The organism is Sphingobacterium multivorum (genome assembly GCF_900457465.1).
In the GTDB taxonomy this organism is placed as follows: Bacteria; Bacteroidota; Bacteroidia; order Sphingobacteriales; family Sphingobacteriaceae; genus Sphingobacterium; species Sphingobacterium multivorum.
Map to the genome: position 1 here is coordinate 230686 of NZ_UAUU01000005.1, position 52012 is coordinate 282697.

Below are 52012 nucleotides of genomic sequence, written 5' to 3' on the forward strand. Positions count from 1 at the left end.
ATGAAGGCCGTTGCTTTGTAGACTAACAGATTTTTCTAAAGACAGTGCAGCAGAAGATTCAGCCAGCAATATACCATTGTCCCAGACACTGATTTTTCCGGACTGCGTTGCCTGTAATTTTAGCTTCAGGTTATCGCCAACGGTGTACATCTGCTCAGTGGTCATTGGATCTGTGGGTTGCAGCGTAGGCGACACAAAACGAATTGCTTGCATGTTACTCGCCACGAAAGGCAGAAATAAATCTGAATTATTTTTATTTCGTTGGACGAGCGATCCATCACCATTGCGCACTAAAAGTGCCAACTGACCAAATTCCAAAGCATTTGACAGATTAAAGAATGTGGAAGGCGTAAATGTAAATGTATATAAACCAGCAGAAACAAATTTAAGTTTATAAGCGTTGTCATTCTTTGACCAGTCTGTCGCTACATGCTGCCAGCTCCCCTCATGGACAGGAATCAACCCCGCGTGTAGATACAGGTCGGCGGTGCTACCTTTTAACGCTGCATTTCCTTTCGAAAGATCAAATTGCAAGGTGATTTCCTTATCCCAAAAGATAAATGGAGCAGAAAGATTCACCAAACCAGTCCCCTGCTGTTCAATAACAGGTGGTTGCTCGATATCCACGATATCTTTCTTATTTGCACATGATGATAATAGGACAATCACCCAGAGATACCCTATTAAACGAGAGATATGCTTCCCCATCGATAATTAGCTTTACTTGGAATCTGAAATTGGGAACGTTCCCGAAATCAAGGTAAAAAGAAATCGCCTGTTGCGATTTGCTGGATTTCCCTATCCAATATTTTATACAAATTGATTATTTAAATACTCTCGGGAATGTTCCCGAAAGTAATCAAAGCTAAATAATGGGATTACAAAAAACAAATATTTTTTTTCTTATTTGAGGCTGGATTTTTGAAAAATAAGCTGGGAATCAAGGTAAACCGAATTAGCAAACTTATCATTTGTTGGATCATCCATTTTATCTAACAGGTATTTTGTTACCAATTGGCCCATTTCGTAGGCAGGTTGTTTCACTACGCTCAGTGCTGGGTCGATCAGATCGGCGATATCCAAACAAGAAAAACAAATGATTTTGAGGTCTTCAGGAATACGAATTGCGAGCTGCTTGGCGACCCGTATACTCGAAATAGCGAGACGTTCTACTGAAGCAAAAATGGCATCGGGTTTTTCCTTTTCGATCAAGCTGGCGATATCTTTCATATTCTGATCGGCATCATTGACGGTATCCAAAATAAGCTCGGGCCTAATCGGTATTCCCGCCTCCCGCAAAGCTTTTTCATACCCGTCTTTACGCACCTTACCAATCGAAACATGAGGATTGATGGCGAGGTAAGCAATCCGTTTACAGGCATTATCAATCAAGTGCTTCGTAGCCTGGTAAGCCGAATCAAAGTCATTCCCCGTAATATATCCCCCCTTCCAATCGTCGTATGCACGGTCAAAGAACATGACCGGTATTCCCCTTTCCGCCAACAGCTGCAAATGCGAATGGTCTTTTCCCTCACCGGAAGCCGAAATGATCACGCCATCCACTCGTCCATTAGCCAGCGAGCGCACGATGGAAGCTTCATTTTGTACCTGATGATCCGTCACGTAAATCAAGGTATGATAGCCCTTAGAGCGTGCCACTGCCTCGATTCCTTTGATGGCCTGCGAGAAAAATTTATTACCAAATTCGGGAATAATAATCGCAATCGTCAGACTTTTATTCGCTTTGAGACTACTCGCATAGACATTCGGCGAAAAACCGATTTCTTCGGCCATGGCCAAAATACGGGCTTTTGTCGCCGGATTAATATCCTCGTTATCCCGAAATGCACGGGAAACGGTCGATTTTGACAAGCCGAGTTTTTTGGCCAGATCTACTATTGTTAATTGCGACATATCAAGATTCCCTTTGCTGTTCGAATGTAATAATTGTTGGATACAAATAAAGCAATTATCTATCCAGAATAGCAAATTTTCTTTTTGTTCCCTTTGTTTTAAATCAGCGGGCCATGTTTTTTTTATCTCCAGATAAGAAAAGCGATTTAGTGATCAAATCGTGTAAATGATCATTCCAATATGCTTGCTTTCATCAGCTTTCCGTTAGCATAAAAAGTTGTTTTACATGGCCTTTTGTGTCTATAGCGCTAATACTGTCTTCGTATTGTGTTCGTATCACCTTCGGCTGTGGAGAATCTTGCTACGACTATTGATCGAAAGTTGACCAGATAATTCCTGTTCAGAGTCTGGACAATATCTGTTCAGCACCTGTACAATATCTGCATCCCATCCGAATAAGGTACGAAGCAGGTACGAATCTTTCCTCCCTATTTATTAAAAAATTGTGAAAAGGTGCTTAGCAGATGTTACCGCCCAAGACAGGGTAATACAAGTCTACATTGTTGTAGAAATATTGATCTATAAACAAAACAGGCTTAGCAAATATGCTAAGCCTGTTTTTATCATTAGTCGACCATTTTCTTGATTAGAACTTTCTAAAATCCCATTCTCCGCGATAAGGGCGGCTACGCATGAGGTTAGCATAATCATTGTCGAACTGTTCCTTTTGTGGATTCCATTTTAAATCCTTTTGAAGTTCATACGCTATGTTGATGGCATTGCAAACAGAGCTCGTCCGATGGCCTATTTCAACATCACAGATCGGCTTACTTCTTTTTTTGATCGCGTCTACCCAATCCTGATAGTGATTATCACTGTAATACAGGCGACGATCTGTGGAGCTCAATTTAAGATTGGCCAAATTCTCGGGATTCGAACGGATAAATTCGCGGCTTACTTCAATCTTACCTTTTTCACCAATAAATTGAATCGCGTTATGTACGCCCCATTGCACATGGTTTACCCGAACTCCATTGGCATAGTTAAAGGAAAGCCCGCTATTGCTATTTGCTGCTTTAGGTGGATTGAATTGCACCGGGCCAGATTCGTCCATGCCCAACGCCCATTGCACAATATCAAACATATGTGCTCCCCAATCGGTAATATAACCACCGCCGAAATCACGGTAACCACGCCACCAAGCCCATTTATCATCCTCAAGCGGTGGGCTTAAAATCGGGTTATAACCGCGGTAAGGTGAAGGTCCTACCCACATATCCCAATCCAAATAATCCGGTGCTGGCATAGCTGGTAGGTCGCATTGTTTGACCGGTTCGCCCACAGACACATTAATTTCTTTTATTTTGCCGATATAGCCATTGAGCACCAGTTCTGCGGCTTGTCTAAAATTATAGGAAGAACGCTGCATGCTACCTGTCTGAAAGACACGTTTATATTTGCGGGTTGCATCGACCATTGCTCTCCCCTCGGCAATGGTAAGCGCCAGGGGTTTCTCACAATAAATATCTTTGCCGGCTTTAGCTGCATCAACAGCAACCTGTGCATGCCAGTGATCTGGTGTTGCAATAACAACAGCATCAATATCTTTCCGATCCAATAGTTCGCGATAATGGTGATAGGCCTTGATCTCAGTCTGTGCTTTTGACAATTCCGTTTGCTTTTTCCCTGTCGCAGCAATAAATGCGGCCAACTTCTTACGGTCCACATCGCAGGCCGCCAGACTTGCGATTTCCTTGCAGCGATTGAGACCGTTCATCAAAGTATAGGATTGTTTTCCGACACCGATAAATCCAAGATTGATACGATCACTTGGTGCAAGAAATCCATTTCCGCCTAACACAACGCGCGGGACAATTGTGAAAGCCAAAGAGGATACAATCCCCTTGGCTATAAATTCTCTTCTTTTCATTTTTTACTGATAGTTTATTTTTCTGCTCGTCTTTATAGACACTTATTCGGTCCTCGGCGGCAAAATGGTTTATGTATGGATGATTTGTCTAGGCTTTCTCAAAAATAGTTTATTCTTGAACCGGAACCAGTGTAATTGACGCAATCTCAGGTAATGCATCGCCATCAATTGCCGTAGCCTGCAGCAGCACTTTTATACTTGGCTCTCCGATCACTTGCTGTGATACTTCTATTGTTCCCATGACCGCTTCCTTAAATGCAGTTCCATTTTCATTTATAAAGGCGAAAGGAATCTTTTGTCCAAGAGCGGTTAGCAAAATTTTGCCCTGATGTTTAGGATTAGGTAGATAATTGATGAGTACTCGGTATTTACCCGGTTTCTGAATTTTAATATCCCAAATTACTTGATCGGCAAGATCCTTCCATTGACCTATGGCATTCGGGCGATTTGGATCATGGGTATGTGCGCCAATAATTTTCAGTCCCTTTCCTTCCTGCAGTTTTGCATTATTTGCGTTCATCACGATGCGACCATCCGCCTGTGTTTGTGTTAGGCTTTCCTCAACAATTGGTTTTCCTTGGATCTCCACCACGATAACCTTAGGTCCTTTGTTGTTGTCAAAGACATCAACAGGAATTGCTGGTCTACCATTTTCCAGCGTAGATTTTAACTTCATTTTCGGTGAAGCCAGGGCATAGACAGCCGTCACTTTATTTTTGATTGGTAGATTTATTTTCCCATCAGCTGGACGGTCAAAAACATGCAGATAGAGCTTCCCATTTTTTTGCGTACAATAACCCCAATCCAACGCTTGGAAAGGGCTCGCCGTAGTCCCGTAAATAGCTTCGCTATTGATCTTCATCCAGTCCCCGATCTGCTCCATAATACGCACCGCAGGTTCAGGAATGCCGCCATCACCATCGGGTCCAACATTTAACAGGAAATTGCCGCCCTTACTTACTGTTTCCACAAATAATTGCATGATCTTGGGGAAGCTTTTCCAATTTTGATCATGGGCGCTATAACCGTAACTTTCATTCATGGTATGGCTTACCTCCCAATACATACCAGGCAAGCCTGTTGGTGGAATATATTTTTCAGGCGTTCCAATATCACCGTTTTTATTTTCGAGTCCATTCCAAAATCGATTATTGATAATAATGTTGGGTTGCCATTTGATCAGGTCTGTTAAAATATGTTTGGTTCCCCAGGCTTCACCCTCCTGCTGTTTGCTACTGAAATCGGGCCACAGCATATCCAATCGCCCGTAATTTTGGGCAAGTTCCTTAATTTGGCCGTAGAGATAGGCCTTATACCGTTCATGCTCAGGTTGATGATTATCAATATTCGGGTTTAACTGAAAAGCCTCATAGGAATCGGGATGCTGCCAATCCAGCAGCGAATAATAGGCGCCTACTTTCATTCCCTCCTGGCGGAAAGCTTCCATAATTTCGCGGTAAAGATCTCTCCCTTTTGGCGATAAATTTGCCGTACCTGTTACATCGTTTTTAACTGCGTAAGGCTGTTGGCTATTGAATAAGCTAAAGCCTTCGTGGTGTCGGGAGGTCAGCACCATATACTTCATTCCCGTTTTTTTTTGCAAGGTGAGCCCAGGATTTTGGATCGAAAGAACGCAATGTAAATTTTGGTTTCAGCACTTCAGCATACTGCTTACTGGGAATTTTCCCCCAAGTTTGTATCCATTCTGCATAATGCTGTGGGTATTTTTTTCCTTCAAAAGAACCTCCCGCTGCACTATACAATCCCCAATGGATAAATAACCCAAAACGAGCTTCTTTAAACCATTCCATGCGTTTATCTTGTGTCTCCTGCCAGCCAGCTACGCCTTCATAGGGTAATGATTTGGTCTGTGAATTAGCAACATCGGTCATGCATAGCAACATTCCCACTGCTGCTGCACACTTCCACTTTAAAAAATTGATTTTCATCGTAATATAGTTTTATACATAAAAGTTCATGGATTAGAATCATTAAACAGTGGGCATCAGAAACCCAAGTTGTTTATTTCCTCCTGCATGGTATCATAAGTCTTTCGCGCATCCTCCAATGGAATTCCTTTTGATAGTCCGGGTCGTTTATGGCCTGTAAAAGTCAACCATGTGTCTTTCATGATCGTCTGTCTTTTCAAAACAAGGGTATATAACTGGCGAAGTTTTGGTTTATCGCGCAAATTATCATCCCATGTGCTTTCGATCGGGAAATTAGGCATCAGGTGTTTAACAATTTCCCTTGCTATGAGCCAGTGGCCCAACTCGCCAGGATGAACACCATCTGCCGCTAGCCTAAACTGAGGATCTTTCTTGATGCCGGTCTCCAAATATCGACGCATGGTGAAATGGAGGTCAATGATTTCCCAGGATTGCTTTTTGGCATAGCTGATAAGCCATTGGGCATAGCGATCCAATACGGTATTATACCCATTGAGCCGAAGCTGTGGATCATCATGCACCGGTGGAGTCATCCATATGATACGTTTGACACCTTGATCTGCAAGTCGTTTTTGCAGGTGTATAATTCCGTTTTTATAGGCTTCAAAACGAGCCGAATCAAATGGTAGGTAAATACCGTCATTCATGCCATAACAGACGAAGACAACCTCAGGATTGATTTTATCGAGTACATTATCCAAACGGTCAAATACACAAGGTCGCGGAAACTTTCCATCGGCGTGATTCGGCTCACTAAGTCCAGATACGGTCTCACTTGGTAGCCCTGAGTTAATAAACTGGGGTTTCTTTTTCGGATGACTGCTCAGGAACAAACTTTCGGTCATGGCGACATATTGCCCGGCATAGGTAATGCTATTTCCCAGAAAAAGAATTTTCTGTCCTTCCTTCCAGGCAAACTGATTTACCTGTTTTTGCCCAACAGCTTGTATATACCATAAACTTAAGCAGAAGAGCAGCGACAAAGCACGCATTTTTTTTGTAGTTAATAATTGATTCAACATCGTTATAATTGATACAGTCAATATTCGAATTAGCCTAGTTTTATTTTTAGCGCATAGCCCAAGCTGTTGTTTTCTATCTTCTTGGGTAATTTCAATTGCAATCCATGGTCATCCTGCTGGAAATCGACCTGACCAAACCCTAAGATTTCCACTGATTTCACTTTAGCCTTACTTTGGTTCAGGGACTTTACATTGACGATTCCACCCTTAGGTACTACAAGAGCCATCGCATATACAAAATCATTCTTTTGGGTAAACCAAAAATCCGAAGCGGTAAAAGATGCCTTAAATCCTTCTCTCTCCCGTTGTTCGGTATCCGTTATCCGAATTGCTGTAGGCCCCTCATGTGCAGTGGTCCATGGGGATGTCCCATAAATCGCTTCACCATTGAGTCGCAACCATTTCCCTAATATAGCAAGATTTTTCTTTACCGGCACAGGGACATTCCCCTGCGCATCGGGTCCAATATTGAGCATATAGTTACCACCTTTACTGACAATTTCCAAAAGCCAATAGCGCAATTCGTCTACATTTTTCCAATCATGATCGTAGGATTTATAGCCCCAGGAATGATTGAATGTCCCGATGGCTTCCCAAGGTTGGTTAAAATGTTCCGAAGGATCTGGAATCCGATTATCTCCTGGAATGGCATAATCGCCCATGCCATTGCCAATCCGTTCTGAGACAATAACATGTGGATTGCAATCATAAACGGTTTTATAGAACCGAAAGCTTTGTTCTGCAGTCATCAGTCCCGGCATATCAAACCAGATATATTTCAGCTGTTTGAACCGCGTCAAAATTTCCTTTACCTGAGGAATTGCTTTTTCGTTGAGATACGAAGCAAAGGAATTTTTACTGGGATCCCAAAGATTGGCACCAAAAGCATCGGTTTTGGTATGGGCAAGATCATGCTGTGCCTTCGTTACCTTATATTGCGCGTCGCTACCATCCCTCCAATCGATATTCTGTGAATAATAGACACCAAAATCGAGTTTATGCCGAAGACAGGCATCATAAAGTTCCTGAATGATATCGCGTTTAAAGGGTGTAGCCTGTATGCTATTGAATGAACTGACCTTTGAACCATATAGCGCAAATCCATCGTGATGTTTACTTGTCACAACAAGATATTTCATCCCGGCATCCTTGGCCATTTTAACAATGTTATCGGCATCAAAAGATTGAGGCGAAAATTGGTTTGCTAATTTGGCATAGGTTGACCGTGGAATTTTTTGCGACCAATTGAATCCATTCGGCGACACTAGGACTCCCTAAATCTTCTATTCTCTGACCGTTCCATATACCTGCTGGGATCGCATACAGTCCCCAATGGATAAATAGACCAAACTTTTGTTGCTGAAAATCTTGGAGTGCCCGTGCTTTCTGTTTATTCATCTCCTGCCATTTCTTCATTAGCTGTGCAAGTCGATGTCTTCGCTTGTTCCATCGCGTCAAGGCTTCTAAATAATAATAGTCTGCATACACCAAAGGCACATCAATCTCTCCTTTATGTGGAATACTGCCTACACTATGTTTTAAGATAAACAGACCATTTCCTCCAACTTCACTAGCGTACTTTGGCGAGCCCAATGATCGCAAAATCTTTTCAGCCAGATCCAAATAATCCTGCTGTTGTCCCGGCTCCATATATTCAACCAATTCCAAAAGTGCCGATGCAGTGACAGCAGCAGCGGATGCATCCCGCGGGGTAGTGCCAAAATCTTCTTTTCGATAGTCCCAGTTTGGAATAAACCCCGCTTGATCGACATCAAAGTCCCACAAGGGAACTCCATCATCAGGCAAGCGCGGGTGCCGTGCATAAAAGTCTGCCATTTTTAGAGCAGCCTGTAAAAACTTAGGATCCTTCGTTTCACGGTACATCACAACAAATCCATACAATCCCCAAGCTTGCCCTCTAGCCCAGGCGGAATTGTCCGAAAAGCCCTGAGCAGTCTCCCTGCTCAATACAGCACCCGTATTGGGATCATAGGTAACCACATGGTAAGAACTGTAATCCGGTCGGTATTGATTTTTCAACGTCGTTTCTGCATGTCGAATAGCGGCATTCCGATAAACAGAATCGCCAGATAATTTGGAAGCCAAAAAAAGAAGTTCCAAATTCATCATATTGTCGATAATGACTGGGAATTCATATTTATGCTTACCGTCCCAAGAAGAAAATGTATTCCAAGACTTGATCGCTCCAACCTTTGGATTGAAACGTGTCAATAAAGATTTGGCACTCTGGATCAAGATCGATTTGAAGGTGGTGTCACCCGTCAACCGATAGGCATTGCCATAACTGCAGTTCATTACGAAACCAATATCGTGGTGATGCGTATTAAATTGATTTTGACGTAATGAATTCGTCCATTTTAATGCAGCGTCCCGCCATTGATCATCGCCTGTATACTCAAAAACATACCAAAGACAGCCCGGCCAAAAGCCACCAGTCCAATCCCGGATATCAGTAAACGTTGTTTTTCCATTATGATCTGCCGATCGTGGATACTTACTCAGATCTTTATGATCTTGATACAGCAATGCATACTGTTCGTTCGGCCAAATCAAATCCCTTTTTTACGATATCGCTTGTATCCGCGCGTAGGAGAAAAGGATAAAAAAAGGTCAAAAAATAAATAAAGTATAAGCTATATCTAAAAAAAATCATGTTTAGGTTCATTTTATACCCACAAAAACTAATCGATCCAACCCGGGTTTTGCACCAGGTTCACGTTCATCTGTATTTCTGAGGTCGGAATAGGCCATACGGTCAAGAAATCGCCTTTGTAGCTATAATTCCCAACATTTGTCCCCCAGACCTGCTTACGTCCATTGCCTGCTTGAAACACCGTCTCTTTCCAGGTCCCCCAACGCAATTCGTCAAAGTAATTGATCCCCTCATTCGGAAACTCCACACGGCGTTCGTTGCGAATACGTGTACGTAAATCATCTTTTCCGCCAACAGCTGTTACAGCATTGGAATTTAAAAGTGCCAGCCCCGCACGCTGGCGAACTTCGTTAACTTTTGCTATAGCTTCATTCAGTTTACCATCTTCATTCAAGGCCTCGGCCCACATCAATAAAACATCAGCATAGCGAAAAATCGGAAAATCGATAGGTCCATAATTACGATCCACAAGCTCATTGACTCCTTCAGCAACAAATTTTCGATAGAAATAGAAGAAATTGATCTGCGTATCACTCTGAATATCGCCGTCTACCTGTGCCTGCCCACGAAATGGCCAGCGCATAAATTGAAGGCTTTCAACATTCGTAAAATTATAGGCACCCCTAAAAGTCGAATAAGGCGTCACGACATTGGCCTGCAAACGGGGATCGCGATTTTCATAGGCCTTTTTGATGCGCTCCTCATTGCCTTGGGGCAGATAAAGGCTCATTTTTGCACCTCTTAATACCGCAGCTGCCTTCTCCGCATCTGTCAAGTTGTTACGTAGAAAAAAGACCTCCCTTTCATTTTCGGTTAAACTGCTGTATCCTGGAATAATTTTATCCCATTCAAACTTAGAGCCATCGTTATTTTCGTATAGATCAACCAAGTGTGGTGAAGGCATATAGTAATTCCAGCCTCGCGAATAGACCGAGGGCCAACCGCAAAATAGCTGCATATTATTCCCATATCCCTGTTCACTGCGATGCTGAATGGAAAAAATCATCTCAGGACACTGCTCATTGGCCTCCTTAAACAAAGCTTTATAATCGCCGAACAGGGTGTGGCCAGCATCTTTTACTTTTTGAAAATCAGCCGCTGCTTTTGCCCAATCCTTTCGATAAAGATAAACTTTACCCCGTAAGGCATAGGCTGCCGCTTTAGTTGCATGTCCATAATTTGCATTACCCGCGGGATAACGATCGGGGAAATTGCTTTCAGCAATACAATCGTTCAGGTCAGCCAATATTTGATTCCAAACCTCCTCTTCCGAACTACGTCCTTTAATGGCCTCCGCCGCTGTAAAGGGCTCGAGATAAATGGGTACTCCTTTGTAGAGTTGGTTAAGTCGAAAGTAAAAATAAGCGCGCAGAAATTTAGCTTCCGCAATATATTTTGCTTTCTTTTCTGCTGTCGACGGTGATTTTATGGGAATATTCTTTAAGGCGTCGTTTGCACGCTGAATACCTTCATATTGAATTTTCCAAACGTTCAAAAATAAGGGGTCTCCCGCGGTAATGGTTCCCGTCAATAAGGGTTCATCAAAACGTGCCTGCCCCGTATAGGAAAAACGATCAAACTGATACAGTTCATAGGGTGAGATCAGTCCACTATGCCCCATCAGGAGCCTAAACGAACTATAGATTCCCGCAACGCCCAAATCTGTTAAATTGTCGGTTGTCCACATCGTTGCCGTGGAAACCGATGAATATGGAGAGGTATCCAAAAGATCTTTTTTGCACCCTACTATACCTGTTAGCAATACAATCGCTAGAAATTTTTTCATCTTTTTCATGGTGTTCATTTAGATTAAAAGGTTAGATTCAAACCCAATGAATATTGACGCATCGTTGGGTAGTTGACGACAGACGAGTTGATCAGCGAAGGATCATTGCTCGCAGGTCCAATTTCCGGATCCAGTCCAGGGAACTTGGTCCATGTCAACAGGTTTTCACCAGCTAAATAAATCCGAAGTTTAGCGATTGAGAAACGTTTTGCTATGCTTTCAGGAAGGGGTGTAGCCTAACTGAAGATTTCTCAGCTTCACAAAAGACGCATTATACAAATAATAATCGCTGGTACGTCCATTCTGTGCATCGGTCACCCCTTTTAAGCGTGGATAATAGCCATCTATCCGATTGTTGGGATCCGAAGGATTCGCGGCATTATAATAATAATGGTTGTTAGCGACCAATGCCGGGACTGATTTCCCCTGTGCGACGATAGAGGAATTGAGATAAAGTTCATTCCAATAATACGACATACCTGAAGAAGCGGACCAGATCATGGACGCATCAAATCCTTTATAGGCCATGTTGATACTAAGACCATAATTGAATGCTGGTGTTGCCCTTTTGCGCATAAACTTTTGGTCATAGACATTTCCATAAACACCGTCACCGTTCATATCCGAATAAATCAAGTCGCCATACCAGATCTTGGTAGGATCTATCCCGTCGGCGGGCTGAAATGAATAGCCTGCAGCGACCATAGCCTTCAACCATTCCATATCCTGTTCTGTCCGGATCATTCCGTCGCGAGGTCCACCATTTTTATCAACGGAGCCATCCGCTAAGAAGTGGCTTCCTGAGCCACGGTATACGTTGTATAAATAGAATTCATTGATTTCGTGGCCTTCCAGAATCCGTTGGTTTACTCCATTAGAAACCATACCGATATTGGACTGGTAAACCCGATTACCGGCGGCATTAGTGACATAACCCTCCGACAATGCGCCTTTATATTTTTCGACACGATTGGTATTATAGGCGAAGTTGGCTGATACGCCATATTTAAATCGTTGATTTTATCTTGGTATCCCAGCGTCAATTCAAGCCCTCGTTTGCTCACTTCGGCAATGTTCATCGTCGCTGCTGTAGCGGTACCTGTGGTCGCCGGAATAGTCGGGACGTATAGTATTCCATCCGTGTAAGCGCGATAGGCATCAAATTCGACGGTCAATTTATTTCTCCATGCTGTCGCTGTAAAGCCTACATTTGTCGTAGTGGTGGTTTCCCAATGCAACAGGTCATTTCCTAGTTTAGTCTGCGCCAAACCACGAACAGCCTGGTTATTGAATGAATAGTTTACAGTACCGTACGAGGGCAGATGATCATAATTACCCGGGGATGCATTATTTCCGGTTTTCCCCCAGGAGGCCCTTATCCGCAAATCATTCAGAAAAGACTTAAGTGGACGCATAAACGATTCCTCCGAAATACGCCATCCTGCGGAGAAGGCCGGAAAGAAGCCCCAGCGCTTGGCGGTTCCAAAGCGTGATGATCCATCGTACCGTAACACCGCTTCGCCAGGTATTTATTATCGTAAGCATAATTGGCGCGACCAAAAAAGGAACGTAAACCGTAGTCGAGCTCATCACCTGTGATAGAACTCATTGTTGTTGCCGAATTAAATGTCGTCAAGTCGGGGTGTACAAGTCCCAGTTTAGCCGCCCCTATATTATATTGGTTAAAATACTGTTCGTTATAGCCCAAGATACCGCCAACGTCGTGTTTACCAAAAGATCCTGAATAACGTAATACATTATCAATAATCACATTGTAGCTCTTGGTAAGGCCATATTGGGTTGTAATTTGTCCCGACGAAAGCGCAGCTGTACTCAATTTGTTGGTTGCAAAATTCCATTTTTCATAAGGCACCTGATGGGAGTTGGTTTCGGTATACGCATAATTGTAATTTACCTTAGATTCAAACTCCAACCCCTTCATTAAATTTAACTTTGCAAATATTGTGGTGTTGAATCGGTTAACCTGGTTCTTCCCTCCCATTCCATTTAGAAAAGCTAGGGCATTGTTTGCGGTTGCCGATTCTTCGGCGGCAGCCGGAAAACCATAAGCCGCCATTGTAATAAGGATAAACTCCTGGCACAGTCTGTGTCAGGTAAGAATATGCAGTTACTACATCGGCCACACTCAAATTCTGCATATCGCCAAAGGTCTGGGTACCCACCGTTAAAAACTTGGCAACTTTCGATTGTAGATTAATACGCATGGCGTATCTTGTCGGCTCCAGTTTCGGGCATGGTCCCCGGGTTGTTGAAATAACCTACTGAAAAGAGGTATTGCGTGTTCTCACTCCCACCATTTAAGGATAGATTGTGATTTTGTAAGAGTTTGCGTTGTCCAAAAAGCACATCTCCCCAATTGGTATTGGGATACGCAACTCCATTGGGAATCCCAAATTCGGTCAATCCATTCGGATTTTTCTTCGCTTCTTCCCAGAGATTGATTGTTGCATCCGTATATACGGCCGCCTGCCCCAGATTCTTGAACCCTTCATTCACAAGGCGCATATGCTGCGCGTAGTCGGTAATAAATTCGGGTACATTATTGGGCCGTAGCATCGAAACCATTCCCGAATAGGATACATTATTTTTTCCCTTTGATCCTTTTTTTGTCGTAATTAAAATAACTCCATTTGAACCCAATGATCCATAAATTGCCGCTGTTGCCGCATCTTTCAAAATGGAAATCGATTCTACATCATTGGGATTGACAGCATCCATGGATCCGACAATACCATCGATCACCACCAAGGGTGAGGTATTGTTTAAAGTTCCCTTTCCCGGATCAGGATATTAGCGCCATCTGCCCCCGGTTTTCCGGTTGTGGTCTGTACGTTAACCCCCGCCGCAAGTCCGGCCAGAGAAGAGCTAAGTGTAGCCGTTGATCTGTTTTCCACCGAACTTCCGTTCACGGTCGATACAGCACCAATCACATTTGCGCGTTTCTGACTTCCGTACCCGACAACAACCACCTCGTCTAGACCACTGACAAGCTCTTGAAGCACAATACTCAATTCTTCATTGCCGGTGACACTCTTTTCTAGACCTTGGTAACCGACGTTTGAAACTACCAAGGTTGCATTGGTAGTTGGTAACTGGATGGTAAATTTCCCATCTTGATCTGTCACCGTGGAGATATTGGTTCCTTTCACGGTAACGGTCGTTCCTACCAGGGCCTGTCCTTTGCCATTAACGACTTTACCGGCAATGCCCCGCTGCAGGACTTCTTTGTGTTCGGGAATTAATGGATTTCTTTTGGGTTTTATCACGATCACCTCATCTTTTTTTGATCCATTCCAGATCCAGAGGTGCTACGATAGCATTTAATGCATCTTCCAATTTGGCATGCTGTATATTGACTGACAAGCGAGTCTGTGCCAGCGACTTGCCATTTAAGAAAAAATTGACGCCACTCTGCTTTTGGAGATCGCGCATCACCTGATTTAAGGTGACGTGCTTAGCGGTTAAGTTTATGGTTTGCGCATTTCCTTCTGCAAACAGCTGCATTGCAGTCAGTAAAGAAATGAGTACGATTAATTTCATAATCAGTATACTTCGTAAAGTTAAACTCCACGGGTGTAGCCTAACAAATGGATAAAAAATCATATGTTTGTACGGTTTGTATGTTATTTATAAATGGTTATCAAAAATTTGCCTTTGGGCAACACTTGTAAGTATATGCATCCAATTTAAGGCAGTGCCCCCCAGCACTGCCCTTTTTGTGTTGCTTATACCTTTCTCCAGCTCAAGAAGAGTCTATAGTCATTTCTTTTTTCATCAATATTTAAGGTTTTATTGCAATGGTGTCACCAATAAGATATTTTTTTCCTGACCTTTACTCAACTCAAAATGCAACCCACCTTCTTCCAATACATCGAGTACGTCACGGAGTGACTTGTTTCGTTTGATACGACCATAGAAATGCGTTTGTGGCGCTTCGCCCTTGTACCTCACTTCTACATTATACCAGCGACCAATCTGCTGCAATGCATCCGACACCGGTGTTTCGTCAAAATAAAACAAGCCATCTTTCCAGGCAGTGAACGGCGCTGTATCTACATTTGCAACTTGTATATTTCCATTATTAGTATTAGTCGATTGCTGACCGGGTTGAAGGTATATTGCCTGTGAAGCGCGATTATCGTTTGATAATTTGACCTTCCCTGTGATTAAAGTTGTCTTAATAGCCGTATTTTCCGGATAAGCATTCACATTGAATGTTGTCCCAAGCACCTCAATTTCCTGCCCTTTACTGTGTATTTTGAAAGGTCTCGAGCTATCTTTGGTCACCTCGAAAAAGGCCTCTCCCAACAGGATAACTTTTCGTTCATTTTTGGCAAAGGCCATCGGATATTTTAGCGAAGAGGCCGCATTAAGCCATACTTTTGTTCCATCAGGTAAAGTAATTTGATACATCCCCCCCAGCGGTGTGGTCAACTCCAACATCGCCTTGCTTGGATCCATTTGCTGGCCTTGTTTACTTAAGGCATCGGCGATAGATTGCCCATTTTCGTAGGTGATATTTTCCCCCATGACAATCCCCGAAGCCTGCTTATCGAGTTCCAAAACTGTACCATCTGCCAAGCGAAGAGTGGCACTGTTTCCGCCAGGCTGTACAGCATCATCCTTTGTATCTTCCAGTCCAGCGAGATGCCTGTCCGCCAGGGTATGACTCGTCTGCTGTTGCCAAAATATTACTGAAAAAACAAAGAGCAATAGACAGGCCGCTGCAGCCCAATAGGGCCATCGTATGGAGATAATGGTTTTCTTCTGGATCGGCATACGATCTTCCCCTCCTTTTTCCAATAAGTTATCGTTATCTTCTTTTCCTTGCTGGATTTGTTTTTTGATGGTTTCGAGTATTATTTTCAATCTCGATTCCTCCATTTTACCAACAGACGAAGGCCGTAGTAAACTAGCGACTAGCGCCTGATCGATCGCATCCTGCTCACTTGTGTCAGTAGTAGAAAGCGCTTGCTGTAGCCATTCGATCTCCTCAAGCGAACAGTTCCCTTCTTGATATTTTTGAAGTAATTGGTCTATTTTAGATTTATTGGTCTCCACTGAGCTGTATTTTAAAGTAAATACACACAGCATGAAATAAAGGTCTGCTCTAGAAAAAATTTTTTTATTTAGCCGAATAGAGAAGCAATGCCAATAACAATGATGAAAATCCACTATCCTGCAATGCGCCACTTCGGATAAACTTATTTGCTTTGACAATATGGTCGCGAACTGTCGCAATGGAAATCCCCATTTCTTCGGCGATCTCTTGATAACTTTTACCCTCCAGCTTGGACAGCCTAAATATTTTTTGGCGTTGTTTGGGCAATTTGCTCAGTAATTCCTCGACCAGGACCAAGGCTTCCTTTGAATCCAGCACTTTATCAATGGTATTCTCGGATTCCACTACCCCATAGGCGAGCTGGATCTCGGATTCCATTTCCAATTTCAACCTTCGTTTGAAATTAAACGTAATATTACGTGAACAGGTAAACAGAAATGCGGCGAAAGATTGTTCAGGATTTATTTTTGTTCTATTTTCCCAAATACGTAGAAAAACATCCTGAAGTAAATCTTCAGCGATAGTTTCATCTTTCAAAAACCTAAGAATATTGGCGTAAATAATCTGGCTATAGCGATGGTACAAAATATCAAAGGCCTGGATATCTCCATAGTGAAGTTGGCACAAGAGTTCCTTCTCAGGCAGATTTTGATCGATGTTCATAATTGATTATTCTAGGCATGAAGTTAATTACTTCGCTGCAATAATTCAAATCAAATTTCTGAAGCCCAGTAAACTTATTGTATTTTTTTCTTAATTTGCAGGAGCTAATCCCCCCATAGCTGCGCAATCAATTGATAAACGTATCCATTTAAAACATGCAAAATTTTAGATATTATTTTCGGAAGCTCAGCCGTTCGACAGCTCAATGTATTAAAATAGGGTCAACCTTGATTCTGATCTATTTTTTTACGGCTTCTTCTCCCTGCCATGCCCAATCTCTTATGCACCCGAATGCACAGATTAAGTTTGTAAAATCGCAGATCAGCAAAAAATCCGAACCGGTATATACGGCGTACAAGCAATTGATTACGCTGGCCGATTCTCTTTTATTGACCAATCATCATGCTGTCGAAGATTTTAGCGTCCCTGGCTTTTATAGCGATAAAGAAGGCCAACGTGCCATGGCAAAAAAACTCTACACAGACGCTTTTGCCGCCTATTGTACGGCCCTCGCCTATACGTTGAACGGGGAGCAGAAATATGCCCAAAAAGCCCTTTACTTCATGAATGCTTGGGCCACCATCAATAAAAAATATTCCCAGTTTGACGGACCAGTTGTACTTTCTTATGCTGGTGCCGGATTAATGATTGCAGCAGAGCTGCTCAAAAACGATCCGCTCTGGGCAGAAAACGATCTTAATCACTTTAAAAGCTGGACGATCAGCGTCTATCAAAAAGCGACACATTTCTTACGTGAAAGGCCAAATAATATTGCTGATTGGGCAAGGTTTGCAAATTTGCTTTCGGCCAATTTTCTTGATGACCCAAAAGAGCTCGCCTTCACCATATCATTGATTAAAGGCGATCTTTTTGAAAAAATCGCAGCGGATGGTCACCACATTGAGGAAGTAAAACGAGGAGAAAAAGGTTTATGGTACACCTATTTCTCGTTGGCCCCATTAACAGCCTTCATGTGGTGTATACGTCAGGTGACGGGCGAGAACCTGTTTGCAGCCACGAAGGATGGGAAATCGATCAAAAAGGCCCTAGATTACTTATATTATTACAATCAACATCCTACAGCATGGCCCTGGTTTAAAAATCCTGACGTAGACATTCACAACATGACGGTAGGCGTCTGGCCTTCCAACCTACTTGAAGCCATGAAGGATATTTATCAGACGGCTGAATATGATTCGTATCTCTCGATTTACCGTCCAATTATCTACAAAAAGAATCATTTTGCCTGGACTTTCCCGACATTAATGCCGGTATACTTGAATCAGGCCAATAATATAGAATAGTATAAACCATAAAGCGATCCTTCGTGAAAACGAGGATCGCTTTAATCGTGTAAATTGGGGTTCTATCTCTTAAATCCAGCAATACCGAGCTCTTGAAACTCCAGCTTTTTATTCCCCACGATACGCACCTTGGTTATCGGTCTGTTCGGAAAAAATAAACTGGTCATTACCGTTAGTCCCCCATCTGCAAAAAGCTCCACAGAGCTCACATCAACATACAAGCTGAAAGAGAGTGTTCCGTTATTCAGCAGGCGTTGTGCTGAAGCTATCTTTGGGAATTCCTCGTTAAACGACACTTCCCCGGACTTAGAACGATCAATATAATAGGCATTTTGATCTTCACGATAACCAATAACCAATTCGTCACCAGATTCATTTGATAAGATCACTTTGAAAGACTGTTGCTTCAAATCTTTGAGGTCCAAACGGTACGCTTGCGGGAGATGTTGCTCAAACGAAACTTCCTTCGTTCCGCCGCCATGGTACTTTTTAAGCGGTCGAAATGCAGTTTCAATTTCTTTGGGCGCAGTACTTGCAACGTAGAACGACTGTCCAATTTTATCCAACGATAAAACACGTGGTATGGTTGAGGAGGAGCGCCATTTTGTAGTAGGTACCACATTGGCATATTGCCAGTTGCTCATCCAGCCAATCATCAGGTGCCTATCCCCCAGGTTACTCCAAGTTACACCGGCATAATTATCGGGTCCCCAATCCAGCCACTTTATTTTGGTATCTTCTGTGTGGAACTGATGTCCATCAAAGTCACCCACAAAATATTGTGTTACGGAACCACCGTTGGGCCCACCTGGATTGATACTGACCAACAAGACCCACTTTGTAACTCCTTTGTAGTCCATGGGAATAAGATCGGGACATTCCCAGACACCTCCATGGGCTCCCACCTCTTTACCAAACTCACTTTCCTTCTGCCATGTTTTCAAATCTTTGGAAGAATAGAAAGTAATACAATCTTTTGTAGCTAAGGTCATAATCCAACGTTGGCTATGCGCATGCCACATCACCTTTGGATCCCTGAAATCCCATATGCCAGGGTTTGGTAATACTGGATTGCCTTTATATTTTGTCCAGGTAAGACCCTTATCTAAACTATAAGCCAAACTTTGATTTTGATGCAATCCCGTTTTCCGATCCTCTTCCTGATGATTGTGATGGGTAAAAATGGCGACCATAGCATCTTTCCCAAAACCTGCGGTGTTGTCTTTATCGATCACAGCGCTACCTGAGAAAATAGTTCCCAAACTGTCGGGGTACAATGCGATCTTCTGCTCGTCCCAATGGATCAAATCTTTACTGATCGCATGGCCCCAATGCATTGGTCCCCAAACGGGTTTTTCGGGATTATGCTGAAAAAAAAGATGATAATTACCGTTCAAATAGACCAGCCCATTGGGGTCGTTCATCCAGCCCTGCTGTGGGGTAAAATGGTAAAGTGGACGATACTTCTCTTGGGGATCCCGTTGTTTTTGCTGCCCCATCTGGGCCAGACTTGTACCGACAATACTTAGCAAGAACATCGTAAGTCCGTATTTTTTTAATCTTATCATTTTTCTTTTGTTTACGTTTATAATCCGATTATTGTTCGCTTCAATAAGCAAATATCTTATAAATTATCAGGAAGATTTTTCAACTTTCAACCCATTGACTGTAACGATTCCCTGATCCACAAAAATAGTCCATGGATTTTGATCCATTTTATAGATCCGGTTGGTAAAAGCAACACGATCATTCACATACACGACACAGATAGACTTTTCAATACTAATTTTCAGATTAAAAATCCGATTGGTCGGTACGGTGAGTGGTGTAAAATTGAGTGCTGTTTTACTTCCGCCACCATTTCGAGCCTCCTTATTCATAAGCAGGGCCGGCATATTCCAACGATTGGATGAAGTCAGGTCAAAAGCAATGCTATACACTTCGGTCGGATCATCACATGCTCCAAATGAAAAACCAAATTGATTGGATTGCGAAGCATCAATAGTCATTGTCATTTTTACGGTCGACGTATTTCGGTTAAACAGCGCATAGCTTCTTCCCCCTGATTGAGCTGACAAACGATAGGTTTTATTCGACTCAGAAACTTGACCAACGCTGCTCAGTTTTTCAAAGGCGACTTCTTTATTGAATTTGCTGTTTAGGGCCTCCGGAATTTTAGGATACAACTGTCCTGACGTTCCCTGAACCAACTGATGGGAAATTAGATTTCCAGCCCAGGGCAGTTCGTTGTTATTATTGACGGTTTGTCCCGTTGAACACCAACCCGAAAGATAACGTGTTGTACCATCGCTAGCCGTCTTGCCAGCATAGAGATAAAGTCCATCAAAGGTTTCATGATGTCCTTCGGCATCCCGACAGATCATCCAGGGACCATCCGGAGAATCCGCAATACGATAAAATGTCTTGCGATGTTCATCCCGGTTGATCCGCGAAAACAACAGATACCACTTATTGCCCATTTTTAAATAGATCCGGGCATTCCAATAGTTCAGCATCTGTTTCGATGCCATATTTTTCCACTGTCCCTGTCGTCGCAACGAGCGGTTCAATCATCGACCAACTGCTTAAATCGGTTGACTGATAACGTGCAAGGATTCCTTTTCCGTCTTTTCGCGTCGTGACTAGCATCACGTAGGCATTACGGCCTTCATCCCAATAAACGTGCGGATCCCGAAAATTATTTCGATCATACCCCACCGCAGCCTGCAGTGCCATAGCTGGTTGCTTGGTCCAATTCATTAAATCAGTGGAGGTAGCCAACATGATCTTTTCTGCTGGAGTAAAAACACTGTTATGACCTGTATAGAAACAGTAATACACTGTTCCTTTTTTGATAAAACTTCCTGTTCCGATCCATTCATCCTGACTCCCCACAGCGCCCGATGACAATACTTCGGTAATAGCCCTCAAATGTTCCAAAGTCACTTGTTTCGCGTGCTATAAATCGGGTGCCTGTTGGCGTTCTCATAGAGATAAAACAAGTAGAACTTTTTATCGCTGGCATTGTAATAAGGCATGGGATCGGCCCACAAACCCCTGCTGAGGCCTATAGAATCGTTGATATGGGCCAGCCTCCTGCCCCGAAGTACAAGCCGTAGAACTGTCCACAGGTTGTATTGTTATGGGCTTATCTACCACTGTCGAACGCTCGTCGCTATTCTTGCAACTTGTCAACAAGCTGAGCAAGAATACTGTCGGAAGCAAATACATTTTTTGGTCTCATGATTTAAATCTTTCTATTAATCCCTTATAATCTATCATCACTTGTTTTATTTGTATTCGATCATTCTTTAGGTAATGCTTTCAATTCGTCCCAGTACATCCGTTGGGTAGGAAATGCCACGGGCTGTCCATTAGGATGCTCATGCGGCATCACAAGTATATTGTTGATGATAGCCTTTCTTCCAGCAGGAATCTGAAAAACCAACTCTTGCCACTCCCCAACGTGCTCCTTTGCATAATTAGCCCGCAACCAATCTTTTTTGCTGTTCACCATCCGATTGAATCTCCAATTGTACATCTCCCGCTACATCCTTCAATATCATAATGGAAAAACGGCCATATTCTGCCGGATTGATAGTCACTTTATTTGCATTCCACAGCGCACCACCATGCCAGCCTTCGCCCGTTTTATTATCCCGGACAAAAGACGCACAGAACGGTGTTGCATTAATTCCCGTAGTTTTCGGGTTGGGATAAGGTGAATCTACGGCGCTCACCCCTAACCCGTCGAAATGTGGAACGCTTGTTTCGCCATTATAAATCATCAGGATCTGTTTGGGTTCCGTGCCCAAAATCGCTGTTACCGTATACTGGAACGTCTGCCCCATATACGCAAGGCTGTATTTTATCGGAGAACTTAAATCCACGGGGCCACTCTGATTGGGCGTTATGCTCGCGCCAGCTGTAAATTCTATCGCAGGTGATAAGTTCTTCAGGTCTGTCCCCAGGGGTAGGTAAATTTTAATGCTTTTATTTTTCTGATCGATGATTCCAGCTTTTTCTCCGATATGGAATGCCGTTATTTCCGCTTTGATTTCTTTGACGGTTACTTGATAGGTGTTGAATAGATTTCCATTAAACACGCGGTAAGTAATTGGTGTTGTTCCAGAAAATGAAAAGTTCTGGGCGATACCTGAAGCTGGAGAAACCTTGGCGTTATTGGGCAATTCAATCGTCGGAGCCACCGCTGAAAGATCTGTGCCTTCAGGAACCATGACAAGAATGGTACCTTTTGCCGGATCTATTTTTCCAGCGGTATTACCGACCTTGAAGGAAAGTACCTCTACATCTGCGTTCAAATTGAGTGTGCTATCGGCATCACGCTTGCAGGCAGCAATAAGCCAGATAAGCAGGATAGTAATCCCTACTTTTATCGTATTTTTTAATGTGTGCATTGGAATAATTGGTTATGCTAATCGTTCAACAATAAATGCTTATTTAATAGCCTGGATTTTGTTTGTACAGATATTTACTTAATCTGATCTGTGCTTCAGGAATCGGCAAGTATTCGTTCCTATCTGCAGTAAAATGTGCCGAAGAATAATAAGATCGACGTGACTTTTCCGCATCATAATAGGCATTCATGGCCTGGTCTGCAATTCCCCAGCGTACAAGATCAAAGAACCTTCCGTTTTCCATCGCAAGCTCCAATCGTCTTTCCCAACGTAACGCCTTCCGGGCATTTTCTTCGTTCCATACAATATTATCTCCATTTTTGTACGTTTCGATCAGGGTTTTATCATTTGCATAGCCCGTAAGTGCAGTGCTATTTTTTGCCCGCGTACGTACTTGGTTTATCAATGGCAGAGCTTCAGCCGAACGATGCAGCTCGATAAGCGCCTCTGCCCGCATCAACAGCACATCGGCAAAGCGCAATACAATTCGATTTTTTGTATTGGCATAGAACGGTACCATCGGGACAAAACAATCGCAATCGGGATCTACATTCTCTTTCAATGAGGCGTAAACCGAATATTCTGCCGGGTTACGGTTCCAGCTTTCTTCATACGTTCTTTTGCTACTATACTTGTACGGTAAGCCCGGAATTGCAACCGTATGAAATAACCGTGGATCGTACTTTTCTGAGGTATTAAAGCTATTCAACGCATTGTAGTTATCCAGTGGTAGACCTTTACCCGTTGTGCGAAACGCGTTGACAAGGCTTTGACTCGGTTTATTGAAATCACAACAACCTACGCCCATAGGTACTGATAGCACATCAGAAAAATTAACACGCCCAAATTTTGTGCCGTCATCTTTTGAAAACTGAACTGAAAACAGGGCTTCGGTCCCATTTTCATATTTGCCCGGCAAGAAATTAAAAGCAAAGTCGGTTTCCAGCGTATGATTGGATGAAAGTACAACATCCGTATTTTGTACAACCTTTTCCAAATCTCCGGCATCGATGCCCGTCACCACATTACGTTCGGCATTGTCCTGACGGTATCCCTTATAGAGATAGGTTTTGGCAAGATATGCCGCAGCAGCAACACGGTTGGCACGCCCGACCTCCGTTTGTACAGCCGGGAGATGATCTACAGCATACTGAAAATCATCCACAATCTTTTGCCATAGCGCATCGTTGCTCAAGGCCCTATTCGATACGGTTTCATAGCTGTCTACCGCGACATTTTCATCAATATAAGGCACATATTTGAAAAGGATCTTGAGCATAAAGTAAAAATGACCGCGTAGAAAGCGTGCTTCACCCAGCTTTTCTTCCTTCCCATCGAAATTATCCATCTCCTGTATGGTCTTGATCGTGGTATTGGCACGCGAAATCGCAACGTACAACTGAAACCACAATTTATCCAACTCTGCAAAATTGGTTGTAATGTTATTGGAGACCTCCAGGAAATGAAAGGTCTGGATATCCTGTGGTCCCGATCCGCCTTTATAAGCATCGTCCGACCGAACCGTACCATAGGGCCATAAGCTAAAAGGGACATCATAATGATCGTTACTCAATGCCGCATAGGTAGCTGTCAATAATCGTTCAGGCTCCTTAACCTGATCGGAGCTCAGTACACCATTGGGTGTTTGATCTAAAAATTTGGTGCATCCTGGAAGTAGTCCAGCAAGAACCATGAATATCGCTATTTTAGTGGTTATTTTTTCATCCGTATAAATTATTTAGAAGTGTATCGCCTTATTTCGCTCCCATTTTAAAATCCAATATTTACCCCAGCTGTCCAGGTGGTTGGAATTGGATAACCCCAACCTACATTTTCAGGATCCACACCGGTGAAATTTTTTGATTTAACGGTAAATAGATTCTGACCAGTTACATAAATCCTTAATCGGCTCATACGTAGGTGTGCGGCGGTTGCTGTTGGCAAAGTGTAGCCCAGGGACAAATTCCGGAGCTTCATATAAGATCCATTCTCGATAAAGTAATTTGACAGACGGCCCTCGTCGTTGTTATTTGTTGTTTGTAAGGCCGGGATCGTTGACGTTGGATTTTGTGGTGTCCAGGCATTGAGCAGACGTACACCTTTATTGGAATTGACGTCGTCCACACTCCAAAAGTCCGTTTGCTTTTTCAGCCAGTTTTCAACATCTATTCCCTGTACCCCCTGAAAGTACGCAGATAGGTCAAAGCTTTTATATTTTAGCACAATGTTCAAACTATAAGAAAAATCAGGATGAGGACTACCAATCCATGTACGGTCCATATCGGTGATCTGCTTGTCCGCATCATAGACGTTGACATAACGTAAACGCCCTATCCCTTTACCGGTCTGATTGACGTGCGCATCCACCTCGTCCTGATTCTGAAAAATGCCGTCGGTAACATAGCCATAAAATGACCCTAGCGGCCGGCCGATAATATTGTCTCCTTGACGACCACCATAGGAGTTTTCTACTGCTTCGGGTAAATGTGTCACCTTGTTTTTATAGGTCGAGAACACAGCCATTACATCATAATCCAATCCAAAGGTTGTTTTATTACGATATCCGGCCGATATGTCCAAACCTTTATTTTCCATGGAGGCACCATTCGCCCAACGGTAACCGCCCTCTCCGACCACACCGATATAGGCTGGATTGATCAACATATCTTTGGTTGCTTTAACATACCAGTCAATCGAACCATAGAGACTTTGATTAAACAATGAAAAGTCCAAGCCTATATTCGTCTGCGTGGTAGTTTCCCATTTCAGATCATTATTTTCCGTTTGGATTTTGCGGTATCCCGATGGTAACTTTCCCGTTCCTGCACCCGATAGATCGTATGCTGTACCGTCCACGATATTCCATGTTGGATCAGCAACACCATATTCGGGACGAACAGGGCATAGGTAGCCAGATTACCAATACCCTGGTTGCCTGTCTGCCCCCATCCCACACGTAACTTGAGGTCAGAAATATAATTTTTTGTACTTGCCATAAAGCGTTCAGAAGAGATCCGCCAGCCTGCCGTTACCGCTGGAAAAGTGGCAAAGCGGTTATTTTTACCGAAGCGGGAAGAGCCATCGTGGCGTACGGTGAAAGAAGCCAGATAACGGTCATCATAGGAATAATTGGCCTTTCCAAAATAGGATAGCAGCGAGAAGCCTGTAGAGCCACCTCCTACTGCCGCTGTACCCGTACTCACACCTGGCCACATATACTCTGGTGTTTCTATGGCAAATGCACCATCACCAGCGGTATAGGCGTTAAAATTAATATCATTCTGACGGTTCATTTCGATACCAGCAAGCACATCTATTGTATGTTTGTCGATTGCCTTCCGATAAGTCGCTGTATTGGACCAAGTCCACTTCATCCCATGAGACTGCTCCATATTAACGCCACTGCGGCTGCTGTTCATAAATCCCGAACGATAGGATACTTCCAGGTTACGTTTGTAAAAATTACTGTAATCCAGGCCATAACTGGTTCGAACATGCAGATCTTTTATCAGCTGTAGATCGGCATAGGCATTCCCAAACAAACGCCAATAATTGTATTTATTATTTCTATTGTCGTAAAGTACACGCATGGGATTATGACGGTCGTTCATTCCTAATGCTGGTCCCCCCCAGCCCATTCCATCTACCGTATGCACGGGGATAATCGGTAAAGCTTTCAACGAAAGGTCAAGTACATCGCCGGGGACCTGCACTTCACCCGTGTTGTTTACTGTAAAATTCTCTCCAACAACCAGTTTTCCATCAAACAGTTTATAGTCAGCATTCATCCGGGCGGATATTCGCTGGAAATCCGTGTAACGGAGTGTGCCATTGTTGTGCAAATAACCTAAGGAGAAAAAGGAGCTGGATTTTTCTGTTCCGGAGCTCAATGTCGCATTGTATGACTGCTGCAGTCCTGGTTTCGAAACTTCCTTAAACCAATCGGTATCTGAAGCATACATGGTGTGCCCACGATCAATATACTTGGAAACAAAAACAGTATTGAGCTGAGGCACGCCATTCGCATCGTTATTCCATTCAAACTGATAACCAATATTGTTTCCATTTGGATTGCCACCGCTGTTGATCGTTGCCTGCCATAGGGCACGACCATATTGTTGTGCGTCGAGCACTTTCATGCGATTATTAAAATGCGTACTGGTGGCGTAGGCGTCTACTGTAAGTTTAGGGGCACCTAGCTTTCCTTTTTTCGTAGTGATGACAATAACACCATTGGCTGCACGCGAGCCATAGATACTCGCCGAAGAAGCGTCCTTTAAAACCTGAATGCTTTCGATATCATTCGAATTGAGTTCGTGCATTCCTCCCTGGGTGGGGGTTCCATCAATGACATATAAGGGATCCTGACTACTATTGATCGAACTGATTCCGCGCATACGCACTGTTGCCGCTCCACTTGGACTACCATCCGAAGTTACAGTCATACCGGCTACCCTTCCTTGCAGGGATTTCATTGGGTTATTTTCTGGAGCCTTCATCATCTCAGCAACATTCACAACACTCACTGCGCCAGTCAAATCCTTCTTCCGTTCGGTTTGATATCCCGTAACGACCACTTCATCCAGCCCTTTTTCGGTGCTCGTAAGCTGAATATCGAGGAACTTTCTTCCGGCAACAGCAATTGTCTGCGTGGCATAGCCGACATAACTTATTTCTAATGTGCCCTGATTGCCCGATGTCTGGAGGACAAATTCTCCCTTTTCATTTGTCTTGGTAGCTATTGTGGTTCCCTTCACCACTAAAGATGCCCCCACTACAGGTGCTGCTGTTCCACTATCCGTAATTCTTCCCCGGATTTCAGTCTGCTGCGCAAATGCGACAACAGAAAAAAGTGCCAAAGACGGGAGCAGCATTGCTTTCTGTCTTGTAAACATAATTGGTTATGCGTAAATGGTTAATTATTTAGATTGATTATTTTATGATGATAGCGTGTATACTGCTTCTTTAAGAAGCAGTATACTTACTGTTGCTTCTGGCCTCCATTGAAGATCGGATGCAACCATTGGAATCGATTGATGACCTCATCGTTATATTCAGGACAAGCCCCCCGGCTCTGTGTCACAAACCCACTTAAGGTCGCCGCAAATTCCAGTACTTCCTCCAGCTGAACACCCTCCTGCATCTGAAACCTTTTGGTGAGGAAAGCCGCCAAAAACGAATCACCACTTCCGATTGTATCTTCTACCTGAACTTTCAAGGCCGGGAAATGATAACTGATATTATCTTTTTTATAATGATACACGGCTCCATCTGCACCATAGGTTACAATTGCCTCCTGAATTGCAAAACGGGCCATGATCAAGTCTACACGCTGCTGATCGGTATAGGCTTCCGTAGCGCCATTCCAGTCGGAAATAACATGCAGTTCCTCGGCATTCATTTTCACAAAATCAGCGTATGCCAACAACTTATGTATTTTTTTCAGGACCAAAATAAGGTGTACGCAGGTTGACATCCATCACCCGAAAGCGGGCTTTTTCAAGCAATAACAGCAAACTTTGGAAGCTTACTTCATCCCGACAGGCTAGACTTCCATATACCAAAAAATCCACCGTTGCAACTGCTTCCAGAACAGCACTATCCACTGCTATTCTGTCCCAAGCTACCGGATAAACGATATCGTAATGCACATCGCGTTTAGCATCGATCGAAACCTCTACGGTTGAGGTCGGTAACAACGCATCATACTGGAAGAAATCGGTCGGAATGCCCAGATCCTCACATACCTTACGTAGTTCATAACCATTTTCATCACGCCCTATGCGTGTTAGCATACGCGTCGTAACGCCCAGTTTATTGAGGTGATAAGCCACATTCAACGGTGCACCGCCCAATTTTTTACCTGTAGGAAGATTGTCCCAAAGTACCTCTCCAAAACAAATACCCTGTATTGATTTTTCTCCGTTTTTCATATTTCTTCTTTTTTCACAAAGCTTCGGCCGAGCGCCAAAAGCCATGTAACGAATTGATTATTATATTTCCCTTTAAGTTCAATGTTGACAATAGATACACACGACTTGCTATCATAATGTCATTGATTAAATAGCTTTCGATAGGCGCCAGTCGCGCCATGGCTACTCCGACGCCTATTCGTTTAGTCCAGCTAAAGACTAATGTAGATTGATGGTATGCCCAAGGTCTTCCAGTGACTTCCCTTTTGTCTCCGGCATAAACTTAAGCACATAGATAAGCTGTAAAACCATAAATAGGGCAAAGATCAAGAAGGTACCGCCCCCGCCGAGCATTTCCGTCAATGCAGGAAAACAAAAGGTAATAATTGCCGCCATCACCCAGTGTGTCAAGCTGCCGAATGTCTGTCCTTTAGCACGGACATCATTCGGAAAAATTTCCGAAATAAACACCCAAATCACAGCGCCTTGCGAGAATGCGAAAAAGGCAATAAAACTCATCAGATAGATGGTGATCGCAAAACCCGTCGTTTGATTGGTATAAAAAGCATGGGAAACGAGTGCCAAAGAAACAATCAGTCCAATCGAACCCACCAACATTAATTTTCTTCTACCGACCTTATCGATGAAATTAATCGCCAGCAACGTAAAGATAAAATTGACAACCCCGATCCCAACTGTTGAAAGCAATGAACTCTGTGAGCCCAAACCGGCCATTTCAAATACACGGGGGGCATAATAGATGATTGCGTTAATACCTGAAACCTGATTGAACAGCGCAAAACAAAAGGCCAATAAAATAGGTTTGACATTTTCGCGAACGAAGAGTTTGCCCTCCCCTGCTGTATTGTTTTTGGACTCCTGAATTTTTGAAATCTCCAGCTCGTAACCATCCGAGTTGATTTTTTTCATAATTCGTTTTGCTTCAGCTAAATTACCCCTGTGCAGCAGTAACCATCTTGGACTTTCCGGAATAAGGAAGATCAGACCGAAGAATAATAACGACGGAAAACACTGTACGCCTAACATCCAACGCCAGGACTCCTCCCCTACCTGACCGATAAAGTAATTGGACAGATAGGCAATCAGAATCCCCAATACGACGTTGAACTGGAAAAGTCCGACCAATTTTCCACGCGATGCCGCCGGAGATATTTCCGATATATAGATTGGTGCAGTTACCGAAGAGACGCCAACGCCTATACCACCCAAAAAGCGGAATAAAATAAATATCGTCCAGTCATTCGCCAATGCGCTGCCTATTGCTGAGATAAAGTAAAGAGCTGCAACCGCAAATAAAGTATTCTTACGCCCCAACTTATCTGAAGGCAGTGCACCCAGCGCTGCTCCAACAACTGTTCCGATCAATGCAATGGCCATGGTCAATCCATGCTGAAACTCACTTAAATGCCAGTGTTCCTGCACGGCCTTTTCTGCTCCTGAAATAACCGCTGTATCAAATCCAAATAAAAATCCGCCTAAAGCCACTACAAAGGACCAAGCTAGTACCGTGTTTTTGTTCATGTTATGATCTATAATTGATTAATCCAAATTTAACCCTGGTTTCATCTTAACTTAAATTTGAGCTTCGCAAAAACATTTATTTATGTAACATTTTTTAAAAAACATTAAAACACTAAAAATCTGAAACTTACACTAGTATTACTTTTTAAAACTTTCACTTTTTAAACAGAAAATTTAGAAAATGATACATTTTTGAAAGTTTCCATATCAGTGTAAAGAATACACTAACAAAGACGATGTTAGCCTAAAAAAACTAAATAATGTATATTCGGATATTGAAGGGAAAAAAATCATGGGAAAATATTTCATTTATGGTGGCATATTGATCCTGCTTCTTTTTTGTGGATGTCAACCAATGGTCCAGAAGAAAAAGCGGATTATTGCTTTTTCACAGTGTATCGGAAATGATGCCTGGCGACAAACCATGCTCGAAGAAATGAAAAGGGAACTTTCCTTCAATCCGGATATTGACTTTCTTTATCGAGATGCCCATGGCGACAATAATGTCCAGATTAATCAAATTCGGGAATTAGTCAAACAGGATATCGATCTTCTGATTGTATCGCCAAATGAGGCCGAGCCCCTTACCCCTATAGTAGATTCGGTATTTCAACGCAATATACCCGTCATCGTAACTGACCGTAAGACATCCTCAGGCCAATATAATGCCTATGTGGGGGCAGACAATCTTGCTATCGGAAAACTGGCGGGCCAGTATAGCCGCACCATTTTACAAAACAATGGTTCGATCGGCCTGGTTACTGGATTATCGGGTACATCCGCCTCCATAGAACGTGAAAAAGGCTTTATGCAGCAAATTGGAGATGCTAAAGGGATTCGAACGAGCGGAATCATTCACGGCGGATGGGAAAAAAACAAAGCTTATTTGGAAACGCGTAGGCATATAGACCAAATGATCCAGAGTGATATCATCTTCACCTTCAATGATCAGATGGCCATGGGGGTAAAAAAAGCATTGGACGAAGCCCAGATCAAAAAGGACATTAAGATAATCGGTGTTGATGCCCTTCCTGGTCCCGGAAATGGCCTTGAACAGATCATACAGGGCAAAATGTTCGCTTCCATACTCTACCCCACTGGCGGAGCCGAAGCCATTCGAACGGCCTTGGCTATCATCAACCACCAAAACTACCGCCGCGAGAATATACTCGCAACCTCTGTCATCGATAAAACCAACGCGGAATTGCTTGCCCTGCAGTCGGATAAAATAAAGCAACAGCAGCTCGATATAGACAAAAGACAGGAATTCATTACGGAACAGAATAAGATTTACCAAAGTCAAAAGTCGGTTCTTAATGTACTGGTCGTTAGCTTGGTGCTTGCTGTTGTCTTTGGTGGCATTTCTATTATCGTGATCAGGAGCAACTGGGAAAAGAACAAACATCTGGAAATCCAAAATAGTGAGATCCTTGCGCAACAAAAACAGATCGTCGAGATGAATAGTCAGATCCAGCAAGCGGCAGAAATCAAGAATAATTTCTTCACCAACATCTCACATGAATTTAAAACACCACTGACGCTTATTATAGCGCCTATCGAGGACCTTGAATTACGAAAAGACCTGCCAGAAGAAGTCAAAGAACAGTTGTCGCGCGTCAAGCGGAATGCAAAAAAACTACAGCGTTTGGTTACCGACCTCATTGATATCCACCGAATCAGTAAATCAAAAATTAGGTTACATGCGTCTATCGTTTATATCGATCCATTCATCCAGCAGGTAATAGGTAGTTTCAAACCGCTATTTAAGAAAAACAGAATCTCGGTCAGTTATATCAACAAAACGAGTTTGAAAGAGGTTTGGATGGACGAATACCTCATGGAACAGGTCCTATCCAACTTATTATCCAATGCGATCAAACATACTTCAGCAAGCGGCAGAATTGAAATTATACTAGAAGAAAACAATTTCAAGGACTATTTTTATCTACGCGTATTGGATAATGGTCTGGGAATTGCGCCGGTTGATATTGAGCATATTTTTGATCCTTTTTACCAAGGAGCCGGCAGCCGTAACGGATCCGGAATCGGACTCGCATACAGCAAACAGATCGTCGAACTGCATCATGGCCAGATCACCGTGAGCAGCAAGCCCGGCCATGGATCGATCTTCACCCTCCGCATGCCAATTGGGAATGGTCATTATGAACCTGCTGAACTGGCCGGTTTCGACAGTGGAGAAAAACCATCGTTTCAGCAACAAGATCTACTGGACACGACAGCAAAGGTGGTAGACAACAATCTTTCTTTTCGATCCAACAAATCGAAGAGCATTATGATCGTCGAAGATAATGATGAAATCAGAGACTATCTCCGCTCGTTATTGGAACAGGATTACAACCTGTTTCTGGCAAAGGATGCCCAGCAAGCCACTAGTATGATGAAGACACATTTTCCAGACCTGGTGATCACCGATATTATGCTTCCTGATGGAAGCGGACTGGATATTTTGAAAGACATCAAAGCCTTTTATCAGACCGCACATATTCCCGTCATCTTACTGAGTGCACTTGCCAACGAGGAGACCATGCTTGAGGGGAGCAAATTAATGGCCGATGACTATATTACTAAGCCATTCAATGCCGAACTGCTGCGGATACGTATTTCAAATATTCTTCAATCGCGTCATCAGCTTAAAGAAAAATATAGCAGCAACGTCGAACAGTTTGAGCGTACTCAAGCCGAACAGGTCAACGATAGCGACAGAAGATTCCTAAACAATCTCTCCGCCATTGTCGAATCCAAGTTATCGGATCAGCGGTTAAGCGTCGACGGGATTGCCAACGACCTCCATCTCTCACGCGTTCAGCTCTATCGTAAGGTGAAACAGCTGCTCGACTGCAGTGTCAATGAGTATATTGTGGAACGAAGATTAAAGAAAGCCAAAAGCCTGATGGCTGAGGGTCTAACCATCAACGAAATATTTAGTAGTGTCGGCTTTTCATCAGCATCTTACTTCGCGTCGGCCTTTAAAAGGAAATATGGACAGTCACCAAGCGCCTATAAAAAAGAATTTGACAAAAAATAGCCGATCAGTGGGCATGCACGAACGAAACGTTAAAACTGCCCCTTTCGTTTAAATAGATAAAAGCTGATCAATAGAAATACAACAACCATCACCATGTTGCAGTAATCGAGCCGTGCAAATGAGTCATTTTCGGATAGGATGTTCATGACCGCATTATAAGCACCCGTATAGGGTATAAAATCCGAAAAGCTTTTTTGCGCCACCAGCACTGAAAACACCAACATAAACATCCCCACCCCAATCGGGTAAATAAAGCTTCGGAACAATAGACTTAAAGCCAGCTGGATCATCCCAATAGCTGATAAGGTAATGAAAAGCTTCAGAAATGTATAAAAAATCACCTGCCTATAGTCGTAATTCTGGAAACCAAGGACGGGATAAATCAGACTGAGCAGATAGCCGCTGATCAAAAATGCAGCGTACGCAAAAAGAATTGAAAAAAGTAATGTTAGTAGAATAAAGGTCGCTTTGGAAAAGAAAATATTCGATTTACTGATGGGCACAGTAAAGAGTATTTTATAATTGTTTATTCTTATACTCCACATCACAGCAAGCATATACGAACAAAGCGACAAGAATGGGATAGAGTAAATAAAAAAATTGAAATACATATCGACCCAATAAGACTTTCCAGGGATTGGGAATGGCGCTGGCACCACCGGAATTGACAATGTCATAGATTATATAAGCGCTAATCGCAAAAATAAGCAGCATAGGTGCGATCAAGACCCCAAAAATTTCCCTGTTACGAAGAAGTTTGTACTTTTCAGACAAAAAAGCAGTATAAAATGTATTAGCCATTTGCACGAGCGATTAGGTTTATAAAAATTTGTTCAAGATCAGCACCACGGGATTCCAGCCCATAAATAGCAATCTGCTGTTCAACCAATGATTTGATCACAAAATCAAATTGCTGATCATCCCCTATATTGACGATAACATTTTGACCATCGATCTTAACGGTAGAAAAACCTGCATTTTGCAAAATAGAAACTGTTGCAGCAGGATTGGATGTCCGTAAGAACACTTCTCGGTCAACCTGCCCCAGCAGCTCATGCTTAGTTCCTTGGAAAATCATTTTCCCACCTTCTATGATACCAATGTGTGTTGCTATTTTTTCAAGCTCACTCAAAATATGGCTTGAAAGAAAGATCGTTTTACCCTGTTCATTGAGGTGACAAAACAAGTTGCGCATTTCCACAATACCCTGTGGGTCGAGACCATTTAATGGTTCATCCAGAATGAGTAATTGGGGATCATGAAATATCGCCATTGCAATCCCTAACCGCTGTTTCATACCCATAGACAAAGCATTCGTTTTTTTCTTTTTCTCCCGATGAAGATCAACCATTTCCAACACTTCATCAATGCGTTTATTCCCTTTTTTATGAATGATATCCAAATACTTTAAATTTTCAAAAACGGTTAACTTAGTATAATAACAAGGCGATTCGATCAGGTTTCCAACATTCGTATAGATACGTGTTCGATTTGTCCTAAGACTATTTCCCTGAATAAAAATCGCATCTGTCCGGTCCTCCAAAAGACCTAAAAGTAGCTTGATTGTTGTCGATTTTCCGGCTCCATTTCGCCCGAGATAGCCATAAATACCCTTTTCTGGTACCTGCAGACTGATGTTATCCAGGATTGTTTTCGCGCCTATTTTAAAGCTAAGTTGTTTTGTGAGGATACTTTCCATTGGTGTTACCGGTAAATTGGATCTTTATTGATATCGATATAGAAAATGCCGTCGATAAAGTCGTGCCACCTTCTATCTTCATCAATCCCTTGATTGATGACTGAACTAAAATTCTGTTTTAAAATACTATTGTTGGACAACTCCCGAAGATCTAAAAAGAAATAAGGCGATTTGGTAGCATGAAATACATTTTCCACCGCCAACTTACCCACTCTATCGACAACACGGCCAGTTTTATCGTATCGTCCATAGGAAGTAAAGTCCAGGCTATATGCTTGGGCGCCATATTTACGCTTTAGATAAGTCCCAAGCGGCCGATAATCTTTATTGTATGGAGCAGAAAAGCTATGGATATTGGCACACCAGACGATAATCTTTTTGCCGGCGTAAAGCGAATCGATCTGATAGCATAGATTTTCTGCCATCAGGGAATCCCTAAAATGCATGCTCTGCATTGATCCTGATTTATAGCGCCAAGATTTGTCAAAGTTATTTCTCATATCGGACAGGTATCGGCTATAGATCAGGTGCTCATTGTCTTTTACACCCCTGCTGATCACACGGCTCAATGCATCCAATTCTGCTAAAAACTGTTTCTTTTGGTCCGCATCGAGCTGCTTGCTGGCAAAACGTTCATATGTCAGGTATTCCAGTTTGTTTCTATTTTTTTTCAATAAAGGATACTTGGTTGAATCAATCCCATTTTTGACTAAGAAATCTTCTAATAATTTCGCCCGCTTATCAGACAATTCCCTACCCGAAAACTGAATATCAAACCCACCGAGAGAAATAGGATTCTGGGATGTTTTCGTATTTTTATAATAAGTTAAGAGCAGTTGATTTTCCTCATTTTGCCACCAAAAGTCAAATAGACCGATACCGCCGACCGTTTTTACTTGAGACCGACTCGTAGGGGTATCCATCTGTGCATTCATCATCCACATATCATATTGCCCTGCCTCATATAAAACTACGTCATAATCGAGATGCTCATGCAGATAACGGATGAGTCTGGCTTTCGCTTTGAAAGTTTCGCCATCATTGTGCAGCATTTCACCCAACATCAAAATTCTATTATTTTTTAGCGTAGCATCAAAAAAGCGTAGATCCGAAAAATTACTATCGGTCATCAAGATACTTTTGATTTCTTTTTTATGGCGATTCACTTCGGTTAATAATGTTGCATGATTCGCCATGGGCGTATCATTATAGACAAGCTTATTAAACGATAAAATTAAAACTGTAGTTATCGCAAGTGCACATAAAACACCTCTCATGCATTTCAGCTTATATGATTCATAATTGATCTATCTACTGCGTGTCACGCTAAAGTAGAATACATTTTAACATAAGATGATCATTTTTTCTTTTTCCACAAAAAAATTATACAAAAAAAATTAGAAATGCCCTATAACTACAAAAAGGCGGTTAAGTGAGTGTATCACATAACCGCCTTGCTTGCTTGCTTGCTTGCTTGCTTGCTTGCTTGCTTGCTTGCTTGCTTGCTTGCTTGCTTGCTTCGTAAAAAATATAGCAGGAGAAAATTAATACCCTACATTTTGTTTCAACGTTCCTTTACTGTTATCGATTACAGCTTGCGGAATTGGCCACAATTCATTTTTTCCAGCTTTGAACGTTCTATTTTCAGAGAAAAAACGGTCCGTTAGCGACGTGTAAGTAACCTTGCCTGTTTTAGAATCCACCGTACCTTTTGACAGCGCGCCATTGACAGGACCGTTCATCACATCTTTGGCTATTCCCCAACGAATAATATCAAAGCGACGGCGTCCTTCTCCTGCGAATTCTACACGCAGCTCGCGACGAACCAACTCACGCAGTTTGCTCTGACCACTGTAAACTGCTTTATCTACTTTTGGCATCTTTGCGCGTAGACGAACCAGATCGATATTGTCATATACGCTATTATCAATGATCCCCAATTCAATCTTTGCTTCCGCATTTAACAGAAGCATTTCAGCATAACGCATCACAATAATGTTGGTACCCACGTTCCAAATGTTCGCATAACTGCTCGGATTTTGGATGTATTTTTTATAGTTGTAAGCTGTGCTAGATGCATTATCTGGACCAGATGGATAATCTTCCGATTTCGGATCCAATGGATCGAAATATTTACCGTTATACAGTGCTCCTGGGTAAACAATTGTTGCGCCCAGGCGTGGATCTCTTTTTTCATATGGACTGGCAGGGTTATAGGATTTCGACTCGCCAATAGTTTCTCCATCGGCAGTTTCGTAAGCATCTACCAGACTCTGTGTTGGTACAATAGACCCCCATCCGCCCATGGAATTGGGCAGCATAATACCAAGTGAAGTATATCCTTGAATATTTACCAAATATTCGATATTCATCATAACCTCACTGTTGTTTTCATTTGCCTCTTCAAATAGGGTTGCATAATCATCGAATAATTTATAATTAGCCGAAGAGATGATCTCCTGTGTTGTATTGATGACATCCTGATATTTCTTTTCAAAAGCATAACAGCGAGCCAACAAACCAAGGGCGGCACCTTTTGACATCCGCCCGCCTCCCTTAGCAAACGACAAATCTGCTGCAGCTTCTTTCAATTCTTTTTCCACAAATTCCAATACTTCTTTTTGCGTATTTGCAGGCACGAACGAATTTTCTGTGGTCAAAGTTTTCGTAATGATAGGTAGTCCCCCAAATAAGGTCGCCATATCAAAATACTTATATGCGCGTATGACGCGTACCTCAGCGGTCAGCCGTTTCTTTTTTTCAGCATTAACCGGCGATTTTTCAATATTTTCAAGGATATAATTAGCACGACGGATATGCTCGTACGTATAGCGTGCCTCTGCGTTTCCAGAGTTTGTCGGTGTTGCCGTCCCATTTCCCAAAGCTTGGAATCCTTCCCAAGGGAAATCACTATTGGAGTTATCCGAAGTACAGTCCATGTAAAAGATCTGTGTACCGTCTTCCCAAGCAGATCCTTCGGCCAGCTTACCGTCGCTTCCCCTTGTACCGCTGTACAAACCTGTTACAGCAAAATCGGTTTCTGCTTCCGTTTTCCAAAAATTATCGGCATTATATGCATCCAACGGTTCCTGATCGAGTTTTTGACAAGAGAACAATAAGGTGGCTACGCTCAATGCAATCGTTATATTTCTAAGTTTCATGATTTTCAATTAAAAGTTTACGTTAAGACCAAACACATTTGTTTTCACTTGTGGGTAGTAATTACCTCTAGAATCCGCTGGAGCCTCCGGATCAAATCCTTTAGCAAAACCAGTAAAAGTCAAGAGGTTTTGCCCACTATAGTATACCTTGGCCCCTTTAATACCGATTCTATCCGTAAACGTTTTTGGTAAGGTATAACCGAAGGTAATGTTCTTCAAGCGGACATAACTTGCATTCTGTATCCAAAAATCGGAAGGAGTGCCTGAAGGACTATTTTGTGACCAACTGGTCAATGCCCTCGGCATCGATCCATTTGGATTGGTCTCTGCATTGAAACGATCTGCAAAAATGGTTGTCGGTTTATCAGATCCCGAGATCCCGCCAATGGCTTCACCCCAAAGATAGCCCTGTACTTTAGCGGCCCCTTGGAAGAATAGGCTCAGATCAAAGTTTTTATAACTCATATTGGACGTCAGACCAAAGATGAATTTCGGATCAGGCGAACCTAGATATACACGGTCATTTCCATCGATTTTTTTATCGCCATTCTGATCTTTATAGATAATATCACCAGCACCTACAGTTCCATTTACGCCTTGAATGCCACTGTTTTTATATTCTTCATCCGAACGATAGATTCCTGCTGTTTCGTAGCCATAAAACGAACGGATTGGTCGGCCCTGCTCATAGATATAAAAAGTTCCATTAACTTGTGGCTCATCGCTTGCCCATTTTTTGATCTGGTTGTTAATATAAGAACCATTTGCGGCAATGCTATATTTAAAATCACCAATACTATTTTGATAGTTCACTTGGAGCTCAACCCCATTATTTTGTACTTTCCCTGCATTTTGGTAAGGCGCTGGAAGACCATATAAGTTCGATACGGGCAGTTTTAACAACACTCCATCAGTTTTACGGTCAAAGTATTCAAATACAAAGCCCAAATTGTTTTTGAAGTTCAGGTCCAAACCAATGTTAGTACTTGTCGTTGACTCCCATTTCAATATTGGGTTTGCTGATTCAACGATAGCTCCGCCAGAACTAATCTCACCGCCAAAGGAGTAATTATAGCCAGGAGAAATGGTAAATAAGCCTGGATAATAAGCGTCTGAAGAAGGATATGAATTATCTGATGTTGCCGCTAATTGTTGGTTTCCGAGTTTACCCCAACCACCTCTTAATTTCAATTCTGAAATTACATCAGACAAAGGAGATTCTTTAAAGAAATCTTCCTGAGAAATACGCCATCCTGCTGAGAACGAAGGAAAAGTACTCCAACGATTGCTTCCCAAGAATCGCGATGTCCCGTCACGTCTCACATTGGCTTCCAATAGGTACTTATCCGCAAATGCATAATTGATACGACCGAAGAAAGAGCGTAAAATTAACTTTTTTGCTCCCCCGTCGACTTTCATTCCGTCCTTGCTACCTAAATTCAGTTCCGAAAAATCATTATTCAAAAACCCTTGCGCATAAGCACTGGAGTAATCTGCACGGAATGTTTCATCCATAAAACCGCCTAAGACATTGATTTGATGATTACCAATCTTTTTATCATAGGTCAACAAGGTTTGAAAAGTCAATCGTTCAGATTGAAAGTTGTAAACAGTCAGATTATTCACCCCTTGCTTAGGTCCCAAATCACCGTTCGGTGCATAGTATTGGATGTCTTTGACGAATTTGGAAGACATATTGTCGATCGGTTGAAAGCCAACAACTTGTTTGATCTTCAATCCATCCATAATCTTAAATTCACCGGAGAAATTGACCTGCGTATGTTTATTGATCATATTGTCCTTTGCCTCCAGATCCATCCAAGCGATTGGGTTACCGTCGCTACCACGACCATACACACCATTGCTATATTTGTATGGAATAAAACTAGGAATACGATTTACCTGTCTAAAGATCTGTGCCATGTCACCTGTATAAGGGTTTACGGGTTCGGTAATACGTTGATAGTTATACGCCAGCCCTAAATCAAATCGAAGCCTTGAAGACACTTTTGCCCCCACATTTGTGCGTAAATTATACCGGTCCGAACTCGCAACTTTAATAACACCTTTCTGCCCTAGATAGCCTCCGGAAGCCATATACTGCACATCTTCTGTTCCTCCTGTAACCTGCAAATTATGCGATTGCTGGAAACCTGACCCTTTATACAACAACCCTAACCAATCTGTATTGGGATGACCGTCCGGATCAGATCCATTTTTGAAAAGTTCTAGATCCTGCTGGGAGAAACGCTGCGTCTTCCCTTCATTTTTAAGAGCCTCGTTTAAGATGACAGCATGGTCATAAGAGTTCATATATTCCGGTAGACGTGTTGGATCCTGAATCCCGGCATAGCCCGTATAATTCAATTGCGGTTTGCCACTTCCCCCTTTTTTGGTCGTAATCAGAATAACCCCGTTTGCAGCCTTAGATCCATAAATTGCTGCACTAGGTCCATCCTTCAGTACCGAAACACTTTCAATATCGTTGGGATTGATATTATTCATCGAGCTTTCTATTCCATCGACAATAACAAGCGGATTCGCATTATTGATAGTACCTAGACCACGGATTCGGATGGTACCGTTATCCTTACCTGGTTGCCCCGAATTTTGAGTAATTGTTACACCCGAAAATTTACCCTGGATCGCTGGAGGATACATTTGTAACGGGACGGTCCTGTAGATCCTTTGACGTGATCGCCTGTACAGCACCAGTTAGATTTACTTTCTTTTGTTTGGCAAATCCCACAACAACAACTTCTTCCAAAGCCTCATTGTTACTTTCGAGCTGAATTGACAGGGTCGTCCCTGTAACAGTTACTTCTTTAGTTTTATAGCCAACGCTACTAACAAGCAAAATATCACCGGCTTTCGCTCGAATTGTAAATGTCCCTTTTGCATCTGTCGATGTCGATACCGATGTACCTTTGACCGAAACAGTCGCAGCCGAAAGAGGACCATCTTCTGCGGTTACTTTCCCGGTAACTTGGTTCTGAGTGGCCTCGTTTGCTTTATGTTTAAATGCAATTGGCGTTTCTGCGGCCCACAAACTTTGCGAAGACGCAACAAGAAGAGCAATAGCAAGCAGGCTTACCTTTTGGTTACTTGTAAATTTTGAAATCATAATTAAATAGTTAGTAAAGTTGAGTCTGTCAGTTTAGTATTTGATTGACTGGTTCAGCCCATTAAATTAGAGGGATATTTTATGGGAACAAAAAAACGGTGTAACGAAATCGATTGCGCAAATAACGTAATCGATTGACTTTTATTTATTGAAATTCACTTTGTCACTTTTTTAGTACAAAAAACAATGTTTCTTTAGCTTGTAAAGGTTGCTGCTTTAGAATAATAAGCTGCACACCACCTAAACAATAAAGAGCCCTAGATCTGAAGATCAAAGGCTCTTTATTCTCGTATGAAGGAGATTCCTTATATATTGCGGCTAATTTCCCCAATTTTGATTTGCTTTATCCCCCATCACAAACTCCAAGGTACCACCTTTCAACACATCGGCATGGGTCAACTGTGGAACGTTCAGTGGCTTTCCATTTAATTTCGCCGACTGAATGTATTTGTTTCTTGCCGATGCATTCTTGCCGATAATAACAAAAGACTTACCATTAGGAAGCTGTATGCTCACCTTCTGGAAAAATGGAGATCCGATGCTGTAGGACGTCAAACCCGGGGTAACCGGATAGAAGCCCATTTGTGAAAAGACAACAAAAGCAGACATTCCACCACCGTCTTCATCTCCCGGCACCCCCATTAAATCGTTTCTAAACCATTCCCCGATCAGCTTGCGTATCCTTTTCTGTGTCATCCAAGGTTGTCCAGCATAGTTATATAGATAAGGAATATGCAAAGCCGGCTCGTTTGCCATGGAAAATTGTCCAACATTACCTGTATGATCTGGAAGCTGCGCATAAAAATCAAATTTTGACCGACCCAAAGGTTGCTGGAACATCTCATCAAGGTACTTGACAAAAGATTCATTTCCTCCCATCAGTTTGATCAGATCGGGAATATTATGCTGCACATCCCAGCGGTAGATCCAGGCATTGTTTTCACCGTAATATTCCCGTGCTCCCTGTCCGCCAGAAAACACATAGTCAAAAGGCATGATAAAATTTCCCTTGTCATCTTTGGGATGGAAAAATTTGGTCTGCTCGTTGAAAAGATTTCTATAATTGAAAGATTTCTTCATAAATAACTCATAGTCAGCCTGAATACCCAATTCTTGCGCAAGCTGTGCCAAGCACCATAAATCGTAAGAGGTACCCAAGGTTACTGCGACCGGTTGTCTCCGTTCAAAACCGTTTACTTCGGGTATGGTTTCTTTTTCACCTGGATACAATGCTGGGATATAGCCTTTCTCCTTAAAAAATTCGTCTAGTTTTCCTGCGGCCTTACCGGACCATGGAGCCAAAGTCTTTTCTGTAATTGCACCTTTTGCAGCCAGATACGCTTTCTTGATATCAAAATTGCGCACTCCTTTGCGATAAGCATCCAATAAAGTTGCTACACCATGATTGGAATTCATCCTTCTACTATCGCCGGTAATCTCAGGGAAAGTAGGCAACCATGGCTGCTCCATTTGCTCGGACATCCGGACAAAAGAATTGAGGATCATGGACTCTGTGTTGGGATCCAAGAGTACCCGTAATGGGTGATGTGCCCGGTAAGAGTCCCAGATCCAGTCATCTGTAAAAAAAGGTTTACCTTCGTCCTGATGTACCTTTCCGTCGAACGCGCTGTGATAGCGACCATCTTCAGAAATGTTGACAGGTCTTTCGTAAGTGCGGTATAAAGACGTATAAAACACGTGCTTATTGGACTCATTGTCGCCCTCTACAGCAATTTTACCTAAAGCATCGTTCCATATTTTACGTCCTTTTTCAGCCAGCTTCTTTTGGTCAAAGTCACTGATTTCACGCTTCAAATTGGCTTTTGCTTGTGCCGCATCAATAAATGAAACGCCATATTTCATACGTAAGCTAGTCCCTGCTTGATTAAACTCCAGTACCAGGCAAGAATTCTTACCAGCAGCTTCAGTGGCATTTTCCAATTGTTGGCCTTGCAGTCGCTTCACGGCAAAAGGTTTGGATTCGGGAACGGCATAAATATACACATGCGTGCCATTACCAATATCCTGCATACCCGAAAGTCCCTGACCGTCCCATTGAAGTTTCCCCTCCTGTGAATTGAACTGCAGGTATTTTGTCGAAGTTGACGGAAAAGTAAAGGTATACATGCCCGACTGATGCGACAACGCGTAGTCTACCTGAATATTCTCTTGATCCAGTAACACGGAATACGCATACGGATGAATTTCCTCTTGATCGTAACTGTACAATTGTACCGGTTTCAAATCGCCTGGCAATTTCACCATTGGGCTAAGGTTGAAAGCCGATCTTCCACGATGGCTTGTAACGATAAGTGGCAGACCAAACAGACGATCTGAAGTATAGTCTCCCCGCTCAGGATAAACGCGCAAAAGGCTGTTTGGCAAGTGAACCGTTGGGTAGGTTGGTACCAATAAATGACTGATGTTTCCCATGTATGGGTTAACATAATCAACATAATCTTTCGTCATTCTAGCTTGGGAAAAACCTTTTAGCATACTGACCGAAAGAAAAACAAAACAGCATAATGTACGCAATAATCTTTTTGTTTTACGTTTGATATTCTTTGTTAGCATTTTAAACAATTAAGTGTTCGATGGTTTAAGGGCAAAACATATGTTCTGCCCTTAAAGTTAATTTTTTTTGACAACATATCATCTTTGTGTCTACCAAAATCAAAATTGGATCTCTAAAAACAAAAATTTTTATTGTTACTTATCAAATAAACTAGATAAAATCCTGTATACTGACACAAATAAGCGTTTATTTGATAATTTATTCGAAAAATTAAAAATGAATTCTATTTTAATTTTATTCAACCTAATTTTGAGATAATTACAAACTAAAAACCAATTTTTATGGATATAAACTAACAAACATGCGAAATGTTTAACCATTTCCAAATCGATTTGTTCAACGGTGCTTTACAATAATCATGTTGACCTCAATAAATTACCTATAATTGTGACAAGGATCTTCAACAAGCAGGCATATACTTTTGTTAAAGTTTTAAACTGATTGCTATCTCGTAACATTCGAAGCTCTTTTGCAACTATAATAAAAAATAATGTTTTCATTAAAATAAAAGAAGAAGGCAAATATTATACGCAGATCTTGACCTTATTTAATAAAATATGTAATATTGAAAAAAAGTTACATTCCTAAACCCTACCAACCCAAGGAATTCAACTTCACGCTATCATATCATGAAAAACGATAAATATCCAGCTCATAATGATGCAAGCTTGTTAGCTCGGCTCCGAGAAGGCGATTTAGAGGCTTTCAATATTTTGTATGATAAATATTGGTCTTTACTTTTAGATGAATCTTACAAAAGGCTCGAAGATTTGGCTTCCTGTGAAGAGATTGTTCAGGATGTATTTATTGAACTTTGGGAACACTGTCCCAGTAGAGAAATTCACAACCTGAAATCCTACCTCATTGCATGCATGAAATACAAAGTCTTTGAAACCTATAAGAAAAACAAACGCAGAAATATCCTTATCGAAGAAAATCATCACCTTTATCGAAGTTATGAAATTCTGGAAGGAGATCAGTATGCCGAAAAGGATTTAAAATCTTTAATTGAACAATGGGTAGCCAATCTCCCACAAAAAGAAAAGAAATCTTTAAAATGAGATACTTAGATGGACTTACCACAAAGGAAATTAGTGATTTGACAGAAACTTCCCAAAATACAGTTCAAAATCACCTCGGAGTATCAATTCAAAAATTAAAAAAACTTGTTATCCAACATTTTTTGACGCTACTATTAATTTTATACAACTGTAAATAAGCAAATTACAAATAAACACCAATTTAGACTAGTACATTTTTTCCTGTTAGGGGCACTATTTAAGTGAACATTGTACTAATCATATGCAATATCCTAACCAAGAGCTCGAAAAGCTAATTGACAAATACTTAAAAGGCGAAGCCAATTCGGAAGAAATAGACGTCGTGGAACGTTTTTTCGATTCATTTTCATCCCGACCGAATTTAAGCAAAACACTACCCGATCATGTACAGAAAGCACTCAAAGCACGCATTCATGGCAGAATTATAAAGAAACTGACTCGGAGGAATCAGAAAATATTCAATTTCCCTAGAATTGCAGCAGCTGCAGCTATCCTCTGTATCGCTTTTACATCTCTTTATCTTTACAAAATTACGCAATCAAACAATCAAGAACTAACGCTAACAAACGGACAACAGCAGCGAATTGTTCTAGAAGACGGTACAAAAGTTACACTTAATGCGTCGAGCAAAATAATCTACCCGCCTCATTCAAAGATTCCAGCACACGTGAAGTTACTTTGATCGGGGAAGCATTTTTCCGATGTCGCCAAAAATCCATCCAAGCCCTTCCTTATTCATACACCAAGGATGGAAATTAGCGTTCTGGGAACCGCTTTCAATGTGCGCGATTATGCCGAAGAAAATAATGCCGAAACAGCTTTGGTACGTGGCAAAGTATCCATTTGGAAAAAAGGAACTGACAATCAGAAATTTATATTAAAGCCCAAAGAAAAGTTTGTGATCAGAAAGGTAAATGGAGTTGAAAAGGAATTCCCATCGACAACTACTAAAACCGCATCGGCTCCCATGGCAATAGCTATTCAGCCATTTTCCATCTCTGAAAAAGACGGATCCGCTTTAGAAACCGAATGGTTATTAAATCGGATTACCGTTCAAGATGATAGATTATTGGATATCGCCTTAAAACTAGAGCGCATGTATGGCGTGGAAATTAAAATTACAAACAAAGCAGTTGCCAACCAACGCTACTCAGCAACATTCGAAAACGAACAACTAGAAAATATCCTAAAAGCATTACAAACTGTCAATTACTTTCAAATTAAAAAAACGGGGAAAAACCAAATACAACTACTCTAAAAACAATCAACCTATATAACTCACATGAACAAAACAAAACCCAAATTTAGAAAAGAGTCGAGATTGGCTTTACTGCTCATTTGTCTTAGCGCCATGCATATACAGAGCTTCGCCTATTCTCAAACTGAAAAAATTGATGTCTCCGTCCAGGGAGGAAAACTCGAAGATGTATTTCAAACAATCAATGACAAGAGCAAATACAAAATGTTCTTTAGCAAATCGACTCTCCCAAACTCGACAATCAATATTGTTGGAAAGAAAATCAGTGTAAAAGATCTTCTTTCCCAGTCTCTGGCCGGGAGCAACCTAACATGGGAAGTATTGGACAATGACATTATCGCTATAAAAGAAAAAAAGAGAATCAGCAACACATTGCGGGCCAAGTAGTCAATGAAAATGGAACGCCTTTGGCAGGAGTATCTGTTATCATAAAGGACTGGCAAAAAGCAGAATACCGCAATATGCAAACGAGTACCGCAACGGATGTCAATGGACAATGGGGACTGCGTATTCCAAATGACGATGTCATTATTACTTTTTCTTTTATTGGTTATCAGAAGGTTGATATCACTGCAAAGCAGCTTATTGCCAATTCTACTCCTATTAAACTGAAACCGGAAGAAGGAAGCTTAGAAGAAGTGGTTGTTATTGGCTACGGTACGACAACACGTAGACTGAATACGGGATCAGTTGCTTCGATCACAGCGAAGGACATTACCTCTCAACCTGTAAGTAATCCCCTTGCCGCACTATCGGGAAGAATGTCCGGTGTATTGATCGCCCAAAACAATGGTGTGCCCGGAAGTGCTGTTCAGATTCAGATTAGGAATCAAGCGTCATTAAGTGGAACGACCTCAGGTTCAATACCGCTATACGTGGTTGATGGAGTTCCCTTTACCAATTTTAACGGCGGACAACCTGCAACGGATAACCTCAATTCATTTGGTATCTCAGCTTCTTCAGGCGGCTTAAGTCCCTTCAGCATGATTAATCCAGCGGATATTGAACGTATCGATGTCTTGAAAGATGCCGACGCTACAGCGATCTATGGTAGCCGGGGCGCAAATGGTGTCGTATTGATCACCACAAAAAAAGGATCTGCAGGTCGTACTCGCATTGGTGTCAACTTTAACACCGGATTTACCGAGGTCAACCACTTTATCCCTATGTTGAATCTAGAACAATATCTCACGCTAAGAAAAGAGGCTTTTGCTAATGCTGGAGTTACACCTACAGCCGATAACGCTCCAGATCTTATGTTATGGGATCAGAACAAATCGACAGATTGGCAGAAAATGCTGATTGGAAACAAAGGACATATTACCGACGTTCAAGCGAATATGTCTGGTGGAAACGAATCTACCCGTTTTTTCTTTAATTCGGGATATAGACGCGAGAGTACTGTTTTTTATGGAGATAGCAAAAACAGTCGCTTTACCTCACGGTTAAACTTGGATCACACCTCCTCTGACAAAAAATTCAATGCCGCTTTATCAGTTAGCTATGCCAACGACAATTCCGATATGCCTTCCTCTGATGTCACATCTCTCTACAATTTGCCCCCCAATTATCCAATCTATGGTGACAATGGAAAATACTATTGGTTACCGTCATCAGCTTTTATTGACAACCCAATCGCCTTGCTCGAACGGAAATACTTTGGTAATACCAATAATCTGATCTCAAATGCCAATCTGAGTTACAAAATTCTACCTGGACTGACTGCAAAAGCAAATTTTGGCTATACCATCACACAGTTGAACCAAAATAATCAACGCCCAATTACTTCCTTAAATAACACCGTCTCCAACCCGCTTGGATCTTCCAGTTTCTCTAATACAAAGGCCGAAAATTGGATTATTGAACCGACATTGGATTATGTAAAAAGTGTCGGCGAAGGTAAATTTACGGCATTAATTGGAACAAGTTTTCAGCAAAATTCATCCCGTTCACAGACAACCAATGGTTCTAATTATTCAAACGATGCACTTTTAGGTTCGCTCAGTGCCGCAGGATTATTCACTGCCAGCAATAACCTCGTATATTACAAATACAATGCACTATTCGGAAAAGTAAATTACGACTGGAAAGAGAAATATTTGTTTAATGGAACTTTTAGAAGAGATGGCTCATCTCGTTTTGGACCTAAAAACCGATTCGGAAATTTTGGAGCAATAGGGCTAGGATGGGTTTTTGGAAAAGAGGATTTTATACAAGATAATCTGACGTTTTTAAGTTTTGGTAAATTGAGAGCGAGCTATGGAACTACAGGTAATGATCAAATTTCAAATTACCTTTATCTTCCACTCTACTCTTCAACAACCGCATATCTGAATAATCCTTCCATGAATATTGGAACACTTCCAAATGAATATATCAAGTGGGAAACAACCAAAAAACTGGAGTTTGCTTTAGATCTAGGTTTCTTGAAAGATCGAATTTTGTTTACTGGAAACTTTTTCAGAAATCGTTCTTCTGACCAGATAACTGATTTAGTTTTAAGTACTCAAACGGGCTACAACAGTTACAAAGAAAACCTACCGGCATTGATCCAAAATACAGGCTTGGAATTGGAGTTGAACACCACCAATATTACAAATGAAAATTTTACATGGAAAACATCTGCTAATTTCACGTTTTATAAAAACAAACTTGTCAAATTTCCTGGAATTGAAAACACGTTTTATTCAAGTAGCTTTCTAGTTGGTGAGCCGCTCAATATGGTCCGTTTGTATCACTATCAAGGTGTAGACCCCACAACAGGAAGAGCGTTATACGAAGACCGCAATGGCGATGGGGCTATAACGGGCGATGACCGATACGTTGCTAACTTAGGTACACCTTTCTATGGCGGATTTAACAATACTTTTTCCTACAAAGGCTTCGAACTTGGCGTATTTTTTCAATTTAACCACCGCTTTGGAGTAACTAAAATCCTCAATACAAGACCTGGTGCTATGCTCAACCAAAATGATTACTGGTTGGACAGATGGACATTAAATAACAGTAATACCAATATCCCGGGAGCAATTATCCCGACAGTACCAGCATCTTCAGCTGATGGAGTTGCATTAAGCAACTCTTATAATCAATATACCAGCTCTGATGCTGTCTATGGGGATGCTTCCTATATTAAATTGAGGTCTGTCAATTTATCTTACAACCTGCCCAAAAGCTGGACTTCGAGATTAAAAATGTCTAATTGTAATGTATTTATGCAAGGGCAAAATCTCTTTACTTGGGCCAAGAACAAATATGTCTTGGATACCGAAACGACCGTGCAAGGCGGTCCATCTGGTTTAGGAACTGGAACGATTGCCCAGGTATTGCCTCCATTGCGGACGATTGTATTTGGATTTAACTGTCAATTTTAAAACTAGAGATCATGAAATTAAACATCAATAAAAATATACTATTATTAGCAATTACCAGTGGAACTCTTTTGACCAGCTCCTGCGAAAAATTTGTGGAATTGGGCGCTCCACCGACACAAGTTGTAGCTGGCGAAGCATTCTCTACAGATGCTTCTGCAAATAGTGTCATACGCGGATTGTATACCACAACATTAAGCATCAATCTCGCTGGGACTTCAACCTTTTATACAGGAATCGCTGCAGACGACCTTCAATACAATGCGGCTGATGCAAATACCTCGGAATTCGCCAGCAATAACCTGCTGAACACAAATGGGAATGTCGCTAATTTCTGGTCAAATTGCTACCAACTTATCAAGAATGCAAACAATGCGATATCGGGTCTCGACGCATCCACCAGCCTTACCCCTAGTGTAAAAGATCAGCTCCTGGGCGAAGCGAAATTTTTTAGGGCTTATACCTATTTCTATCTCGTCAACCTCTATGGTGATGTGCCATTGCAATTACGTGATGACCTCCACGCTTTTGAAGATGCAATTCTTCCGCGAACTTCTGCACAGCAAGTATATGATCAGATTATTGCTGATCTAAAAGATGCGGAAAGTAAGATGGCGACGGCCTATGATGCAACGGCAAGCCCGAGAGGAAGAGCTAACAAAACTGCTGCAAGCGCACTATTGGCAAGAGTTTATCTCTACCAAAAGGATTATCAAAATGCCGAATCTTATGCCACCAAAGTATTACAGTCATCTGATTATGGCATGCCGACACCAGATAAAAATTTTGTAAACTCAAGTAATGAGGTTATCCTTCAACTTGGCAATCAAACGGGAGTAACGACATTTGGCTCCAATTATATTACCGCGGCTACAGCTACACCCGGCTACACCCTACCGGACGCTGTGTACAATAGCTTTGAGACATCTCCGACGGTTGACTTAAGAAAAACAAATTGGACAAGTCCAAAGACGGTCTCCAACAAAATCTATTATGCCATAACCAAATATAAAGTATCCTCGGGAACAGGTTCCGAATACCATATTATGCTTCGCTTAGCCGAGCAGTATCTTATTCGCGCGGAAGCGAGGGCTAAATTGGGAAAACTTGCCGAAGCCCGGACAGATGTGGATGCTGTCCGTTCTCGCGCTGGACTTGCAGGACTTAATTCAAGCTTAAACCAAACACAATTACTATCTGCAATAGAAACAGAACGCCTGCACGAATTTTTCGGTGAGTTCGGCCATCGTTGGCTCGACCTCAAGCGGACCGATCGTGCTACCGCTCTATTGTCTCCAATCAAATCAAACTGGCAGGCCACGGATGTCTTGTATCCTATTCCACAAGCCCAGATTTTGATCAACAATAAACTGACACAGAATCCAGGATACCAAGATTAATGAATTTAAAAAATCATACAGACAAAAAATGAAAACAAAAATCTTAACGGCTGCGTTGGTGTTTTCGCTAACAGCATCTTTTGCACAACAACCAGCAAAAAACAAATACCAACAGTATCTCCCCATTATAGAAAAAGGTACGTTGGTACAAAAGGATTCGCTTGCTAATGTATTAATGAGCGAATTAAAGACTTATAAATCAGAAGAAGACTACCGTACTACAATCAACATTTTGCGTTCTTTAGGGAAAGAAGATCTGCAGGCATCTGCAGAAGTACTGGCTAAGAAAAAATATCCAAAAGGATCACTAACCCGTGATGCCTTTATCACAGATGTTTTTTACAATGCAAGTACGCCAGTACAAAAAGAAAAAGCTTATAACGACCTTATCAAAAAATGGCCAGTTAAAAACTTCAAGGAAGAACCACTGACTTATGATTATGTATTGGCTAATTTAGCACAAAGTTTTGCGAACGATGGGAATGCACAAAAAGCAGTATATTATCTAGGAGAATTGAAAGAACGATTCTGGCGCGGAAATGGCTATATACCTGTTGGTCAAATTTTGCTGAGCGCAGGCGACACGACTACAGCGGCTCCACTACTAAAGACCGCTATGGATGATAGCTATTACTATTTAACACTTCCCGAGAACCAAAAAGACAATAAAGCTCGCTTTGCAGCGATGGGATACGCAAGCTCCATGTCAGCCTATGTAAATATTCTTGTTGCTCAAAAAAATACGCTGAAGCGCTAAATTATATTGAGAATGCGCTCAAAGCTGCGCCAGAGCAAGCGGATGGTCTAGCGATGGTATACTACAAATCTTTAATGGGCACAGGAAGAAAGCTTGAGGCATATAATATTCTCACCAAGTTATATGCTAAAGGACAATTTGCGGTCGAAAATGATCTTAAAAAATTATATACTGAATTGAACGGATCTGTTCAAGGCTACGAGAATTTTAATGCATCCTTAAAAATAGAGTTAACGCAAAACATTCGCAACCATATCAAAGAAATGGCAACTTTTAAACCTGCACCTAATTTTGAATTACTCAATCTTAAAGGTGAAAAAGTATCCCTAGCCAGTTTAAAGGGAAAAGTTGTGGTATTGGATTTTTGGGCAACTTGGTGTCAGCCATGTATCCGTTCATTTCCAGGAATGAAGGCAGCACAGG

At 41.9% G+C, this 52012-nt stretch carries 46 protein-coding genes and 3 pseudogenes (1 of these 49 cut by a window edge); 12 read left to right on the forward strand and 37 right to left on the reverse strand.

The genetic code is table 11. The features are described 5' to 3' along the window. The 18 genes and pseudogenes from DTA23_RS07480 to DTA23_RS07565 all read right to left on the reverse strand — a co-directional run. A protein-coding gene (locus DTA23_RS07480; protein WP_112374275.1) for a hypothetical protein crosses the window boundary here: on the reverse strand, positions 1-708 show its 5' portion. Its footprint begins 96 nt before the window's first position; 708 of the gene's 804 nt are visible here — the first part of the coding sequence; its start codon is at positions 706-708; the stop codon falls past the left edge of the window. A 195-nt stretch (positions 709-903) separates the two neighbouring features. After that, positions 904-1914 carry a LacI family DNA-binding transcriptional regulator gene (locus DTA23_RS07485; RefSeq protein ID WP_112374276.1) on the reverse strand — a complete coding sequence of 337 codons (1011 nt, stop codon included), beginning with the start codon at positions 1912-1914 and terminating at the stop codon, positions 904-906. 586 nt (positions 1915-2500) lie between these two features. Beyond that, positions 2501-3784 carry a Gfo/Idh/MocA family protein gene (locus DTA23_RS07490; RefSeq protein WP_112374277.1) on the reverse strand — a complete coding sequence of 428 codons (1284 nt, stop codon included), beginning with the start codon at positions 3782-3784 and terminating at the stop codon, positions 2501-2503. A gap of 109 nt (positions 3785-3893) precedes the next feature. Continuing rightward, entirely contained in the window at positions 3894-5369 is a 1476-nt protein-coding gene (locus DTA23_RS07495) for an alpha-L-fucosidase (RefSeq protein WP_112374278.1), read from the reverse strand. Further along, entirely contained in the window at positions 5326-5733 is a 408-nt protein-coding gene (locus tag DTA23_RS07500) for an alpha-L-fucosidase (RefSeq protein ID WP_112374279.1), read from the reverse strand. Before DTA23_RS07500 ends, DTA23_RS07495 begins: the two co-directional genes overlap by 44 nt. Positions 5734-5789: 56 nt before the next feature. Beyond that, complete coding sequence (locus DTA23_RS07505) at positions 5790-6755, reverse strand: SGNH/GDSL hydrolase family protein (protein WP_112374280.1); 966 nt, start codon at positions 6753-6755, stop codon at positions 5790-5792. A 29-nt stretch (positions 6756-6784) separates the two neighbouring features. Then, a complete protein-coding gene (locus DTA23_RS31040) occupies positions 6785-7192 on the reverse strand; it encodes an alpha-L-fucosidase C-terminal domain-containing protein (protein ID WP_256603076.1) in 408 nt (135 codons plus the stop codon). 3 nt (positions 7193-7195) lie between these two features. Further along, positions 7196-9329 (reverse strand): annotated as a pseudogene (locus DTA23_RS28690) (alpha-L-fucosidase); the annotation flags it as partial. A gap of 128 nt (positions 9330-9457) precedes the next feature. Next, the gene (locus tag DTA23_RS07525; protein WP_112374327.1) at positions 9458-11215 is read right to left on the reverse strand and encodes a RagB/SusD family nutrient uptake outer membrane protein; all 1758 of its coding nucleotides are present in this window, start codon (positions 11213-11215) and stop codon (positions 9458-9460) included. 23 nt (positions 11216-11238) lie between these two features. Beyond that, positions 11239-11373 (reverse strand): hypothetical protein, encoded by a 135-nt coding sequence (locus DTA23_RS28695; RefSeq protein ID WP_256603053.1) that lies wholly within the window; start codon positions 11371-11373, stop codon positions 11239-11241. Between the two features lie 61 nt (positions 11374-11434). Further along, positions 11435-12100 (reverse strand): hypothetical protein, encoded by a 666-nt coding sequence (locus DTA23_RS07530; RefSeq protein WP_112374282.1) that lies wholly within the window; start codon positions 12098-12100, stop codon positions 11435-11437. Beyond that, entirely contained in the window at positions 12082-12729 is a 648-nt protein-coding gene (locus DTA23_RS07535; RefSeq protein ID WP_172462341.1) for a TonB-dependent receptor domain-containing protein, read from the reverse strand. Before DTA23_RS07535 ends, DTA23_RS07530 begins: the two co-directional genes overlap by 19 nt. 465 nt (positions 12730-13194) lie before the next feature. After that, entirely contained in the window at positions 13195-13440 is a 246-nt protein-coding gene (locus tag DTA23_RS07540) for a hypothetical protein (protein WP_146753030.1), read from the reverse strand. After that, positions 13430-13987, reverse strand: a pseudogene (locus DTA23_RS07545) (TonB-dependent receptor plug domain-containing protein); the annotation flags it as partial. The pseudogene DTA23_RS07545 and the gene DTA23_RS07540, both read right to left, overlap by 11 nt. An 11-nt stretch (positions 13988-13998) precedes the next feature. After that, the gene (locus DTA23_RS07550) at positions 13999-14508 is read right to left on the reverse strand and encodes a carboxypeptidase-like regulatory domain-containing protein (protein ID WP_172462342.1); all 510 of its coding nucleotides are present in this window, start codon (positions 14506-14508) and stop codon (positions 13999-14001) included. Between the two features lies 1 nt (position 14509). Beyond that, positions 14510-14776, reverse strand: a complete 267-nt coding sequence (locus DTA23_RS07555; RefSeq protein ID WP_112374287.1) for a DUF4974 domain-containing protein — start codon at positions 14774-14776, stop codon at positions 14510-14512. 249 nt (positions 14777-15025) lie between these two features. Then, a complete protein-coding gene (locus DTA23_RS07560; RefSeq protein ID WP_172462343.1) occupies positions 15026-16297 on the reverse strand; it encodes a FecR family protein in 1272 nt (423 codons plus the stop codon). 64 nt (positions 16298-16361) lie between these two features. After that, a complete protein-coding gene (locus tag DTA23_RS07565) occupies positions 16362-16961 on the reverse strand; it encodes an RNA polymerase sigma-70 factor (RefSeq protein WP_112374289.1) in 600 nt (199 codons plus the stop codon). Positions 16962-17116: 155 nt separating this feature from the next. On the opposite strand from DTA23_RS07565, the gene DTA23_RS07570 reads away from it, so the two are divergent. Continuing rightward, positions 17117-18265, forward strand: a complete 1149-nt coding sequence (locus tag DTA23_RS07570; RefSeq protein WP_204990780.1) for an alginate lyase family protein — start codon at positions 17117-17119, stop codon at positions 18263-18265. A gap of 62 nt (positions 18266-18327) precedes the next feature. Here DTA23_RS07570 and DTA23_RS07575 read toward each other — a convergent pair whose 3' ends face one another. The 11 genes from DTA23_RS07575 to DTA23_RS07620 form a co-directional block, all read right to left on the reverse strand. Beyond that, entirely contained in the window at positions 18328-19833 is a 1506-nt protein-coding gene (locus DTA23_RS07575; protein WP_204990781.1) for a glycoside hydrolase family 32 protein, read from the reverse strand. Positions 19834-19899: 66 nt separating this feature from the next. Further along, positions 19900-20796, reverse strand: coding sequence for a glycoside hydrolase domain-containing protein (locus tag DTA23_RS07580; RefSeq protein WP_112374291.1), 897 nt, complete (start codon positions 20794-20796; stop codon positions 19900-19902). Next, positions 20735-21211 carry a glycoside hydrolase family protein gene (locus DTA23_RS07585; RefSeq protein WP_112374292.1) on the reverse strand — a complete coding sequence of 159 codons (477 nt, stop codon included), beginning with the start codon at positions 21209-21211 and terminating at the stop codon, positions 20735-20737. Before DTA23_RS07585 ends, DTA23_RS07580 begins: the two co-directional genes overlap by 62 nt. A 358-nt stretch (positions 21212-21569) precedes the next feature. Continuing rightward, positions 21570-21782: a hypothetical protein gene (locus DTA23_RS07590; protein WP_112374293.1), complete on the reverse strand. Its 213-nt coding sequence runs from the start codon at positions 21780-21782 to the stop codon at positions 21570-21572. Continuing rightward, on the reverse strand, positions 21748-22683 hold the full coding sequence (locus DTA23_RS07595; RefSeq protein ID WP_112374294.1) for an SGBP N-terminal domain-containing protein: 936 nt from the start codon (positions 22681-22683) through the stop codon (positions 21748-21750). The genes DTA23_RS07590 and DTA23_RS07595 overlap by 35 nt, the downstream gene beginning before the upstream one ends. A 43-nt stretch (positions 22684-22726) precedes the next feature. After that, positions 22727-24376 carry a RagB/SusD family nutrient uptake outer membrane protein gene (locus DTA23_RS07600; protein ID WP_112374295.1) on the reverse strand — a complete coding sequence of 550 codons (1650 nt, stop codon included), beginning with the start codon at positions 24374-24376 and terminating at the stop codon, positions 22727-22729. Positions 24377-24453: 77 nt separating this feature from the next. Continuing rightward, positions 24454-25539, reverse strand: a complete 1086-nt coding sequence (locus DTA23_RS27470) for a TonB-dependent receptor domain-containing protein (RefSeq protein ID WP_218565310.1) — start codon at positions 25537-25539, stop codon at positions 24454-24456. Further along, entirely contained in the window at positions 25449-27578 is a 2130-nt protein-coding gene (locus DTA23_RS07605) for a SusC/RagA family TonB-linked outer membrane protein (RefSeq protein WP_218565311.1), read from the reverse strand. The genes DTA23_RS27470 and DTA23_RS07605 overlap by 91 nt, the downstream gene beginning before the upstream one ends. Before the next feature lie 86 nt (positions 27579-27664). Next, the gene (locus DTA23_RS07610; RefSeq protein WP_172462344.1) at positions 27665-28111 is read right to left on the reverse strand and encodes a carbohydrate kinase family protein; all 447 of its coding nucleotides are present in this window, start codon (positions 28109-28111) and stop codon (positions 27665-27667) included. 1 nt (position 28112) lies between these two features. Beyond that, complete coding sequence (locus DTA23_RS07615; RefSeq protein ID WP_172462345.1) at positions 28113-28616, reverse strand: PfkB family carbohydrate kinase; 504 nt, start codon at positions 28614-28616, stop codon at positions 28113-28115. A 198-nt stretch (positions 28617-28814) separates the two neighbouring features. After that, positions 28815-30137: a sugar porter family MFS transporter gene (locus DTA23_RS07620; protein ID WP_112374298.1), complete on the reverse strand. Its 1323-nt coding sequence runs from the start codon at positions 30135-30137 to the stop codon at positions 28815-28817. Positions 30138-30429: 292 nt separating this feature from the next. Between DTA23_RS07620 and DTA23_RS07625 the strand changes: the two genes are divergently transcribed. After that, the gene (locus DTA23_RS07625; protein ID WP_112374299.1) at positions 30430-33183 is read left to right on the forward strand and encodes a hybrid sensor histidine kinase/response regulator transcription factor; all 2754 of its coding nucleotides are present in this window, start codon (positions 30430-30432) and stop codon (positions 33181-33183) included. A 29-nt stretch (positions 33184-33212) separates the two neighbouring features. Here the strand turns inward: DTA23_RS07625 and DTA23_RS07630 are convergent, their stop codons facing one another. The 8 genes from DTA23_RS07630 to DTA23_RS07660 all read right to left on the reverse strand — a co-directional run bounded on the left by DTA23_RS07630 (position 33213) and on the right by DTA23_RS07660 (position 43741). Further along, positions 33213-33686, reverse strand: coding sequence for an ABC-2 family transporter permease (locus DTA23_RS07630; RefSeq protein ID WP_146753031.1), 474 nt, complete (start codon positions 33684-33686; stop codon positions 33213-33215). Between the two features lie 13 nt (positions 33687-33699). Then, positions 33700-33984, reverse strand: coding sequence for an ABC-2 family transporter permease (locus DTA23_RS07635; RefSeq protein WP_112374301.1), 285 nt, complete (start codon positions 33982-33984; stop codon positions 33700-33702). Next, positions 33977-34882, reverse strand: coding sequence for an ABC transporter ATP-binding protein (locus DTA23_RS07640; RefSeq protein ID WP_112374302.1), 906 nt, complete (start codon positions 34880-34882; stop codon positions 33977-33979). The genes DTA23_RS07635 and DTA23_RS07640 overlap by 8 nt, the downstream gene beginning before the upstream one ends. A gap of 5 nt (positions 34883-34887) precedes the next feature. Further along, complete coding sequence (locus tag DTA23_RS07645) at positions 34888-36078, reverse strand: erythromycin esterase family protein (protein WP_172462346.1); 1191 nt, start codon at positions 36076-36078, stop codon at positions 34888-34890. Between the two features lie 348 nt (positions 36079-36426). Further along, positions 36427-38043, reverse strand: a complete 1617-nt coding sequence (locus DTA23_RS07650) for a RagB/SusD family nutrient uptake outer membrane protein (protein ID WP_112374304.1) — start codon at positions 38041-38043, stop codon at positions 36427-36429. Positions 38044-38052: 9 nt separating this feature from the next. After that, a complete protein-coding gene (locus DTA23_RS07655) occupies positions 38053-40704 on the reverse strand; it encodes a SusC/RagA family TonB-linked outer membrane protein (protein WP_256603064.1) in 2652 nt (883 codons plus the stop codon). Then, positions 40679-41167 carry a carboxypeptidase-like regulatory domain-containing protein gene (locus tag DTA23_RS28700; RefSeq protein ID WP_256603065.1) on the reverse strand — a complete coding sequence of 163 codons (489 nt, stop codon included), beginning with the start codon at positions 41165-41167 and terminating at the stop codon, positions 40679-40681. The genes DTA23_RS07655 and DTA23_RS28700 overlap by 26 nt, the downstream gene beginning before the upstream one ends. 318 nt (positions 41168-41485) lie before the next feature. Further along, on the reverse strand, positions 41486-43741 hold the full coding sequence (locus DTA23_RS07660) for a GH92 family glycosyl hydrolase (protein ID WP_112374305.1): 2256 nt from the start codon (positions 43739-43741) through the stop codon (positions 41486-41488). Positions 43742-44371: 630 nt separating this feature from the next. Here DTA23_RS07660 and DTA23_RS07665 point away from each other — a divergent pair. The 10 genes and pseudogenes from DTA23_RS07665 to DTA23_RS07705 all read left to right on the forward strand — a co-directional run. Beyond that, positions 44372-44803, forward strand: coding sequence for an RNA polymerase sigma factor (locus DTA23_RS07665; RefSeq protein WP_112374306.1), 432 nt, complete (start codon positions 44372-44374; stop codon positions 44801-44803). Next, positions 44800-44961 carry a sigma factor-like helix-turn-helix DNA-binding protein gene (locus DTA23_RS30250; RefSeq protein ID WP_172462347.1) on the forward strand — a complete coding sequence of 54 codons (162 nt, stop codon included), beginning with the start codon at positions 44800-44802 and terminating at the stop codon, positions 44959-44961. The genes DTA23_RS07665 and DTA23_RS30250 overlap by 4 nt, the downstream gene beginning before the upstream one ends. 83 nt (positions 44962-45044) lie before the next feature. After that, positions 45045-45485 carry a hypothetical protein gene (locus DTA23_RS07675; RefSeq protein ID WP_112374308.1) on the forward strand — a complete coding sequence of 147 codons (441 nt, stop codon included), beginning with the start codon at positions 45045-45047 and terminating at the stop codon, positions 45483-45485. A gap of 12 nt (positions 45486-45497) precedes the next feature. Next, positions 45498-45629: pseudogene (locus tag DTA23_RS28705) on the forward strand (FecR domain-containing protein); the annotation flags it as partial. After that, on the forward strand, positions 45624-46061 hold the full coding sequence (locus DTA23_RS28710) for a FecR domain-containing protein (protein ID WP_370445070.1): 438 nt from the start codon (positions 45624-45626) through the stop codon (positions 46059-46061). The pseudogene DTA23_RS28705 and the gene DTA23_RS28710, both read left to right, overlap by 6 nt. A gap of 24 nt (positions 46062-46085) precedes the next feature. Then, complete coding sequence (locus DTA23_RS07685; RefSeq protein ID WP_146753032.1) at positions 46086-46448, forward strand: STN domain-containing protein; 363 nt, start codon at positions 46086-46088, stop codon at positions 46446-46448. Positions 46449-46468: 20 nt separating this feature from the next. After that, complete coding sequence (locus DTA23_RS07690; RefSeq protein WP_172462348.1) at positions 46469-49435, forward strand: SusC/RagA family TonB-linked outer membrane protein; 2967 nt, start codon at positions 46469-46471, stop codon at positions 49433-49435. Positions 49436-49446: 11 nt separating this feature from the next. Continuing rightward, on the forward strand, positions 49447-50832 hold the full coding sequence (locus DTA23_RS07695) for a RagB/SusD family nutrient uptake outer membrane protein (RefSeq protein ID WP_112374311.1): 1386 nt from the start codon (positions 49447-49449) through the stop codon (positions 50830-50832). 28 nt (positions 50833-50860) lie between these two features. Continuing rightward, a complete protein-coding gene (locus DTA23_RS07700; protein WP_112374312.1) occupies positions 50861-51589 on the forward strand; it encodes a hypothetical protein in 729 nt (242 codons plus the stop codon). A 74-nt stretch (positions 51590-51663) separates the two neighbouring features. Then, positions 51664-52012 (forward strand): TlpA family protein disulfide reductase (locus tag DTA23_RS07705; RefSeq protein ID WP_256603069.1); only part of this gene is annotated, 349 nt, incomplete at its 3' end.

Excerpts from the sequence above, each read along its gene's own strand:
- DTA23_RS07555 (WP_112374287.1), bottom strand. The coding sequence starts at position 14,776 with ATGAAATTAATCGTACTCATTTCTTTACTGACTGCAATGCAGCTGTTT.
- DTA23_RS07675 (WP_112374308.1), top strand. The coding sequence starts at position 45,045 with ATGCAATATCCTAACCAAGAGCTCGAAAAGCTAATTGACAAATACTTA.
- DTA23_RS07615 (WP_172462345.1), bottom strand. The coding sequence starts at position 28,616 with ATGAAAAACGGAGAAAAATCAATACAGGGTATTTGTTTTGGAGAGGTA.
- DTA23_RS07525 (WP_112374327.1), bottom strand. The coding sequence starts at position 11,215 with ATGAAAAAATTTCTAGCGATTGTATTGCTAACAGGTATAGTAGGGTGC.
- DTA23_RS07655 (WP_256603064.1), bottom strand. The coding sequence starts at position 40,704 with ATGTATCCTCCAGCGATCCAGGGTAAATTTTCGGGTGTAACAATTACT.
- DTA23_RS07605 (WP_218565311.1), bottom strand. The coding sequence starts at position 27,578 with ATGTTTACAAGACAGAAAGCAATGCTGCTCCCGTCTTTGGCACTTTTT.
- DTA23_RS30250 (WP_172462347.1), top strand. The coding sequence starts at position 44,800 with ATGAGATACTTAGATGGACTTACCACAAAGGAAATTAGTGATTTGACA.
- DTA23_RS07570 (WP_204990780.1), top strand. The coding sequence starts at position 17,117 with ATGCAAAATTTTAGATATTATTTTCGGAAGCTCAGCCGTTCGACAGCT.
- DTA23_RS07665 (WP_112374306.1), top strand. The coding sequence starts at position 44,372 with ATGAAAAACGATAAATATCCAGCTCATAATGATGCAAGCTTGTTAGCT.
- DTA23_RS28700 (WP_256603065.1), bottom strand. The coding sequence starts at position 41,167 with ATGATTTCAAAATTTACAAGTAACCAAAAGGTAAGCCTGCTTGCTATT.
- DTA23_RS07700 (WP_112374312.1), top strand. The coding sequence starts at position 50,861 with ATGAAAACAAAAATCTTAACGGCTGCGTTGGTGTTTTCGCTAACAGCA.
- DTA23_RS07540 (WP_146753030.1), bottom strand. The coding sequence starts at position 13,440 with ATGCGTATTAATCTACAATCGAAAGTTGCCAAGTTTTTAACGGTGGGT.
- DTA23_RS07495 (WP_112374278.1), bottom strand. The coding sequence starts at position 5,369 with ATGAAGTATATGGTGCTGACCTCCCGACACCACGAAGGCTTTAGCTTA.
- DTA23_RS07575 (WP_204990781.1), bottom strand. The coding sequence starts at position 19,833 with ATGATAAGATTAAAAAAATACGGACTTACGATGTTCTTGCTAAGTATT.
- DTA23_RS07565 (WP_112374289.1), bottom strand. The coding sequence starts at position 16,961 with ATGAACATCGATCAAAATCTGCCTGAGAAGGAACTCTTGTGCCAACTT.
- DTA23_RS07685 (WP_146753032.1), top strand. The coding sequence starts at position 46,086 with ATGAACAAAACAAAACCCAAATTTAGAAAAGAGTCGAGATTGGCTTTA.
- DTA23_RS07600 (WP_112374295.1), bottom strand. The coding sequence starts at position 24,376 with ATGGTTCTTGCTGGACTACTTCCAGGATGCACCAAATTTTTAGATCAA.
- DTA23_RS07660 (WP_112374305.1), bottom strand. The coding sequence starts at position 43,741 with ATGCTAACAAAGAATATCAAACGTAAAACAAAAAGATTATTGCGTACA.
- DTA23_RS07650 (WP_112374304.1), bottom strand. The coding sequence starts at position 38,043 with ATGAAACTTAGAAATATAACGATTGCATTGAGCGTAGCCACCTTATTG.
- DTA23_RS07695 (WP_112374311.1), top strand. The coding sequence starts at position 49,447 with ATGAAATTAAACATCAATAAAAATATACTATTATTAGCAATTACCAGT.
- DTA23_RS07530 (WP_112374282.1), bottom strand. The coding sequence starts at position 12,100 with ATGGTTTCTAATGGAGTAAACCAACGGATTCTGGAAGGCCACGAAATC.
- DTA23_RS07590 (WP_112374293.1), bottom strand. The coding sequence starts at position 21,782 with ATGGTGAACAGCAAAAAAGATTGGTTGCGGGCTAATTATGCAAAGGAG.
- DTA23_RS07580 (WP_112374291.1), bottom strand. The coding sequence starts at position 20,796 with ATGGCATCGAAACAGATGCTGAACTATTGGAATGCCCGGATCTATTTA.
- DTA23_RS07620 (WP_112374298.1), bottom strand. The coding sequence starts at position 30,137 with ATGAACAAAAACACGGTACTAGCTTGGTCCTTTGTAGTGGCTTTAGGC.
- DTA23_RS07500 (WP_112374279.1), bottom strand. The coding sequence starts at position 5,733 with ATGAAAATCAATTTTTTAAAGTGGAAGTGTGCAGCAGCAGTGGGAATG.
- DTA23_RS07625 (WP_112374299.1), top strand. The coding sequence starts at position 30,430 with ATGGGAAAATATTTCATTTATGGTGGCATATTGATCCTGCTTCTTTTT.
- DTA23_RS07505 (WP_112374280.1), bottom strand. The coding sequence starts at position 6,755 with ATGTTGAATCAATTATTAACTACAAAAAAAATGCGTGCTTTGTCGCTG.
- DTA23_RS07485 (WP_112374276.1), bottom strand. The coding sequence starts at position 1,914 with ATGTCGCAATTAACAATAGTAGATCTGGCCAAAAAACTCGGCTTGTCA.
- DTA23_RS07490 (WP_112374277.1), bottom strand. The coding sequence starts at position 3,784 with ATGAAAAGAAGAGAATTTATAGCCAAGGGGATTGTATCCTCTTTGGCT.
- DTA23_RS07645 (WP_172462346.1), bottom strand. The coding sequence starts at position 36,078 with ATGGCGAATCATGCAACATTATTAACCGAAGTGAATCGCCATAAAAAA.
- DTA23_RS07635 (WP_112374301.1), bottom strand. The coding sequence starts at position 33,984 with ATGGCTAATACATTTTATACTGCTTTTTTGTCTGAAAAGTACAAACTT.
- DTA23_RS07640 (WP_112374302.1), bottom strand. The coding sequence starts at position 34,882 with ATGGAAAGTATCCTCACAAAACAACTTAGCTTTAAAATAGGCGCGAAA.
- DTA23_RS07595 (WP_112374294.1), bottom strand. The coding sequence starts at position 22,683 with ATGCACACATTAAAAAATACGATAAAAGTAGGGATTACTATCCTGCTT.